53 protein-coding genes and 2 pseudogenes (1 of these 55 running past the window's edge) are annotated in these 57,401 nt (G+C 60.4%); 29 read left to right on the forward strand and 26 right to left on the reverse strand.

The window, feature by feature from the left end:
• Nucleotides 1–190: 190 nt before the first annotated feature.
• Complete coding sequence (locus WP12_RS14990) at nt 191–1,006, reverse strand: alpha/beta fold hydrolase (RefSeq protein ID WP_160299225.1); 816 nt, start codon at nt 1,004–1,006, stop codon at nt 191–193.
• Nucleotides 1,007–1,236: 230 nt separating this feature from the next.
• On the opposite strand from WP12_RS14990, the gene WP12_RS14995 reads away from it, so the two are divergent.
• On the forward strand, nt 1,237–1,605 hold the full coding sequence (locus WP12_RS14995; RefSeq protein ID WP_046194490.1) for a DUF4286 family protein: 369 nt from the start codon (nt 1,237–1,239) through the stop codon (nt 1,603–1,605).
• 26 nt (nt 1,606–1,631) lie between these two features.
• On the opposite strand, the gene WP12_RS15000 is transcribed toward WP12_RS14995, so the two are convergent.
• Both WP12_RS15000 and WP12_RS15005 read right to left on the reverse strand, forming a co-directional pair.
• A complete protein-coding gene (locus tag WP12_RS15000; protein WP_046194491.1) occupies nt 1,632–2,012 on the reverse strand; it encodes a VOC family protein in 381 nt (126 codons plus the stop codon).
• Between the two features lie 63 nt (nt 2,013–2,075).
• Complete coding sequence (locus WP12_RS15005) at nt 2,076–2,666, reverse strand: carboxymuconolactone decarboxylase family protein (RefSeq protein ID WP_052730406.1); 591 nt, start codon at nt 2,664–2,666, stop codon at nt 2,076–2,078.
• A gap of 426 nt (nt 2,667–3,092) precedes the next feature.
• On the opposite strand from WP12_RS15005, the gene WP12_RS15010 reads away from it, so the two are divergent.
• Both WP12_RS15010 and WP12_RS15015 read left to right on the forward strand, forming a co-directional pair.
• Nucleotides 3,093–3,557, forward strand: a complete 465-nt coding sequence (locus WP12_RS15010; RefSeq protein WP_046194492.1) for a nuclear transport factor 2 family protein — start codon at nt 3,093–3,095, stop codon at nt 3,555–3,557.
• A 182-nt stretch (nt 3,558–3,739) separates the two neighbouring features.
• On the forward strand, nt 3,740–4,393 hold the full coding sequence (locus WP12_RS15015) for a DsbA family oxidoreductase (protein WP_046194493.1): 654 nt from the start codon (nt 3,740–3,742) through the stop codon (nt 4,391–4,393).
• Nucleotides 4,394–4,412: 19 nt separating this feature from the next.
• On the opposite strand, the gene WP12_RS15020 is transcribed toward WP12_RS15015, so the two are convergent.
• The 5 genes from WP12_RS15020 to WP12_RS15040 all read right to left on the reverse strand — a co-directional run bounded on the left by WP12_RS15020 (nt 4,413) and on the right by WP12_RS15040 (nt 10,049).
• Complete coding sequence (locus tag WP12_RS15020) at nt 4,413–5,525, reverse strand: NADH:flavin oxidoreductase (protein WP_046194494.1); 1,113 nt, start codon at nt 5,523–5,525, stop codon at nt 4,413–4,415.
• Between the two features lie 104 nt (nt 5,526–5,629).
• Nucleotides 5,630–7,750, reverse strand: coding sequence for a TonB-dependent receptor (locus WP12_RS15025; RefSeq protein ID WP_046194495.1), 2,121 nt, complete (start codon nt 7,748–7,750; stop codon nt 5,630–5,632).
• An 812-nt stretch (nt 7,751–8,562) separates the two neighbouring features.
• Nucleotides 8,563–8,943 (reverse strand): EthD domain-containing protein, encoded by a 381-nt coding sequence (locus WP12_RS15030; RefSeq protein ID WP_046194496.1) that lies wholly within the window; start codon nt 8,941–8,943, stop codon nt 8,563–8,565.
• Between the two features lie 31 nt (nt 8,944–8,974).
• Complete coding sequence (locus WP12_RS15035; RefSeq protein ID WP_235399156.1) at nt 8,975–9,361, reverse strand: EthD domain-containing protein; 387 nt, start codon at nt 9,359–9,361, stop codon at nt 8,975–8,977.
• 88 nt (nt 9,362–9,449) lie between these two features.
• Entirely contained in the window at nt 9,450–10,049 is a 600-nt protein-coding gene (locus WP12_RS15040) for a carboxymuconolactone decarboxylase family protein (RefSeq protein ID WP_046194497.1), read from the reverse strand.
• Nucleotides 10,050–10,481: 432 nt separating this feature from the next.
• Between WP12_RS15040 and WP12_RS15045 the strand changes: the two genes are divergently transcribed.
• The 5 genes from WP12_RS15045 (at nt 10,482) to WP12_RS15060 (ending at nt 14,151) form a co-directional block, all read left to right on the forward strand.
• Nucleotides 10,482–10,880, forward strand: a complete 399-nt coding sequence (locus WP12_RS15045) for a putative quinol monooxygenase (RefSeq protein WP_152664015.1) — start codon at nt 10,482–10,484, stop codon at nt 10,878–10,880.
• A 288-nt stretch (nt 10,881–11,168) separates the two neighbouring features.
• Nucleotides 11,169–11,675, forward strand: coding sequence for a flavin reductase family protein (locus WP12_RS15050; RefSeq protein WP_046194499.1), 507 nt, complete (start codon nt 11,169–11,171; stop codon nt 11,673–11,675).
• Nucleotides 11,647–12,003, forward strand: a complete 357-nt coding sequence (locus WP12_RS24930; protein ID WP_152664016.1) for a hypothetical protein — start codon at nt 11,647–11,649, stop codon at nt 12,001–12,003. Before WP12_RS15050 ends, WP12_RS24930 begins: the two co-directional genes overlap by 29 nt.
• A gap of 4 nt (nt 12,004–12,007) precedes the next feature.
• Nucleotides 12,008–13,231 (forward strand): CaiB/BaiF CoA transferase family protein, encoded by a 1,224-nt coding sequence (locus tag WP12_RS15055; RefSeq protein WP_052730408.1) that lies wholly within the window; start codon nt 12,008–12,010, stop codon nt 13,229–13,231.
• Nucleotides 13,231–14,151, forward strand: coding sequence for a hydroxymethylglutaryl-CoA lyase (locus WP12_RS15060; RefSeq protein ID WP_046194500.1), 921 nt, complete (start codon nt 13,231–13,233; stop codon nt 14,149–14,151). Before WP12_RS15055 ends, WP12_RS15060 begins: the two co-directional genes overlap by 1 nt.
• A gap of 216 nt (nt 14,152–14,367) precedes the next feature.
• Here WP12_RS15060 and WP12_RS15065 read toward each other — a convergent pair whose 3' ends face one another.
• The 3 genes from WP12_RS15065 to WP12_RS15075 form a co-directional block, all read right to left on the reverse strand.
• Nucleotides 14,368–14,853, reverse strand: coding sequence for a nuclear transport factor 2 family protein (locus WP12_RS15065; RefSeq protein ID WP_046194501.1), 486 nt, complete (start codon nt 14,851–14,853; stop codon nt 14,368–14,370).
• A 69-nt stretch (nt 14,854–14,922) separates the two neighbouring features.
• Nucleotides 14,923–15,678 (reverse strand): SDR family NAD(P)-dependent oxidoreductase, encoded by a 756-nt coding sequence (locus tag WP12_RS15070; protein WP_046194502.1) that lies wholly within the window; start codon nt 15,676–15,678, stop codon nt 14,923–14,925.
• A 290-nt stretch (nt 15,679–15,968) separates the two neighbouring features.
• Nucleotides 15,969–16,754 (reverse strand): SDR family NAD(P)-dependent oxidoreductase, encoded by a 786-nt coding sequence (locus WP12_RS15075; protein WP_046194503.1) that lies wholly within the window; start codon nt 16,752–16,754, stop codon nt 15,969–15,971.
• A gap of 845 nt (nt 16,755–17,599) precedes the next feature.
• On the opposite strand from WP12_RS15075, the gene WP12_RS23485 reads away from it, so the two are divergent.
• From WP12_RS23485 to WP12_RS15115, 8 genes are all read left to right on the forward strand, one after another.
• Nucleotides 17,600–17,854, forward strand: coding sequence for a hypothetical protein (locus tag WP12_RS23485; RefSeq protein WP_052730409.1), 255 nt, complete (start codon nt 17,600–17,602; stop codon nt 17,852–17,854).
• 317 nt (nt 17,855–18,171) lie between these two features.
• Entirely contained in the window at nt 18,172–20,235 is a 2,064-nt protein-coding gene (locus tag WP12_RS15085) for a TonB-dependent receptor (RefSeq protein ID WP_160299227.1), read from the forward strand.
• 116 nt (nt 20,236–20,351) lie between these two features.
• The gene (locus WP12_RS15090; protein ID WP_052730410.1) at nt 20,352–22,268 is read left to right on the forward strand and encodes a flavin-containing monooxygenase; all 1,917 of its coding nucleotides are present in this window, start codon (nt 20,352–20,354) and stop codon (nt 22,266–22,268) included.
• Between the two features lie 41 nt (nt 22,269–22,309).
• Nucleotides 22,310–23,335 carry an alpha/beta hydrolase gene (locus WP12_RS15095; RefSeq protein ID WP_235399152.1) on the forward strand — a complete coding sequence of 342 codons (1,026 nt, stop codon included), beginning with the start codon at nt 22,310–22,312 and terminating at the stop codon, nt 23,333–23,335.
• Between the two features lie 59 nt (nt 23,336–23,394).
• Nucleotides 23,395–23,967: a hypothetical protein gene (locus WP12_RS15100; RefSeq protein ID WP_152664017.1), complete on the forward strand. Its 573-nt coding sequence runs from the start codon at nt 23,395–23,397 to the stop codon at nt 23,965–23,967.
• A 335-nt stretch (nt 23,968–24,302) separates the two neighbouring features.
• The gene (locus WP12_RS15105; RefSeq protein ID WP_046194506.1) at nt 24,303–25,628 is read left to right on the forward strand and encodes a spinster family MFS transporter; all 1,326 of its coding nucleotides are present in this window, start codon (nt 24,303–24,305) and stop codon (nt 25,626–25,628) included.
• 449 nt (nt 25,629–26,077) lie between these two features.
• The gene (locus WP12_RS15110) at nt 26,078–26,260 is read left to right on the forward strand and encodes a hypothetical protein (RefSeq protein WP_152664018.1); all 183 of its coding nucleotides are present in this window, start codon (nt 26,078–26,080) and stop codon (nt 26,258–26,260) included.
• Nucleotides 26,257–27,012, forward strand: coding sequence for an SDR family NAD(P)-dependent oxidoreductase (locus WP12_RS15115; protein WP_046194508.1), 756 nt, complete (start codon nt 26,257–26,259; stop codon nt 27,010–27,012). Before WP12_RS15110 ends, WP12_RS15115 begins: the two co-directional genes overlap by 4 nt.
• A 904-nt stretch (nt 27,013–27,916) precedes the next feature.
• Here WP12_RS15115 and WP12_RS25315 read toward each other — a convergent pair.
• Nucleotides 27,917–28,075, reverse strand: coding sequence for a hypothetical protein (locus WP12_RS25315; RefSeq protein ID WP_160299228.1), 159 nt, complete (start codon nt 28,073–28,075; stop codon nt 27,917–27,919).
• A 909-nt stretch (nt 28,076–28,984) separates the two neighbouring features.
• Here WP12_RS25315 and WP12_RS15120 point away from each other — a divergent pair.
• The 4 genes from WP12_RS15120 to WP12_RS15135 are packed head-to-tail and all read left to right on the forward strand — an operon-like array spanning nt 28,985 to nt 33,442.
• Nucleotides 28,985–30,142: an acyl-CoA dehydrogenase family protein gene (locus tag WP12_RS15120; protein ID WP_046194509.1), complete on the forward strand. Its 1,158-nt coding sequence runs from the start codon at nt 28,985–28,987 to the stop codon at nt 30,140–30,142.
• An 11-nt stretch (nt 30,143–30,153) separates the two neighbouring features.
• Nucleotides 30,154–31,062, forward strand: coding sequence for an acyl-CoA dehydrogenase family protein (locus WP12_RS23495; protein ID WP_160299229.1), 909 nt, complete (start codon nt 30,154–30,156; stop codon nt 31,060–31,062).
• Nucleotides 31,063–31,100: 38 nt separating this feature from the next.
• Entirely contained in the window at nt 31,101–31,793 is a 693-nt protein-coding gene (locus tag WP12_RS25320; protein ID WP_235399157.1) for an enoyl-CoA hydratase/isomerase family protein, read from the forward strand.
• The gene (locus tag WP12_RS15135; protein WP_052730415.1) at nt 31,790–33,442 is read left to right on the forward strand and encodes an AMP-binding protein; all 1,653 of its coding nucleotides are present in this window, start codon (nt 31,790–31,792) and stop codon (nt 33,440–33,442) included. Before WP12_RS25320 ends, WP12_RS15135 begins: the two co-directional genes overlap by 4 nt.
• 31 nt (nt 33,443–33,473) lie before the next feature.
• Here WP12_RS15135 and WP12_RS15140 read toward each other — a convergent pair whose 3' ends face one another.
• The 3 genes from WP12_RS15140 to WP12_RS15150 are packed head-to-tail and all read right to left on the reverse strand — an operon-like array spanning nt 33,474 to nt 35,875.
• Complete coding sequence (locus WP12_RS15140; protein ID WP_046194511.1) at nt 33,474–34,616, reverse strand: acyl-CoA dehydrogenase family protein; 1,143 nt, start codon at nt 34,614–34,616, stop codon at nt 33,474–33,476.
• Nucleotides 34,617–34,635: 19 nt separating this feature from the next.
• A complete protein-coding gene (locus tag WP12_RS15145; protein WP_046194512.1) occupies nt 34,636–35,061 on the reverse strand; it encodes a hypothetical protein in 426 nt (141 codons plus the stop codon).
• 13 nt (nt 35,062–35,074) lie between these two features.
• On the reverse strand, nt 35,075–35,875 hold the full coding sequence (locus tag WP12_RS15150) for an enoyl-CoA hydratase/isomerase family protein (protein WP_046194513.1): 801 nt from the start codon (nt 35,873–35,875) through the stop codon (nt 35,075–35,077).
• A gap of 148 nt (nt 35,876–36,023) precedes the next feature.
• Between WP12_RS15150 and WP12_RS15155 the strand changes: the two genes are divergently transcribed.
• Nucleotides 36,024–37,229 (forward strand): acyl-CoA dehydrogenase family protein, encoded by a 1,206-nt coding sequence (locus tag WP12_RS15155; RefSeq protein ID WP_200894537.1) that lies wholly within the window; start codon nt 36,024–36,026, stop codon nt 37,227–37,229.
• A gap of 10 nt (nt 37,230–37,239) precedes the next feature.
• On the opposite strand, the gene WP12_RS15160 is transcribed toward WP12_RS15155, so the two are convergent.
• The 6 genes from WP12_RS15160 to WP12_RS15185 are packed head-to-tail and all read right to left on the reverse strand — an operon-like array spanning nt 37,240 to nt 43,781.
• Nucleotides 37,240–38,487, reverse strand: a complete 1,248-nt coding sequence (locus WP12_RS15160; RefSeq protein ID WP_046194515.1) for an acyl-CoA dehydrogenase family protein — start codon at nt 38,485–38,487, stop codon at nt 37,240–37,242.
• On the reverse strand, nt 38,484–39,404 hold the full coding sequence (locus tag WP12_RS15165) for an SDR family oxidoreductase (protein ID WP_046194516.1): 921 nt from the start codon (nt 39,402–39,404) through the stop codon (nt 38,484–38,486). The genes WP12_RS15160 and WP12_RS15165 overlap by 4 nt, the downstream gene beginning before the upstream one ends.
• Before the next feature lie 48 nt (nt 39,405–39,452).
• Nucleotides 39,453–41,024 (reverse strand): class I adenylate-forming enzyme family protein, encoded by a 1,572-nt coding sequence (locus tag WP12_RS15170; RefSeq protein WP_084691172.1) that lies wholly within the window; start codon nt 41,022–41,024, stop codon nt 39,453–39,455.
• Complete coding sequence (locus WP12_RS15175; protein WP_046194517.1) at nt 41,024–41,749, reverse strand: enoyl-CoA hydratase/isomerase family protein; 726 nt, start codon at nt 41,747–41,749, stop codon at nt 41,024–41,026. Before WP12_RS15175 ends, WP12_RS15170 begins: the two co-directional genes overlap by 1 nt.
• Nucleotides 41,746–42,669, reverse strand: a complete 924-nt coding sequence (locus WP12_RS23500; protein ID WP_052730417.1) for an acyl-CoA dehydrogenase family protein — start codon at nt 42,667–42,669, stop codon at nt 41,746–41,748. The genes WP12_RS15175 and WP12_RS23500 overlap by 4 nt, the downstream gene beginning before the upstream one ends.
• Nucleotides 42,669–43,781 carry an acyl-CoA dehydrogenase family protein gene (locus WP12_RS15185; protein ID WP_052730418.1) on the reverse strand — a complete coding sequence of 371 codons (1,113 nt, stop codon included), beginning with the start codon at nt 43,779–43,781 and terminating at the stop codon, nt 42,669–42,671. Before WP12_RS15185 ends, WP12_RS23500 begins: the two co-directional genes overlap by 1 nt.
• Between WP12_RS15185 and WP12_RS15190 the strand changes: the two genes are divergently transcribed.
• Nucleotides 43,714–46,293: a TonB-dependent receptor gene (locus WP12_RS15190; RefSeq protein ID WP_152664020.1), complete on the forward strand. Its 2,580-nt coding sequence runs from the start codon at nt 43,714–43,716 to the stop codon at nt 46,291–46,293. The genes WP12_RS15185 and WP12_RS15190 overlap by 68 nt on opposite strands.
• A gap of 215 nt (nt 46,294–46,508) precedes the next feature.
• On the forward strand, nt 46,509–46,916 hold the full coding sequence (locus WP12_RS15195) for a MarR family winged helix-turn-helix transcriptional regulator (RefSeq protein WP_052730420.1): 408 nt from the start codon (nt 46,509–46,511) through the stop codon (nt 46,914–46,916).
• Nucleotides 46,917–47,092: 176 nt separating this feature from the next.
• On the opposite strand, the gene WP12_RS15200 is transcribed toward WP12_RS15195, so the two are convergent.
• Nucleotides 47,093–47,368: an HU family DNA-binding protein gene (locus tag WP12_RS15200; protein ID WP_046194519.1), complete on the reverse strand. Its 276-nt coding sequence runs from the start codon at nt 47,366–47,368 to the stop codon at nt 47,093–47,095.
• A 470-nt stretch (nt 47,369–47,838) separates the two neighbouring features.
• Here WP12_RS15200 and WP12_RS15205 point away from each other — a divergent pair, with 470 nt between their 5' ends.
• From WP12_RS15205 to WP12_RS15220, 5 genes and pseudogenes are all read left to right on the forward strand, one after another.
• Complete coding sequence (locus WP12_RS15205; protein ID WP_046194520.1) at nt 47,839–48,117, forward strand: hypothetical protein; 279 nt, start codon at nt 47,839–47,841, stop codon at nt 48,115–48,117.
• Between the two features lie 347 nt (nt 48,118–48,464).
• Nucleotides 48,465–49,916, forward strand: a complete 1,452-nt coding sequence (locus WP12_RS23505) for a response regulator (RefSeq protein WP_052730421.1) — start codon at nt 48,465–48,467, stop codon at nt 49,914–49,916.
• A 94-nt stretch (nt 49,917–50,010) separates the two neighbouring features.
• Nucleotides 50,011–50,235, forward strand: a pseudogene (locus tag WP12_RS25900) (PAS domain-containing protein); the annotation flags it as partial.
• A gap of 534 nt (nt 50,236–50,769) precedes the next feature.
• Nucleotides 50,770–51,207, forward strand: a pseudogene (locus WP12_RS25905) (NAD(P)H-dependent flavin oxidoreductase); the annotation flags it as partial.
• A complete protein-coding gene (locus WP12_RS15220; protein ID WP_046194521.1) occupies nt 51,204–52,310 on the forward strand; it encodes a CaiB/BaiF CoA transferase family protein in 1,107 nt (368 codons plus the stop codon). The pseudogene WP12_RS25905 and the gene WP12_RS15220, both read left to right, overlap by 4 nt.
• Nucleotides 52,311–52,375: 65 nt before the next feature.
• On the opposite strand, the gene WP12_RS15225 is transcribed toward WP12_RS15220, so the two are convergent.
• From WP12_RS15225 to WP12_RS15240, 4 genes are read right to left on the reverse strand one after another with little or no spacing between them, the layout of a single operon-like run.
• Nucleotides 52,376–53,125 carry an enoyl-CoA hydratase/isomerase family protein gene (locus tag WP12_RS15225; protein ID WP_046194522.1) on the reverse strand — a complete coding sequence of 250 codons (750 nt, stop codon included), beginning with the start codon at nt 53,123–53,125 and terminating at the stop codon, nt 52,376–52,378.
• Nucleotides 53,126–53,183: 58 nt separating this feature from the next.
• On the reverse strand, nt 53,184–53,978 hold the full coding sequence (locus WP12_RS15230; protein WP_235399153.1) for an enoyl-CoA hydratase/isomerase family protein: 795 nt from the start codon (nt 53,976–53,978) through the stop codon (nt 53,184–53,186).
• Between the two features lie 21 nt (nt 53,979–53,999).
• Complete coding sequence (locus WP12_RS15235) at nt 54,000–55,391, reverse strand: phosphotransferase family protein (RefSeq protein ID WP_046194523.1); 1,392 nt, start codon at nt 55,389–55,391, stop codon at nt 54,000–54,002.
• A complete protein-coding gene (locus tag WP12_RS15240) occupies nt 55,388–56,998 on the reverse strand; it encodes an AMP-binding protein (RefSeq protein ID WP_052730422.1) in 1,611 nt (536 codons plus the stop codon). Before WP12_RS15240 ends, WP12_RS15235 begins: the two co-directional genes overlap by 4 nt.
• 232 nt (nt 56,999–57,230) lie before the next feature.
• On the opposite strand from WP12_RS15240, the gene WP12_RS15245 reads away from it, so the two are divergent.
• Nucleotides 57,231–57,401 carry the beginning of a nuclear transport factor 2 family protein gene (locus WP12_RS15245; RefSeq protein WP_046194524.1) on the forward strand. Its footprint extends 309 nt past the window's final position, so only the first 171 of its 480 coding nucleotides appear in the window; it begins with the start codon at nt 57,231–57,233; the stop codon falls past the right edge of the window.

The following is a 57,401-nucleotide window of genomic DNA, read 5'->3' on the forward strand; positions in this document are numbered from 1 at the left end:
ATGGCCGAAGCCGCTCGAACTGCTGTTCACTCAACCAAAACTCGCTCAAATCCACGCTCCTGCTGTCGCAGAGCCTGAATCACATCCGAGCCGCCGTGGGAATCCCATTTATGGGTCCGGACCCTAGTCAGATGTCTGATCGACAAGGATTTGATCATCCGGTGTGACGTTATGCCCGCCTACGTCATGATCAGCTGTTGCCATTCACGCGCCGCAGAAACGCGATGATGTTGCCATTCACCTCATCGGCCTGTTCGATATTCGAGAGATGCCCGGCGTTGGGGACGGTATAGGCCTCTCCCCTTGGAAACCGCCGGGCCAAGTGGGGCGCGTATCCAGGCTCTTTCAGCACATCGAATTCGCCTCCTATGACGAGGACGGGGATATCGATATTTTCATACCGCGTCGTATCGACCTGGCCGAACTCTGATCGAACGCTGACCAGGGGATTTTTAAAGCGGGCCGCTGCCGAGCACTCCCATGCCCCAGGCTCGATACTGCTTCGGAAACGCCGCTCGACATATGCGTCATTCCGCGACCAGGAGGGGTCGTGGATCAGAGCTTCGACGATTTTCCGCATGCCTGATATGGTGCAATCATAGTCGAGCAGCGCACGGCGAAATATGTTGTCGGGAGCGTTTCCTCCCGAGCCGATCAACACCAATGATCGTGCCGGGAGACTGCGCGAATCTGCCGAGAGCGCGCGGACAGCAAGTGCTCCGCCCATGGAACAGCCGATGAGATCCGCCTTGTCGATCTCCTTGTAGGCCAGGAAGCGCTGCATGTGGGCAAGGCGCCGTTGCGCTCCCAGCTCGAAATCATGCACCTTGGCGGTCGTACCGAAACCGAGCCAATCAGGCGCGATGACGTGGAACCCCCCGGCAAGCGCATGGAAGTTGAATTCCCAAGTCAGTTCGGCGCTCGAGCCATGTTCGCCACCATGTAGCAACACCACCGTAGGCCCCGAACCCGCTTCATAATAGCCCGTATCCAGGCCATCGATCACGGCAGTCCGAAAATGATCTTTCATGGTTCGGCAAATTTATCCATCTGATCCGGGCGGTGTTCGAACCGGATAATGTGCAGTTGTAAGTCGTTATAAGCCTGATCTTACATGGTCCAATAATAACGGATAATAACGGTATAGGAATTATGCATGGAGTAATTGTTCTTTTTCGAGATTGCGTGATAACGCTACGCATCGTAATCACGCTATAGGCAGAGGAGGCCAATTTAATGCCCGATGAATCACCCGACGATCAGTATAAGCTGCTCGTATTGAGTAATCCGGTCACCGGTCGCGAGGAAGAGTTCAACGCCTGGTATTCAGATCAACATCTTGGGGATGTTTTGTCTGTCGATGGGTTCGTCGCCGCGCAACGCTTTACGATGGTCGATAACGCCAAGGATGCTGCTGCTGATTTAAAGGCGCCAAACTGGCGCTATGCCGCCATCTACGAGATCGAGAATTCCGATCCCTGGGCGACCTTTGCCGCGCTCGAAAAGAAAATGGCCACCGGCGAAATTCTGATTTCGGGTTCGTTGAATTTGGCCGAGACCAGGTTGATCGTACTCAAGCCGATTACCGGGGTGGTCCAAAAATAGCGGGCTCGTCTGGGTGCCTGCTCGGGTCATTCGGCAGCGTAGCAAAAGGCGCAGAATTTGTTGCCATCCGGGTCGCGGATATAGGCTCCATAGGCGTTGGGGACGAAATCACGCAGACCCGGAGGGCCTTCGCAAATGCCGCCATTGGCCAGCGCGTGGGCGTGAAAGCTGTCGACAGCCTTCCGACTGGGCGCGGCAAAGCCGATCGTGCCGCCATTGGCACTGGTCGCTGGTTGACCGTTAATTGGATAGGTGACGAGCAAGGCTGGTTGATCGGCGCCCCACGCAGAACGGGTGTCGCCATCGAACAAGCGCTTCAGGCCGAGCGCCCCAAGCACCTTGTCATAGAAGCTGCGTGACTTCTCGAGATCGTTGGTTCCAACGACGGTGTGGGTGAACACGCTCATAATTTTCTCCTTAAATCTGTTTCGCACGGTCAGTGGCCGTGCTGGAATCCGCAGCGGAAAATGTCATCCAACGACGACATGCGGCGACGACCAGGGAGCCAGATGGTCCGACGTCGTTTCTTGAAAATGAGCGGGAAGATCTTCCAGCATGTCGAACACCGCTGCCATCCTGCCAAATCCGCCCATCGCCAGCCAGAAGTTCAACTCGACAAGTTGGCCCTCCGTAAAATGTTCGCGCAAATTGTTCATGTGAGAGTCGTTGATGCTCAGATGGTCGGTCAGAAACCGATCGGTATAGGCCAGTGCCGCGCGCTCGGCCGCCGAAAGATCGGGAGCTTCCGTGGGCTTTTCGAGCGAGCAGACGAGATCCTCTGTTACCCCGTCGTCGATACCGTCCTGATATCGAATAGCCATGCAGGTACGGCATTGATTGTGAAATGCCATGCGCAGCCTGACCAGTTCGACCAGACGATCAGGAAGAGTCTGGTCAGCCTTGAATGCGCTGAACAGGGCGGCAAATGCTTTTGCAATATTGGGTCGATGCGCAAGGATGTTGAAAACCGACCTCGCAATGGGCGGCAATGCGTCTGCTCCTATCGTCGCGCGCAGGTCCGCATCCCAGTTGGAAAGGTCTATCTTGGCTATCCGACTCATCGTGCCGTCCTGTCCTGAAGGGGATATTTCGCCAGCAGTGCAGCTGACCAAAACGGCCCATGATGCGTCTCAGGAAGCCCGTGCCGCCCTATCCGGCCCGTGCCGATCACTGCTGCCCAGCCGCGCAATTTCTGGAGAGCTCTGCCCGATCTATTGAGTGGGCAGGATAAATGGGGCGCCGGCCAAGCGTCTAATTACTTATCATCATTGCGCAATAGCATGTCCGAATGAGAGGTCGGCATTTCCTTCGTGAATTGGCCTCTCAAGGAAAAGTATTTTTAATATTGCGCTCCAATATTTACGTGAGATAGATGTTTGACTTCGGAGGGGGCGCCCGTGATCCAGCAACTTGTGAAAGAATGGGCTTGTCATGTGTCCTGATCAGTGTCGGACTGCTGCGCGATCCGCCCGGTGGCTTCGAAGCATATGAATAACGTGGATAGGCTCCAGCGCCTCGAAGCGGTTGAAGATATCAAACATCTGAAGGCGCGCTACTTCCGATGGGTGGATACGCAGCAGTGGCAGGAGTTACGGACGCTGTTCGTCGACGACGCCATATTGCTGTTTCCGGAAACCGATCCGGAACCGATGCCCATCGGCCAATTCATGCGAGCGGTCGAGGCGGCGTTTACGGGCGGCGTTTCGATACATCACGGGCATATGGCCGAGATCGAGATACTCTCTCTGAATACCGCCCAAGCCATCTGGGCCATGGAAGACCGCATATACTTCCCCCCTGGAGTGCCGGGAATCCGCGGCGCCAGTGAGATCCACGGCGCCGGCCATTATCACGAGACCTATATTCGCAGGGACGGCATATGGCTGTTTAAATCCATGAAGCTCACCCGGCTACGGCTGGAGGTAAAGCTGGCACCCGTTACCGTGATTTAAGAACGGCCTGTGTCCTCGCGGATGCTTGTCGCGAAAGATCATATGTCGTCATATCCTGTGCCATTGATGCTGCCGGGGCCCGCAACACCGTGCACCGATGAATTTACGACCGGACCAGCCTGGACGCCATATGACTATCACCCTTTCGCTCATGGCAGCGTGGTATTTTCTTGTGAGGCATCATGACCCCGTCGCTGAAAATTGATTTTATTTCGGACGTCTCCTGTCCGTGGTGCCTCATCGGCGCGATCGGGCTCGAGCGCGCCTTGGCTCGTTCCAAAGACGTCGTCACGGCGGACATTCGCTTCCAGCCCTTTGAGCTGAACCCGACGATGCCGGCGGGCGGAGAGAATGTCATCGAACATCTTGCGCGAAAACATGGCGCCACCGCGCAGCAATCGGCGCCGATGCGCGCTATGGTTCAATCGCGCGCCGCGGAGCTCGGATTCACGATTGCCACATCGGAAGACAGCCGCATCTACAATACGTTCGATGCGCACCGCTTGCTCTACTGGGCGGCCCTGATTGGCTGCGATCAACAGAGAGCGTTGAAACATGCCCTGTTCGAGGCATATTTCACGCGTGCGCTAGACCCTTCGAACCACGATATATTGATGGATGCCGCGGAAGCATCGGGCCTCGACCGCCACGAGGCTGGTGCGCTGCTGGCGTCGGAGCGCTATGCCGACGACGTTCGGGCGCTGGAGCGCCAGTGGCGGCAACGCGGCATCACAACCATACCCGCCGTTATCGTCAATGACCGCTTTCTCATCTCGGGCGGACAATTGCCGGAAGCATATGAGGCAGCGCTCCGTAACATCGCGGCCGACCTTTGAGGCCACAGCCGCAATATCGTCAGAACAGGGTTTCCAAGACCTTGCTTGAATAAGGAATAAGCTCGTCACACCGATCTGTTCGGACCTTATTCAACCACTCCGGGTCAGCCAGCAGCACACGGCCCATTGCAACCAGATCGAAGTCGCCTCTTTCATAGCGTCGCGACAACTCCCTGAGCGAGGCAAGGTGCGGGTGTGACTCGCCGCCCTGTTCGACATCGGCGAACAGATCGCGGTCCAGGCCCACCGAACCCACGGTAATCGTCGGCTGGCCGGTCAATTTCTTCACCCACCCGGCAAAATTGAGATCGGAGCCTTCAAATTCGGGCTCCCAGAAGCGCCGCTGCGAGCAATCGAAGATATCCACGCCGGCGTCTACGAGCGGCTCCAGCCACCCTTCCAATTCTGAAGGCGTCGATGCCATGCGGACGTTGTAAAAACCTGTTTTCCATTGAGAAATACGCATCATCAGAACGAAGTCATCGCCCACGGCGCTTCTCATCGCCCGATATATATCGGCGCCAAATCGCGCGCGTTCGCGTAGCGTCGCTCCCCCATAGCGGCCATTGCGCCTATTGGTTTCGCTCCAGAAGAACTGATCGACCAGATAGCCATGAGCGGCGTGAATCTCGGCAGCGTTGAAGCCCAGGCGCCGGGCGTCGGCGGCGGCACGGCAGTAGGAAGATATGACATCTGCGACATCTTCCTCGGTCATGAGTCGCCCGCCCGCGACGTTCGGGCCAATGAGCCCCGAGGGGCTTTCCAATGCCGCCGGCGGTTCGTCGGGGAAATTGAAGTCGGGTACCCCACCGACATGCCAGAATTGGGGCGCCATAGTGGCCCCTGCCAACTGCACACCATCGAGAATGCGCTTCCACGCGCCAAGCGGCTCCTCCCCATAGAAGTTGGGGACGGTGGATATCGCGCGCGAGGCGGTGCGATCGATGCCGAGCCCCTCGGTGATGATCAACCCGACACCGCCTTCAGCCCGACGGCGATAATAAGCCGCCACGTCATCTGTCGGGATGCCCATTGGGGCGGAATATCGGGTCATCGGTGACATGACGAACCGGTTTTTCAAGTGCAGCGACTTATATCGGAAAGGCTGTTCCAGCGCGTGCAGCAGATTCATCTTAACTCCCCGAATTCATATTGTGCGCGTGGTCACGGCTATGCCGGGATGGCGAGCAATATGCCTTGCCATCCCGGCATATCTGCGAACCGCCCGGGCGCGGGTTAGAACTTGAAGCCCAGTCGTACCCCCCATTCGCGCGGTCGTCCGACCGTGAGATAGCCACCTGTCGAACTTTGCGCCTGATCGGTGGTGTAATGCTCACCCGTAAGGTTGGTACCGAAGAGAGTGACGAAGATGCGCTCCTGCGACGATGTCCAGGTAGCGTTCGCGCTGACGAGCCAGGTGGGATGCAGCGACAGCAGATTGTCGGCGGTCTGCATGACCCTGCTCGCATAGGCCGCGTTGGCGCCGAATTTCAGATTGCCTGCGTCTCCCAGCGGCACCTCATAGGCTATGCGCGCATTCCCGGTGAACCGGGGGGTATTGGGAATACGCTTACCCTTGAAATTGCCGCTGACGGCCGAATAGCCGAGGCAGGCCGCGGGAGACGGCGCACTGGCACCGAGCCCGCCCGCCGCCGCGCATGCCGGCAGAGACGCCGACAACACATAGGATGTGCCGATATATTGATCGAATGTCCCATGCACCCAACCGGCGCTGCCGCCCAGCGTGAGGCGCCGCGACAATGCCCAGTCGCCGTCACCCTCTAGGCCATAGATCGTCGCCTTGCCGGCATTCTCGACGGTCGTCGCGCCGGTCGCGGCGTTGATCGTCGAAACCTGCAGATCGCTCTGTTTGTAGTGGAATGCCGCGGCGTTGAATCGGACCTTCGAAGACGAATATTTGAAACCGGCTTCAAAGGACCGCAAATCCTCGGGCTTCACGCGGCTGACAGGCGCGGCGATCGCCGGGATGTTGAAGCCGCCACTCTTGAAGCCCTTGGTGAAGGTGGCATAGCTCAGGAAGCTTTCAGACGCCTTGTAGCTCAGCGTCACCTTCGGCGTGAAACGCTTGAACGATAATGTGTCGCTGGGCTCGATCGTCGTGGAGGCCGAGCGCGGGTCAGGATTGACATCTTCGGTGGTTCGGGACGGCCCGGTGTAAATCACGTTATAATCGAGAAACTTCTTCTCGATCGTGTAGCGCGCGCCGAGCGTGAGCTTTATCGCATCGCTGACGGCATAGCTGGCCTCGCCATAGGGTGCGATCGAGCGCGTCCGAGTACCCTGCTCCCCGCATAGCGACGTGCCGACGCCCAGCACGCCCGGGCCCATGATACAGAAGCCGTAGGCGCCGCGCTCATGGAAGTAGAAAAGACCGGCGGTGTACGAAAATGGTCCGTCGATGCTCGATACCGCTTGAACTTCCTGGGTGAAGGCTTTCGAGAAATCGACGGTCGCGGAGCCATCGAGTACCAGAAAACTTGTAGCATCGAGATCGGCTTTAGCTTCATTATCGCTATGCCGATATGTCGTGATCGACGAAAGCACTACGGGACCAAAATCATAATCGGCGCGGAGTTCGGTGCCTCGGGACACGCTCTTTCCCTGATAGCTTTTGTCTCGCGACAGGCCGCTTGCATAAGTATAGAAGCCTGTCTGCACTTGGCCGCCCAACGCAACACCGACATTGCCCGGCGCCGTTTGATCCAGTGCCAAGAAGGTATTGTCGGCGAAATCCCGCTTCCAGGAATAATCGCCGCGCAGCAAGACGGTGATCCTGTCGTCGGGCTTCCACAGCAGCTTGCCCAGGGCGACCTTCATGTTGCGGTTCTGTCCCGCGGGAAAGGCCGGATTGATGTTCTTGACGTAGCCATCATGCGTATCGAGATTTCCGGTAACACGCATGGCGAGTGTCGACGTCAGGGGAATATTGACCGTTCCTTCCGCCATCTTTCGGTCGAACCGGCCATAAGCAACCGCGCCTTTTGCTGAAAAATCGGGCTTGGGATCGTTGGTGATGATGCGGATCGCGCCACCAACCGCGTTCCGCCCATATAGGGTGCCCTGAGGACCTTTCAAAACTTCGATCCGCTCGACGTCGCTAAAGGCAAACAGCCCGCTCGACGCGCGCGCCATATATTGATCGTCCAGATAGACCGAGCTCGAAGAATCGAGGCCGATATTGACGATCTTTGAGCCGATGCCGCGGATGAATGGCGAAACATAGGTCGCGAAAGCGTTGATGGAGATATTCGGCGCAATCTGTGGCAAGGCCTGCTGCATATTGATATTGGCCCGCGCCAGGATATCGCCGCCGATGGCATTCACTGTGATCGGCACATTCTGAAGTCGCTCACTTCGTTTTTGCGCCGTAACAATGATGTCTTCAAGTCCGGAGGAGTCATCGGCCGTGATCGGGCTCGGTATCGTCGGCGCACTCTGCGCATACGCGGGAGCCGCAAGCAGAACGGCCATCCACGAGCAGCTACAAACCCAACCAGCTTTGCCCTTATACATGCCTTCACCCTCCACATTATATTTAAAAACAGTGTTTTATTATATGATTATTCGTTATTACATGTACCGGCCGGCCATGTCGTCGGCTCGGCCGATGATGTTTGAATCAGGCTGCGCCGTGATGTGAGCGAGACCACAGCGGCCACGTTACGCAGGCCGCCAGCGAGCACTGCCGCGTGGCTCTATCGCATTGGCGCTGTGATATTCTTGTTAGCGCGACGTCAGTTGCCGCTTCGCCTTCCATTGGCGAGCGACGTGTCGCCATCGATTGAAGCAGGTGCCCTCACACGGCAATCTCACGCTAAGCCAGTCGCTCGATAATCTCCGTAGTATGTGCAATCCTGTCTCCCCAATGGGTTTTTCGGTCCAAGGAAGGGACGTCATCCTGGCGCGTTCCTCAAGCAGACCTTTCCCTATTTTATAATTATACATGTCCGATATTCAGAACCGGCAGCATTATTGTTCTTGAGAGTGCAATAGCGGACACGACGCCGTCAAATATCATTTCCTAATCAGGCCATACAGTCCTGGCATGGATAGAATTCTCTATTTCATTTAGATGGCATGGGGACATAGGGTAAAGGAACGGGTCCAGAAATTAGAGCCAGAGCCGCGTCCCGCTCTGACGGAGCCCATCAGCGCGGACGAAGTTGATCTGCAGGCGTTTTACGCTCGTCGACAATGTACATCGCGATGCTGCCTCGACGAACAAATTTATCTTCATCTTCAGCAATTTGGTTTCCGATTACGGGATCGCTTATCGAGGTCAGCATTTTTTCATAGTCTTCGCGATGAGAAAAGGCGATCTCGGTGATAACGTCAAAGCCCGGCTCCATAGCCGTGCCGTCGAGATGCGCCGGTGCGCCCTTTTCATCTTCTCCGATATAGTTTCTCGTATAATCGCAGAAGTAAGGCAGCAGCCGCGTAATCAACGGCGCATGATGATTTTCATAATATTCCTTGAATGCGGCGTAGGATAACCCCTCTTTCCGCTGGACCGTGAAAATCACCTTCATGCCGCTCTCCTTTAAAGACATGTCGACGATGTCATGTGCTTGGGGCGGTTTTGCCCGTGAAATCAAACACTACCTTCTCCGTTGACAGAAATCCCGTAATCCGCGTCGACTCAATGAAGTGGACTTCATCCTCTGCAAGCAGCTTGCTCGCGGCCTGCCCCTCCAGCGATCCGAGCGCAATATTCATCTGATCCACGCTTTCCCACCATATTTCGGTAAGGCCATCCGGAGGTTCGCCCCAGCCACGGCCTTCTGCGAGCGCATCGATCGCGGGTGACGCAACCTTGTGACTTTGAATATAGCGCACGAATCCCATCGCCGGCCCATATTCCCGGACCAAAGCGCCATGATCTACGAACCAGCGGCTTTCAAAGTCTTCCTGGCTCATGCCCGGTTTGCGCCATACGGCAACGACCATCTTGATCAAATGCGATGCTCCTTTGTCGACGACGCGCCCTTTTTTCGGTGGGTCCATCAGATGGCCAAAGACCGGCGAGATCGGCAATTTATGCGAGCTGCGGAATGGAGGCTCGGTCGGTCAAACTGCACGTTGCCTCGCGTGGCACTATGTCGAGTACGAACGTCATCTTGGTGGCTCCGACAAGGATAGCTGTCACCATGGCCATCTCGACAATCTGTTCATTTGAAAAATACCGACGCAATCGCTCGTACAACGCAGCATCCAGCCGCCCGTCCGCGTTGCTGAATAGCATCTGGTCGGCCCAGTCGATGACCGCCCGTTCCAGCTCCGTAAATTCAGTAGGATCGGGTTCGAGGTCGAACAAGGCACCGATCTGCTTCTCGGTAAAGCCCAGAAGCCGGACTTCTTCTTCATTCGCACGGTTGCAAAGAGCGCAGCCGTGGCGCTTTGAAAGGCGCAGTCGAATGAGCTGCTTTATCCCAACATCGACCTTGAGATCGGGGCGCTTGTTATAGAACATCTGCTCATAGAAATCGGTGAAATAGAAATCTACCGAAGCAGGACTGTGCGCCAGGACTTGGATAGTCGTGGAATCACCCACCAGTCGATTCATCATATCGGCGGATTCCCGATAGGTGAGGGGAAGATCATCCAGCGCAATAGGCTGTATCACACCACGGGACATTGAGAGTTCCCTTATCTTCAAGAATTAAGAAGGTAACGAGTCATTCGGCCTAGGTCAACAAGCCACGCTGGTCGCTACCTTACGGCCAGAATTGCCAATATGGTCAAAGATTCTTTGAAGTGTCGGTATTAACATAGATATATTGCGCTGAATATCGGAAGATATGTTCATTCTTAATGGGCTCATGTGGTTATGTTATTTGACTCATATGCGGGAGGGCTTAGCTGTAGCAACGATTTCGAGGCCGGTCGCGCTATTCGGCGCATATGGTCGATAATCTGCGATCATGGTCGGCAGAGCTGCGCGCCGGCTGGTGACGGCCGAACCACCGATCGTGACCCGATAGGGATAGTCGCAGAGGGCGACGAATGGGACCGGCGGCCGTGTGTCAACTCCGTCGGCCTCGGCGCCGCATGTTATGGATGGTTGATTATGAGCTCAGACCCCATCACCGGTTCGACCGCTTTCATTTGCAGATTTGCCCTCGATCCCGCCCGGCACGATGAATTTATTGCGAACGCCAGAGCATTGTGGAGCATATTTTTGCCTGCGATAAAAAATGAAATGAACTTTCTTTATTGCGGCTACGGACGGGCGCCGAACGAACTCTACATACTCGAATCTTGGAAAAGCGAGGAAGCGACTGACCGGGTGCGCGCGGACCCAAGGTTCGAGAAAGGGTTTTCGGCATTGGTGGATTGCTGCGTGGAGCCCATGACGCTCCGGCTGCTGAGCGGTTTGGATCGGGATCGCGCGATATTCGACGCGTTTCCGGTTGGTCCATCGGAGCATCATCCCGGCCGAGACTTCCCTACGACCCTGTTTCTGTAATGGCATCACGGTATCGGGCTCGCAAGCGAAGCAGAAGAGGAGACTTTGCCGATTTGCGGCGGGCCACAACGAGCTTTGTGCAGCTCGCAATCATATTGCCGGAGCGCGACGTGCTGCTGGTGCAAAGTTCCCTGCCGCAGAGCATTTGCAACGCGATCGATAGCCTATGTTACCTGCAAAATGAGGTGATTAGCCCAGTTGGAAGACAGCTTCTCCGTCTCCGATCACTAATATTACTATCCGCAAAGAGTGCAGCATAGATCACTATTCTAAACATGGAGCAGGCAGATGACCGTCACCATAGATCCGGTGATCGACGCTGCGGTCTATCGGCGAGTGCTAGGCCATTATCCGACGGGTGTTTGCGTCGTGACGGCCGCGCTGCCCGATGGCCGCCGCGCCGCTATGGTGGTGGGATCGTTCACATCGGTATCGCTGTCCCCTCCGCTTGTCGGCTTTTTTCCGGACGTCTCATCGACCAGTTGGCTGGACATCGAACGTGCGGCAAAATTCTGCGTCAACGTCCTGGCGAGCGACCAAGTGGATCTTTGCCGGCGCTTTTCCGCCAAAGGAGAGGACAAGTTCGCCGGTCTATCTCATAGGGTGTCAGCGAACGGTTCGCCTGTGCTCGATGATGTGTTGGCATGGATCGATTGCAGCCTGGAAAAGGTCTACGAGGCGGGCGACCATTATGTCGTGCTTGGCCGGGTCCAAGAGCTCGACATCGTGCGCCCGGGTCAGCCCTTGTTATTTTTTCGTGGAGGCTATGGCAGTTTCGCCCCTTCAAGAATTTAGCGCGTCGCCAGAACTACGACAGGCCAGTGCCGATAACGGTTACCTGTACGCTTGGAAATTTTGGGAGATTCTGTCGCTATTAGCCCACGATCTTATCAGCTTCAAATACGCCGGAGGTAGTGCGCAGGAGCGCGCGCTGCGCGCATCGCTCGTCGCCGAAGGAAAAGGCCTCGCCGCCACTCTCGACGATGCCGGGATCGAGCGCTTCATCCAGCATTATCAGCGGATCACCCAACATATCCTGGCCGAGATGCCGGGGCGGGCCGACCTTTGCATCGCACTCGATGCCGAACGACGCCCGATGCTACGAGAGAAAGAGAAGGTTTAACCCTATGATGATCGGAGATGCCTTTCCGCTGGCCGGCCTTCGAGTGCTCGAGATAGGGCATTTCGTGGCGGCGCCGTTCGCGACGCGCCTCCTCGCCGATCTCGGCGCCGATGTGATCAAGATCGAGCCGCGCAGTGGCGATCCGGCGCGCCATTGGGGCGAGCAGGTCGATGGCAATGTGCTGTGGTGGTCGGTGCACGCTCGCAACAAGCGCTGCATGACGCTCGATCTCAAGCATCCGCGCGCGACCGAGATCGTCAAGAAGCTGGTGCGCGGCTGCGATGCGGTCGTCGAGAATTTCCGCCCAGGGCAACTCGACAAGCTGGGCATCGGCCCCGATATCCTGCGGGCCGAGCGGCCCGATCTCGTGATTGCGCATATCTCGGGCTATGGGCAGACCGGGCCTTATCGCGACCGCGCTGCCTTCGGCGTGATCGGCGAGGCGATCGGCGGCTTGCGCTATCTGACCGATCAGCCGCCCGGCGTGAGCGATCTGCCGCCGGTGCGCGTCGGCGTGAGTATCGGGGACTCGCTTGCCGGCATGTATGCGGTGATCGGCCTGCTCGCGGCGATATGGCAGCGCGACAGCGCCAAGGGCGACGGCAAGCCGCGCAGCATCGACGTCGCTCTGACTGAAAGCGTGCTGAGCCTGATGGAGGGCATGCTTCCCGAATATGGCCGGCTCGGCAAGATTCGCCAGCCGGCGGGCGGCGGCATCGCGACTGCCGCACCGACCAATGCCTATCCCGGCTCGGACGGTGGGTTCGTACTGATCGCCGCCAATTCGGAGCCGTTGTTCGCCAAGCTGATGACGTTGATCGGCCGGCCCGATCTGATCGGCGTGCCGCGCTTTGCGGGCAATCAGCAGCGTGTCCAGAACACGCTCGAACTCGACGAACTCATTCGCGGCTGGTCGCGCCAACATGACAGCGAGGCCCTGATCCGGATGCTGGCCGAGGCGGATATTCCGAGTTCGAAGGTCTACAACGCCGCCGATATCGCCGCCGATCCCCAGTATCGCGAGCGCGGCATGGTCCGCGAGGTCGCGGATCCGCTCTTTGGAGGCACGGTGCTGCAACCCGGGGTCGTTCCGCATTTTTGCGGCGAACCCGCGGCGATCCGCTGGGCCGGGCCGGCGCTCGGCGCGCATAATGACGAAATCCTGCAGGGGCTGCTCGGCCTTGGCGCCGACGAGGTGGCCGACCTGCGTGCAGAAGGAGTGATCTGATGGTCTCGAACGATGCCGTAACGCTCGTCGAAGTCGGCCCGCGCGATGGATTTCAACCGATCGGACCGCTGATCCCTACGGCGACCAAGATCGATTATGTCACGCGGCTCTATGATGCGGGCGTGCGCCGGATGGAGGCTACGGCGTTCGTCAGTGATCGGGCGGTGCCGCAGCTTGCCGATGCGGCAGAGGTGCTGACGGCGTCGCAGGCGCTGCCCGGGTTGGCAGTGCAGGTGCTGGTGCCCAACCAGCGCTATTGCGACAAGGCGATCGAGGCCGGCGCGACCTTCATTTCCTTCGTGCTGTCGGTCAGCGAAAAGCACAATATGAACAATGTCCGCCGCACCACGCAGGACTCGGTGGAGGAATATGCCCGGCTGGTGGCGGGGCTGCCCGCCGGCACGAGACTGCGGCTCAACCTGGCCACTTCGTTCGATTGCCCATTTGACGGCGCGGTCGATCCCCAAGCGGTGATCGCGCTGCTCGATCAGCTCGTGCCGATCCGCTCCGATGCCGAGATCGCGCTGTGCGACACCACCGGCCGCACCACGCCTTCCCACGTCCGTGCCCTGTTCGCCGACGCGATCGCGCGGCACGCCGGGCCGAGCTGGGCGTTCCATGGCCATGACACCTATGGGCTGGGCGTCGCTAACGTCCTGGCGGCGCATGACGCGGGCGCGCGGGTATTCGACTCCTCCTTTGCGGGCCTCGGCGGCTGCCCCTTCGCGCCGGGCGCGACCGGCAATGTCGCCACCGAAGATGTCGTCTGGACGTTCGGCAAGATGGGCATTTCGAGCGGGATCGACCTCGATCGCCTGCTCGATGTCGCCGAGGATGGCGTGACCATAGCCGGCGCTCTGTCCGGTGGCCGCGTGCGCAACGCATTGCACAGCCAGCGTTGTGCGACGGGGATTGCCTAGGGCGCGATAAGGTGCGCGATCAGCAGCTGGGTCGCAGCGGACAGCTTGTCCGCGCCGTGGGAACAGTCCGTAACTCAACCTTGCCAATGTTGGGGTCGAGGGTTCGAATCCCTTCGCCCGCTCCAGCGCGATATAGTACGCTGATCTACGACGATGCACCTCGCGAACTTTTCTGAAACGGAAGCCCATCAGCCTGATTGCCCCTCATAATGTCGCCTAAGTCTGGAGGTGGGCAGAAATCACGGAGCCTCCCCATTTGGGTCCGCCAATTGCTCGTCTATGGCGGCGACTTATTAACCAGCCGCCGTTCACTCGCTTGAAATCGAAATGATTATAACCCGCTGTGAAGACTGCGTAACGCCCGTCGTCCTCGCGGATCACGATCATCGAATAGGCTTCGGCCCAAGCGCTATCGCCGTCCACCCGGATGAAAATGTTCGTTGGGATATGCATGCTACGATTTTCGACGACCTGTTTATGGAGGCCCTGCGGATCACTCACAAGATGGTGGAGCTGCTCGCGACCGCGAAGCTGCAGATCGTCAAGGTCATATTCTCCATCTTGCGTCCACAGCTCGGAAAACTCCTGCTCGTGGCCAAGATCAGCTGTGAAGCCGTAACGCGATAACAGCTCGCGGAGTTCAAGCTGATCGCGGAGCTCGCGTATCTCTTTTTCCATCCGTTCCAGCCGATCCTCGTCCATGAGGCGTCCTTTCCACTAGACAGTACCGTTCGCGTAAGCTTGCGATGAAGGGCGTATACCCTGCGGCATCTACCGCATCGCCATACCACCATTAACGTCCAAACAGGCGCCATTGACATATTCTGCTGCCGGGCTGGCGAGATAGGCGATCGCTGCGCCGATATCTGCTGCCTCGCCGATGCGCGTCGCAACCGAGCGGGCGAGATATGGCGCATCTTGTTCGGGGGACATCAGGCGACGCAACATCGGTGTCGCGATCGCCCCGGGAGCAACCGCATTGACCGTGATGCGTAGGGCCGCCGCCTCTCCAGCGGCGGCGCGCGTGAAGGCTAGCACCGCGCCCTTCGACGCCACATAGGAGGGCGGGCCATTTACCGACAGCACCTGTGCTGCCATCGACGCCACCAGCACGATGCGGCCGTGCTCGACGGGCTGCAACGCCCGTCGCCGCAACATCTCTCGGGTGCACAGGAACGTTCCGCGGGCGTTGAGTGCCATGACCTGGTCCCAGTCCGCCTCAGTCGTATCCCGAAGCGTCGGCCGCTTGCCATCCACGAGCCCCGGCGTTCCGGCTGCGACAACGAGCACCGCCACCGGGCCCAGGTCGCGCTCTACCGCCTCGAACGCGGCTTCGATCGAACTCGCGTTCATCACATCACAGACATAGCCTCTGTGTCCGCCGCCCGTGAGCCTGGCTGCCACGACCCGCGCCTTGTCGAGCGCGAGATCTGCAATGGCGATTGTCGCACCGCCGTCGGCCAGCGCAGCAGCTGCAGCAGCTCCAATTCCGCTTGCTCCGCCAATGATCAGCGCGGTACGCCCCATGATCTACTCCTGATCTTGCATCTAACGTTTTTCCGCGCAGCACGCCCGGACTTCTGACATCCCGATAGCGGATGCCTTGTGTGATCCCCCTAGCGGCATTGCTCCGTCAAGGTGACGTCGGATATGAAAGGCAAGCCGTCTACGAGTAAGCGAATTGAGGATCGCGAAGGCGAGGAAGCCGGCCCGGTGAAGGTAATCGATGCGACAACGTCTGGATATCGCGCCGGACATACCCAGAATCGAAAAGGTGTGGCCGGCGAAGCGATAGTTACCGGAGAAGCGCAGCCATGTCAGGCGGCCCCGCCGTCAACAATGAAGTCGGTTCCAGTCATGTAGCTCGACGCCGTCGAGCACAGGAATCGAATCCCAGCGGCGAGTTCCTCCGGTTCGCAATTGCGTTTGAGTGATGTGACAGCGATCGCAGCAGCCTCCTGCTGCGCCTGCGAAGGGGCCAGTCCAAGTTCTATGTAACGCGCATGTACTGTCGATGCCATGCCGAGCCGATTGCTGCCTCCAGGATAGAAGGCATTGGCTCGGATCGGATAGCCAAGGCGTCCATACTCCTTGGATGCGCTGCGGGTAAGGCTCGTCACCGCAGCCTTGCTGGCCGAATATGCCGAAGAAAAGCCGCGCGGTCGCATGCCCGCCGGGGACGATACATTCACTACCGAAGCACCGCCCCGTCGCCCCTCGCCAGCGATGCGCAGTAACGGGAGCAGTGCCTGCAACGAAAGAAGCACGCTTTCCACATTGGTATGGAATACTCGTCGCCAGTCGGCAAGCGAGGTTTCCTCGATTGAGCCGATGACGATCGTGCCAGCATTATTGACCAGGCAATCGAGCCGTCCATAATCTTGCTCGATAGCACTCCGCACCGCCCCCCAATCCTCGGGCGAGGAAACATTATGTCGCATCCACTTCGCGACTTGGAGGTTCGGCGGGCATTCGCCTAGATCGCTGCCTATTACAATCGCGCCCGCCCGCGTCAGCGCTGCGCAAGTTGCCGTGCCAATCCCACCTGCAGCACCGGTAACCAGTGCAATCGCGTCCGCGAGTCCATCGTTGCCGTTCTGCATCTTCTCTTCCTATGGCCTGCGCGATGGTCGTTGCCCTGGACCCGCTGCGTGGTGGTGCGCGCGCTTCGGGACCCTCGCCCTGGTGACGCGTCCGTCCGGCCGGCAATATCGGCGGGTCTAAATACCGTCCAATAACTTTTCATGGTCGCACGATGGCCTTTTGCTATCGGCGATCCTTGTAGGAACCTCCAACGAGCACAAACGGAGGCTCCCCGACAGCCCGCACATCAATAACGCAGCGGAGAGTTTTCCTATCTTGCTTGAGAGGGCGCGTGCTTCCGTCGGCTCTGGCCATGCGACCTCCTTAAAGCGCCATCAGCAGAGATCAATTCAAGAAACACATTAGATGATAAGAATATATTATTAGACTTAATCGGCTACGGCTTTCAAATGTCCGGCATCATCTTTTATTTTGTGACACCATGCTGCTCCGGGATTTAGCGTCTGGGGATTGACGACGCGCTTACCTACGGACTGTCGTTATTGATTGAGGTGCATATGCCGGTTCCAGGAGGCCATGTTCAGACGCCTAAACAGACTTGCAACGCGGCGTATTTCACGCCCGACACTAAGGCGACGGTGGACTTCTACACGAACATCCTGGGGCTGGAGTTTTGGAGTGCGGTCATTGACAGCCGCCTCCCATCCACAGAAGAGGTACCGCCCTATTTCCATATCTTCTTCCGCCGGCCTGACGGTTCACAGATCGCGTTTTTCGAATGTTCGGGAGTTCCCGACCGGGGGCTGGTGCCGCCCGCGGGCTACCATGATTCAATCATCTCGCACTCGACGTCTATGGTCGCGAAGCCGTCGATGCCTGGGCGGAATGGCTTGCGTCGCAAGGGGTGGAGGTCGTCGGCCCCGTCGATCGCAAGATCATCTACAGCGTCTATTTTTCCGACAATAACGGCCTTCGCAGCGAGATAACGGCCACGCTCGATCCCAGCTGGAACCACCAGCCGGAGCAGGCGTCCAACGACCTAGCACTGTGGGAGCGGGTCAAAGCAGAGGCCCTCCATACTGGCAGGGACGTCAGCACCGCGTTGTTCGAGACCATCGAGCGTGAGCGAGAACTCGGCACGATCACGGTCCATTACTAGCGCCTAGAGCAAGGCGGAAACGAAAGAGCCGGGGTACATCGGCGACGACCAGACGGACGGATTATCGGGAAAACCCGGCGCGGCCGCAGCACAACCAACGCTCAACCCATTGAATATACAGGGAGGGGAATAAGATGAAAAACAGGTTTTTGAATGGGGTCGGCCTTTGTGCCGCACTGGCGCTTCCCGCCGTCGCGCATGGCCAGGCTGCGGAGCCCGCCGCCAGCGCGGATGCGTCCACGCTGGCGCAAGGCGGCGACGCGAAGATCGACGACATCATCGTCACCGCCCGCCGCAAGAGCGAGCGATTACAGAATGTGCCTGTCGCTATCACCGCCATCACGGCAGCGGATATCCAGCGCCGGAACATCGTCTCGGTTCAGGACATCCAGCGGCAAGTGCCGTCACTGCAGAGCCGGCAAGTTGCCAGCAGTCGAGACCAAATAAGCTTCCGGCTGCGCGGCCAAGGCCAATCAATCGCCGGAAGTCTGCCAGCGGTGGTCGCATATTTTGAAGATGTTCCGACGAACGCAGCCGGCCCGGGCCTGCTCTATGATCTGGAGAGTATCCAGATCCTCAAAGGCCCTCAAGGGACGCTCTTCGGGCGAAATACGACCGGCGGCGCCATTCTGTTGAATCCCCGCCGTCCCGATGGCGAACTTGGCGGTTCCATCGATCTGACGGCAGGGAATTACGGGCTTCGACGGGCGCAGGGCGCGCTCAACGTACCGATCAGCGATTCCCTGAAGATTCGCTTTGCGTTCGATTCGAACCAGCGGAACGGCTTTACCAAGGATCTCGGCACGGGCGCCGATCTGGATGATCGTAATTATTTCGGATGGCGCGTCGGCATATTGCTGACGCCTGTCGAGGGCCTGGAGAATTACTTTGTCTACGACAGGTATAGAAGCCGTTCCAATGGTGGATCGGTCGTTCTTCTCGACATCCGGCCCGGCTCGCTTGCGACGACGCTTTTCCCCGGGATAACCGGCGACCTCGTCGAGCAGCGGCGGCGGGGCAAGCGTATCGTCGAGTTCTCGACCCTGACCGCGTTCGATGATGTCGACACGGAATCGATAACGAACGTGCTGACCTATAAGGTCTCTGATCAGCTATCGCTGAAAAATATCCTGGGATACCGGATGTCGCGTCAGCGCTTCACCGGTGACTCGGATGCAACCCGATTCCCCATAATCGAAGAGCGGCAATCGCCCGAATATCACTCGGGATCCTACTCCAACCCCCAGTCGCAGAAGGCCGTCACCGCCGAATTGCAGGCGCAGGCGAGCCTGCTGGACAAGCAGCTCAGTCTTATCCTCGGCATCTACTACGAAAACATCAAACCTGAATCGAGTTCGAACATCGACGAGACGATCCAGTTCGGCAATCGCGTCTCGCTTGCGACGTTACGTTACGATCGAAGCAAGGCGGTGTTCGGACAGGCCACTGCCGACCTGAGCCGGCTGATCACCGGGCTCAGATTTACCGGAGGTGTCCGATACACCGTCGATAACCGGCGGATTCGGGCGAAGAATGTTTCGAACGGCGTCTGCACGACGGTGCTCGCCGACGCGAATTGCTTCCGCGAAATCGCCGCCAAGTTCAGCGAGATCACCTACAACATCAGCGCGGAATACCAGCCGACCGACAGCACGCTCATCTACCTCGCGCATCGAAAGGGTTATAAGAGCGGCGGCTTCAACCCCGGCGTCGCACTGGGGCTGCTCTCAGTCTTCGGCCCCGAACGGGTGCGTGATGCCGAGCTGGGGATCAAGACCGACTTCCGTCTCGCCTCGATGCCTGTTCGCCTGAACCTGGCTGGTTACGTGAGCAAGCTGACCGATATTCAGCGTACGCGGCAGGTGCTTGCTAACGGTCAGAGCTTCACCGCCACCGGGAATGAGGGGTCCGCCAACATCAACGGTATCGAAGTCGAATTTTCGGCGGTGCCCGTCGATGGCGTCCGGCTATCCAGCTTTTACTCCTACACGGACGCGGGCTATAATCTTCCGGCGTTGAAAAATACGCCTTTCACCATAACGCCCAAGCACAAATTCGGTGTGTCGGGTAGCTACAAGATGGACCTGGGCGAGGGAGTTGGTACCATTACTCCCTTCGCGAGCTATTCCTATCAGTCCTTGACGCATACATCGAACACGCCGGATTTCCGGGACGTTCAGAAGGGCTATGGCATTCTCGATGCAAGAATAGATTGGGATAAATTCCTCGATACGCCCGTGAGTGTTTATGTTTTCGCGAATAACATCACGAAGCGTTCCTATCTGACGACCTTCCTGCAATTCTATAACGGGATAGGTTTTTCCGCCGGGGCGTTCGGCGAGCCGCGGATGTTCGGCGCCGGGGTCAAGTACGGCTTCTGAGGTACGAGGGGGGCGGGTCGATCGCGCCTCCCTCTTTGCCTGCGTCGAGCCTGAGCATTACCGCATCTACCGACATCCGGCGACCTGGTGGAAGCCGGACCCACAGGAGGCGATCCTTGTCTGTTCTCGAAGAGCTCTCTGCCGAAGACCAAAGGGCGGTTGAGGCGATCGATGGCGCCGATGTCAACGTACTGCGTCTGGCGTTGCTCCAGATCACGGGCGACGCCGCGCTGGCGGGGATGAAAGTCGTCAAGACGCCCGCCCGGGGCGGGGTTCTGGAGGCTGACACGCTGGCCGTGGAGCATCATGCCGAGGTCAGGCGCGCGGCCCTGGACTATATCCGGAAGAGCAGGATCTCATCTGCGGAGACTCCACCGCCGCCGTCGCGGGAGAAGGCCTATGAGCTGATGAAGACATTCTCGGCGGGCGACATATCTCCCGAGGAATTGCGGTTTGGCTATGAGGAGCTCGCGTTTGAGGATTTCCCTAGGCAAGTGAACTGGCAAGGCAAGCCCCCGGCGGATGTCATCGCCGACTTCGAGGTTCTCATAATCGGGGCCGGGATCAGCGGGGTGGCGCTTGGCGTCACCCTCAACCAGCTTGGCATCCCTTATACCATCTTGGAACGTCATGAGGGACTCGGCGGCACATGGTGGATAAATGACTATCCCGATTGCCGGGTGGATATCACCAGCTATTCATATCAGTTCAAGTTCGAGAAGAAATATCCTTGGTCCGAATATTATTCGTCGCGGGACGAGACCCTTAAGTACGTCCAGCATGTCGCCGATAAGCACGATATAGCGTCGCATGTGAACTTCGGCTCCGAGGTGGTATCGGCAACCTGGGTCGAGGCGGAAGCCAAATGGCATGTCGCCACCAAGGATGCTCACGGTGTCGAGCGCATCTGGGTAGCCAATGTCCTGATCAGCGCAGCGGGTTTATTCGCCACCCCCAAGCTGCCCGAGATAGCCGGGATAGAGACGTTCGAAGGTGCGATATTCCACACGACGCAGTGGGACCATGATTTCGATTATCGCGGCAAAAAGGTAGGCTTGATCGGCAATGGTTCCACCGGTAGCCAGCTCATGCCGGGGATCGCGCAGGCCGCCAGCGAGCTCACGATCTTCCAGCGGACGGCCCAATGGGTCATGCCGGCGGAGAATTACCGCGACGCGCTTCCCGCGGATGTGTCGTGGCTGATCGAGAACATCCCGTTTTACTGGAACTGGTTATGTTACTCGACCTTCTCGACGACCTGCCGATTGCAGGAGCTGCAGGAATATGACCGCGCGTGGCAGGCCAATGGCGGCACGATCAGCCAGCGCAATGACAAGCTGCGAGCGAACCTTCTGAAATATATCGAGTCCAAAGTTGGCGACGCCCCCGAACTGCACAACAAGCTCCTCCCCCGTTTCGCCCCGCTGGGCCGACGGTCGGTGGTCGACAACGGGTGGTATGAGGCGCTCCGCCGAGAGAATGTAACTTTGTCGACCGAGAATATTACGCGGATCACCCCCAAGGGCATCGAAACCAGCGACGGCAAGCACCACGATCTCGACATGCTGATACTGGCCGCCGGTTTCCATGCTTCCAGATATCTTTGGCCGATCAAATATGTTGGCCGCGATGGCGTCACGTTGGAAGAGGTGTGGGCGAAGGACGGGCCGCGATCCTATCTGGGCATGACCCTGCCCGGATTTCCGAACTTTTTCATCATGTACGGCCCCAACGGCCAGCCACGGGCAGGCGGTTTTTTCTCCTGGGCCGAAATATGGACACGCTACATCCTGGCGCTGATCACCAAGATGATTGAGAGCCGCAGCTCGTCGGTTGAAGTGCGCCGCGAGGTATTTGACGATTATAATCGCGAGATGGACGAGGAGATGAAAAACCTCATTTGGGAAAATGAGGCCAAGGGAAGCTACTTCCTCAACGAATTCGGAAGGATGGCCATAAACCTTCCCTGGAGAGCGGAAAAATATCACGCGATGGTGGAAAGCCCCGATCTTGCGGACTTCGAGCTTCGATAGGGTCAACGTCCAATCGCGTAGTTGAGGAAAAGAGGACCGCGGTGAACGATCTCAGTGCGATGCATCTGGTAGACGAAGAGCTCAGGCAGGCGCTGGGATCGCTTTTCCCGCCGCTCGACTTCGGCTCACAGGACTTGGCCGGCATGAGGAAGGGGTTGGCCACAGCCGTCCAGCCGTCCAACTTCGATCATCTCGATATCAGCGTCGAAATTATCGAGATAGCGGGCGGCGATGGTCAGCCGCTCACCATCATCCTTTATCGCCCACGCCGCGCTATCGGCCCTTGCGGAGCCTTGCTGCACATCCATGGGGGAGGGTTCGTAACCGGTTCGCCGCTGCAATCGCAGGAGAACCAAGCGAAAACATGTGCGGAACTCGCATGTGTCATCGTCGCGCTCGGCTATCGCTTGGCACCCGAGACGCGGTTTCCGGGCGCGCTGGAAGATTGTTACGCAGCGTTGCAATGGCTTGCCAACGAGGCGCCTTCGCTGGGAGTGGATCCCGCTCGCATCGCCATAGGCGGCGAGAGCGCCGGGGGCGGCTTAGCGGCTGGCCTCGCACTTCTCGCGCGTGATCGCGGCGAGATAAAGATCGTCTTCCAGAGCCTGATCTATCCCATGCTGGACGACCGGACCTGCATCGCGAGCGATCCGCATCCCCATACAGGACATTTCGTATGGACCAATGAGCAGAATCGCTTCGGCTGGTCGGCAATACTCGGCGTCGAGCCCGGCACTGCCAGTATTTCCTCCTATGCTGCGCCGGCGCGTGCGAAAACGCTTGGGGGCCTTCCCCCCACCTTCATTGCGGTGGGCGCGCTCGACCTCTTCCTGGAAGAGGATCTCGATTATGCGCGTCGCCTAACGCGCGCGGGCGTGGCCGTCGAACTCCACATATATCCGGGCGCCTATCACGGCTTCGTGCGCGTGCCCGATGCGAAGGTCGCCATAGCCGCGCGTCAACAAAGCCAGGAGGCGTTACGTCGTGCGCTTGTCGCACCGGCGGACCGGTCGGCTGACGGCGACGCAGCGGCCGCCCTGGTATCGAGATCGGATACCACGAGATGATCCAGGAGTTGCGGCGCTATTCGATAATGCCGGGACGAATGCCGGATATGCATCTGCGCATGCGCGACACATTGCTGCCGATGTTCGAACAACTCAATGTGCCACGTCCTCAGATCATCTGGTCGAGCTGCGATGACGTCTTTTCGTGGATATTGGCATGGGAAAGCTATGAGCAGCGCCAGGCTGGATGGAGCCGCGTCTATCCAGCCTGGCACAAGATAAAGATGAGCCTCGGCGACCAGGAGTTCGTGACCCAGACCGAGCTCACGCTCATCCAGCCTTGGTTGCAGATGCCATCCTTCCAGCGCGTCAAACAGGGAAGCTGTGAAACGGCCTGGCATGTCAGACCGCATATCAGCCACGTCGGCCGATTTCGGGAAGCCTGTCTCGAAACGGTATTCGCGGGCTTCCAAAAGGCCGGCGCGACCTCGGTGGCGGGTTTCGACATGCTGTTCGGGCCGCTCCCTCAGATGCTGATTTTGGTCAGCTGGCCTGACCCGCAGCTACGACAAGCGGCATCGGCTCTTTCGGCACCACATATCGAACGATGTCGTGGAGCATCGGGAGACTTGACGGCGCCGGCTCTCGTTTCCGAACGCTCCGAATTTCTGGACCGGGCCGGTTATCTGTGAGCGACGCATGAAATCACAGAGCAGGGCTTGATATGCTGATGAGAGGTCGAGATTTTCTTCCACGCATCGTTCCAGCCCGAATTTCAGGAGGATATGCCTCTGCCGCGAACACCAGTGCCGACAAGCCGTACCGCGTGATTAGGGGCGTCGATCATTATTATCGCAACGCGCCCGATCTGCTTTGGCAAGCCACGGTGATGTCGGGTGCGTGGCTTTCCGAGCGGCGCGCGCGGGGTCGAGTGAGTTTCTGTCGGCCGGCGGCTGCAGAGTTCGAAGTCGTGCCGAACTCTCATCGGCGGGCATTCGGGCGAAGGTGAAGCAATGAGGTATTCGAAATGACGCAAGCACAATCGCCAGCGGGCGCCCTGTTATCGGATGCCATGGAACATGGCGCGGGTCATCAGGGCTGGTCGCCGAGCCGGCGGCGCGTTGCGCTCGGCGCCCTAATGGTCGCGTACGGCCTCAACATCGCCGATCGACAGCTGATCTCGATCCTGGCTGGCCCTATCAAGGCTGATCTGAGGTTGAGCGATACCGAGATCGGCCTGATGGGCGGTGTGGCTTTCGCGATCTTCTATGCCGCCTGCGCGCTTCCGCTATCCTTCCTCGCCGATCGGTGGAGCCGGGCCAACGTCATCGCAATCGGCCTGGGGCTCTGGAGCTTCTTCACCCTGCTGTGCGGCGCTGCTCAAAGCGGGTTGCACCTGTTTCTTGCGCGGCTGGGAGTCGGGTTCGGCGAAGCCGGAGGCGCCGCGCCGTCCTTCTCGCTGGTCGCGTCTTATTATCCGCCAGAGGGCCGCGCACGCGCGGTCGCGCTGTTAAATTTCGCGTCGCCTATCGGCGCCGGGCTTGGGCCGCTGCTCGGTGCGGTGATCGCCAGCCTGCTGCATTGGCGCTGGGCGTTCATAATCGCGGGGGCGGTCGGCCTGATTTTCGTGCCCTTCTTTCGATGGGCCGTGCGCGACCCTTCGCCGGCGATCCGGCCCAAAGGAGTCGAAGCCATTGCCGCGATGTCCGCCGATGAACGCAAAGCCAGCATCGGTCGCCTGCTGCGCTCGCACTGTTTCTGGTTCCTGGCCATCGGGTCGGCGATCAGCTCAATGGTGCTCAATGGCATGGTTTTCTGGCTGCCGTCCTTCCTCCAGCGTAGCTTCGGACTCGACATCATCAGCAGCGCCGTGCTGTTCGCCATGCTAACCACTCTAGGCGGGATTGTGGGTGTCTGGGTCAGCGGCTGGACGATGGACAGATTCGGTACGAACAAAAGGCTTTATGTCCTCTATCCGGCCATCGCCGGCCTGGCATCGCTGCCATTCTACTCGATCGGCCTCAATGCGGCCTCGATATGGATCGCTACCCCCCTTCTTTTCGTCGGCGTCGTTCTCAGCTTCTCATTCCCCACGCCGATCTACGTCGCCGTGCAGCATCTGGTACCTGCCGGACTGCGTTCGACGAGCACCGCTACCTTCCTGTTCATAAATAACAGCATTGGCATAGGGCTGGGCATCGTCCTTCTTGGATTCATCTCCGACCGGCTGGCATCGACCTTTGGCACTGACTCGCTCAAATATTCGCTGCTGGCGACGCTGATCTTATATCCGATAGCGGCAATACCCTTCTGGATATCTGCGAGGTCGATCAAACGCGGCTGGATCGCATAGCAGCAATTACGATTTTCATAGAAGGTGGTGGAGCAGAAAAAGCTCACGGAAGCTACTGCAAAGCCGCGCCTGGCTCAGCCGACGCTGGCCCCCCAGCTTGCAAGCCTAGAGTTTCAGCTCGACTGCAATACCCACGGGCGCGAGCGGTAGGCATTCAATCTAACGCCTGCCGGGGAGCTGTTGCTGATGCGTGGCCGAATGCTACTGGCCAAGCGCCGCTCGATATTGAAGGACTTGAAGGCTCTCAACTAGCGGCATCCCGCACATGTAGCGATCAATGGCTCGTTGATCTCGTCGCTGCATCTGTTGCCACAAGCAATGATACGTTTGGCCGTCGCGCAGCCCAGCCTTCGCGTTTCGCTCATCGGCGCGAACAGCGCTGATTATGCGTGGAAAAATCCTGACGTCAGGAAATGCCGTGCGCGATAGCCAAAGGCCATCGCGCTACCATGAAAAGTTATTGGACGCTGTTTCTGGTGGCCGATATTGTCGATGAACCGGATCAACAGGTCCGGGGGAGAAACAAAAAAATGCCCCGTTTTGTCGACCTTTCGATACCAGTTCGCGCGAAGCTTGAGGATGGCATGGGAACACGATCGCGCCAGGCGAGCGATATGGGCGAACTGCGATGAGCGCGGCTTCGCTTGCCGGCCGCATCGCCCTGGTGACCGGCGCAGCCGGCGGTATTGGCGCAGCAACCGCGGACGCGCTTGTAGCTCGTGGCGCTACGGTCGTGCTGTCGGATATCAATATAGATGCGCTGGAAACCACCATGGCGCGCTTCAGGGGCGGCCCTCATCGCGCGCTCAAGCTCGATGTTACCGCAGAGGCCGACTGGGAAACCGCGACGGAGGAGGTGCGCGCCACCTTCGGCAAGCTCGATATATTGGTCAACAATGCAGGCTGGGGCGATCGGCGACTGATTTTCGAGACGTCATTCGACCAGTGGAAAAAGCTCCTCGCGATCAATCTGGACAGCGTGTTCCTGGGCACGAGGCACATGATGCCATTGCTCGAGGCATCGGGGGATGCGGCGATCGTCAACGTATCGTCTATACGAGGGCTCGTTGTCGGCGTGGGCTTCGGACCCTATAGTGCGGCCAAGGCCGGGGTTCACATATTCTCGAAGGCTACGGCGGTCGAGTGCGCCGCCACCGGCCGCAAGGTCAGGGTCAATTCGGTCCATCCTGGCTTCGTGGCGACGCCTATCATGCTCGATATGGTCGGTGAAGCCGGGATTGCCGAACGGTGCCGTGATGTCCCTCAGGGCCGGTTTGCTTTACCGGAAGAGATCGCTACCGCGATCTGCTTTCTTGCTTCGAGCGACGCGAGCTTCGTCAACGGTACTGAGCTCATCGTTGACGGCGGATTTACGGCAATCTAGCGATGTCGGACCATTTGCACGCGCATATGTTCCGTGATGAAGAGCTTGCTACTGTTGCCCGGCGACCGGATCGAGGGTGAAGCATATGCTTGATGAGGATTGGGTGCGCCATGGTACGGTGAAGGGGTTGCTCTGATGAGCCCCCAGCGTTCATCCCAGCGTCTGTCACTCACGAGGCCGCCGAGCTTTGGGCTACGGTGCCAGTCAGCGAGGATGAGCGGATCCACTTCTTTATCTGCCCCGAATGGCCAGGCCGACCTACTCCACCATGACGACTCGGGGCATTCGCGGCTCCCGAGGCATTAGGGAGAGTTGATCAGGCCGCGTCGGGCATCCGGGATGACGATCCGCTCAAGACCATAAAGGCGCCATCGAAGTCGCAGATTGCGACTATTTGCTCCCAGTTGCCGACAATGACATCTCCTCTCGCCCGTAACGATGGAACAGTCCCTCAGCTTTTCAGGGTCGGTTGACGTGAACGCTCGTTAGTCCTGTGGTATCGTCAAGGTGGGCCGGGTTTATTGGCAAGGGGAAGAGCGCCTGGTCCAAATAAGTGAGCATAGTATCAGCGTTCGGGCTGAAGAGGTCGAGGCAGGAATGGATGAAGTTCCCACCGTCCTGCGAGGCTGAGCCGAGCAGCCGTGCGCAAGATGAATGCAGCTCTTGGGAAGGTCAACCCAAGCTTCTGGACGGCGACTTTTAGGGCGCACAGCGGAATGGCAGCTGGTGCTAAGAAGTCTAGCGGCTCGTGGGCCGGGAGCGGACCGTCAGCTTTCGGATACCATCATGCTCGAAGCAGACGATACCATTGCCGAAGATTTGCATCGTCACGATGCAGCGTGCGAGACCAACCTTTCGGCGTTAGCGTCCAAGCGGCGGTCGTACGCAATCGCCGCCGCTGCAATCAATCGTGCAGTCCGAGCCCCGGCTGACGAACTGTCGGTTCCGCCACGAAGGCCTCAGCATCAACACCGGCGTCCTGCAGGAAAGGCGCTTGCGACAGCTGCGCGTAGAGGTTGAGCATTCGGGTTTCGGCGCGACGAATGAAGGTTTCATAGGCCATTGGGAGAAGAGGCACCGCACCAGTTCGCCACGCTCTTGATTGTCCATTGCCACCGCGGTTGCGCACCACGGACGAAAACCTACGCGAAATCCATATGGAGCTTCTCCGCATCGGTGTGCTTGGGTCATTTTTAGGTGCATAGCTTTCGCCTCACCGCCGTGCGTCTCTCAATCCGGCGACCGCCTAAACATGCTTTGATAGCACCACGGGCTATCAGCTGAACCGAACGACAATCGTCACGCGGTGACGGTGTTGCCGTTAGCCAATAAGCATTCTTCTCGCTGAAGCATCGGGGCACTAGATTTTCGAGAAGGTCGGATTCAACAAGGTCATGGTCGCAGCTGCGCGCAAATCGCTGGCATCCTCTCGAGATGGGAGCGTATGTCACGCATCTTTAAGGCTCTCTACTCAGCTCGGGCGCATCTGTGAAGCCGAGCCAGTAAAGCAGCGGGAGCAGATCGCCCCTTCCGCCACCGCGGGATGCCCAGCAGGAGGAGCGCCCACATAGCTGCTGGGTGCCAAAAGATCGCACATTGCCAAGGATTGAGGTGGAAGCACAAAAAATCGATATTTTCTGGAGATTTCTCTACGATCTCATCGGCCTGAACTTACTCCACTGGTGGCCGCCACTGCTTTTGCCGGATCACGATGGCCGCGATTAGCATTGCGGATGTTGTGGACGCTAGCGTCGAACGACGCTGAGTTGCGGAGCGAGATTTTGTGCAAGAAGAACCCCCTCTCGGCGGTCTAACCGTTCACGCCTGCGAACTGGGAAAAGAATATCGGATAGACCGCTCCACGCTCAACCACAGCCATAACAATGGCCTTATAATCAGGGGCATAAATAATTACTATAGCGATTGACAACACCGTATCTAAATTCCACCTTCCCAGCAGGAGGGAGTGCCAATGGAATTTGCCTGGCCACCGGAGGCCCTGCGCTTCGCGAGCGAAGTGTCTGACTTTCTGGATCAAGAGCTTCCAGATTGGTGGAGCATAACCTCTAATACGCTGACGGCTGGCCAGCGGCATTTCGAGTTTTGTCGGGGCTTTGCGGAGAAGCTCGCCAACCGTGGGTACCTGATGCCAAATTGGCCACGGGAGTATGGGGGGCGCGAGGTGAGTTCGTGGGAACTCTACAAGTTGAGCGAGGTGTTTCACACCCGGGGCGAACCGCGTGGCCAGCATTATATGAGTGCGAACTGGGTCGGGCCGGCCATCATGCGCTATGGCACCGCAGAGCAGAAAAGCTTTTTCCTGCCGCAGATGGCCTCCGGCCTGATCCAGTTCTGCCAGGGTTTCTCCGAGCCGGGCGCCGGATCGGATTTGGCGGCCATCCGTACGCGCGCCACGCGAGACGGCGACCAATATGCCATCAATGGGCAGAAGATATGGACCAGCTACGCAGCCACCGCAGACTATTGCGTGCTGCTTGCGCGAACCGACCCGGCATCCCAACGGCGCGACGGCATCTCGATGCTGCTCGTGCCGACCAATCTTCCCGGTATCACGATCCGTCCGATCCCCAATCTGCTGGGCATCGAGGGGGGCGAGCACGGCTTTTGCGAGATTTTCTTCGACGATGTCCGCATCGACATATCGGCGCGGCTGGGTGCGGAGAATGGCGGCTGGGCTGCCGCGATGGATGCACTGGCATTCGAACGCGTCGGTCAGCCCCGCTTCGCGCGCGCTTTGAGGCTGCTCGACCTGACGGCGGAGCAGTGCGCGCAGCGTGGAGAACTGGAAGATCCGATCGTAGCGGAGAAACTGGGCCTTGCGATAGCGGCCTGCCAGGCGGCGCGCGTGCTCAATTACCGCGTCGTCGATTCCCGTGCGCGGGCCGAGCCGCCGGGGCCCGAGGGCAATGTCGCGCGCATGGCGTCGGTTCAAGCCGACCAGCTTGCCGCCGACATGGTCTTCGCCCTTTCGCCCGACGCTCTTGACGACGACTCCATGGCGGACGAAGCCATGCGTTCGGCGATGCCGGCGGGGCATGCCGCCGGCTCGATCGAAGTCAATCTCAACATCATCGCCGAGCGCCTGCTCGGCCTGCCGCGGGCCAGCTGATGGATCTTTCGTTGAATACCGATCAGCAGGCCATGCTCGATGCCGTCGGCATCCTGATACAGCGGGCGCGGGCGCGGGCGCGAGATGCAGGCGGTGCGGTGATCGAGGATGAACTGCAGGCAGCCGGGTTCCTGGATATCGTGGATGCGACCGGCAGCTATTTGGATGCCGCGTTGATTGTTGAAGCGGTGGCGCGTGAGCCTGTGGCATTGCCGATCGCATGGAGAGCCATGCTCGCGCCCTTCCTTGGCCTGGGTTCGATGCGAGTGGCGCCGTGGAGGGCTGGTCATGAGGAGCCGACGCGCTTCGGCGAAGATGTCGAGGCGCTATTGGTGATCGACGAGCCGAACGACCGTCTTGCGCTGGTCCAGCGCGCCGATTGCGGCGTGCGGCACGCGGGATCGGGGTGGGGTTACCCTATGGCGTGGCTCGTGCCGCGCGGCGCCGGGCGGGCAATCGCTCGTTCCGCCGGGGGTGCCCTCGCTCTGTGGCGACTTGGGCTGGCGCTGGAGCTCGTCGGATGTGCGGGCGGAGCCTTTGCCCAGACGGTCACCTATGTGCGAGAACGCGAGCAGTTCGGGAAACCGATAGGCAGTCATCAGGCTATCAAGCATCGCCTCGCCCAGCTGGCGGTCGATCTCGAGGGCGCTCGCTATCTGGCTTTTCAGGCAGCGTATCACGCACCCGACGCCGAGCTGGCGGCCAGCGCGGCCACCCGCGCGACGCTCGTCGGCGCGATGGTTTTTCGCGAGGCGCATCAGATGCATGGGGCGATCGGCTACACGCGCGAATTCGCGCTTTCGGGCTGGACCACGCGCCTGCGCGCGCTGGGCAAGGAACTGGGCGGAACGAGCGCGCACGCCATCGCGGTAACAAGGGCGCGCTTTTCAGGGGCTGCCGAACGGGGTGTGATACAGTGAGGCTCCATAGCCAGATCGAAATCCGTGCCGATGGCGCGGTGGGGGAAATCCTATTCGCCCGGCCCGACCGGCGAAATGCATTGTCGATCGCCATGCAGGCCGAGATCATTGCCTGTCTGGCGGACTGGGCCGAAGATGATTCGATCCGATGCGTGAGCATGCGCGGGCAGGGAGTCTTTTCAAGCGGCCTTGACCGGAACGAAATATTGGCAGCCGAGACACGCGAGGCCGCGGTCGCGAGCTCCAAGGCGCTGCACCGCGCCGTCGCCCATTTCCGCAAGCCCCTCATCGCGGGCATCGCGGGCTACGCCCTCGCCACGGCCTTCGATATTGCCGTCCTGTGCGATCTGCGGGTGATGGCGAGCGACGCCGTGCTGGGCAAACCGGAGCTCAGCCTGGGAGGCGCGCCGCTGGTTATGCCGCTTCGATGGATCGTAGGCGACGGGCACGCCCGCGACCTGGCGTTAACCGGCCGCCGCGTCGGCGCGGATGAGGCTCTGCGGATCGGGCTGGTCAATCATGTGGTGGAACCGGATCAGCTGGCGGTCGCGACGCGCGCGCTGGCTGACGATATTGCCGCGGCGCCGCTCGATGCATTGTGCATGACCAAGCAGTTCTTCATCGACCAGCCCGCGCCGGAATCCTGGCTTCCGATGGAGCATGATGCCGTGTTCGACCGCAACCTGGGCGTAAGGCCGCAATATTCCGCCGGCAAGAAAGTGCGGACATGATGCCGCTTTCCCGGTGCAGCGCGGCACCCGCGGTGATTGCCGGTCCGGAGATGCTGAGCGGAACCCCCGATATCACCGACATCGACGTCGGGACGATCCCCCGCGTCGCCTTGCGCGCCCGCACGCGCTTCGGAGCCGAGTTCGCGCTGGTAGAAGGAACGCGGTCGTGGACGTTCGCGGAATATGTCGATGCCGCGCTGGCCGTGGCGGCGGGACTGATCTGCGCAGGCGTGCAACGAGGCGACCGGGTCGCGACCTGGGCACCCAACACGGCGGAACATGCCATTGTCACGCTGGGCATTCACTGCGCAGGCGCCGTTCTCGTACCGCTCAATACGCGCTTCAAGGGCCGTGAGGCCGCCGATCTGCTGCGGCGAAGTGGTGCGCAGATCCTGTTTACGGTCGAGACGTTTCTCGGAATCCGCTTTGGCGATATGCTGCAGGCCGCTCGGGCCGAGGATGCCGCGTGCCTGCCGCTGCCGCCGCGCATGGTGCCGATCGAACCCGACAGCGATGGCTGGCACGCGTTCCTGGCCGCAGGGGCTGCTGACCGGATCAAAGCCGAGCGACGCGCCGAGGATGTGGCGCCCGACGATATCGCGACGATCATCTTCACGTCGGGTACGACGGGCCGCCCGAAAGGCGTCATGCTGAGCCATGTCGCGCTCGTAACCGGATATTGGCAATGGAGCAGCCGCACGGGCATGCAACATGGCGACAAATGCCTCGCCTCCAACCCCTTTTGCCATGTCATGGGATTGAAGGCGGGCCTGCTGAGCGCGCTTGAGCACGGCGCAACGATATACCCCATGGCACTGTTCGATCCCGGCCATGTTCTGGACCTGATCGAGGCCGAAGGGATCACCTATCTCACCGGGCCGCCCGCGATCTTCCAGATGCTGCTCGGTACGCGCGACCTTGAACAGCGCAAACTGGACTCGCTGCGAGGTGCGGTTGTTGGCGGCAGCAACATATCAAGGCAGCTCATCACAGATATGTTCGGACGACTGGGGCTTGCACAGGTTGCGACCTGCTATGGGCTGACCGAAAGTTGCGCGCTGGTGACGGCGACCAGGGCCGAGGATTCCGTTGAGATCATCGCGGGCACGTCAGGCTCGCCGCTCCCTCATGTGAAGCTGGAAATCCGCGACAGCGAAGGTGTCGCGATGAGCTCGGGCGAAACCGGTGAGATCATGGTTCGCAGCCCCTATCACATGAAGGGCTATCTCGATGACGCCGCGGCGACGGGCGAAGCGATCGATGCGGCTGGCTGGCTGGCCACCGGCGATCTCGGCGCGATCGATCCGGCCGGTAATCTGGTGGTGCGTGGCCGCAAGAAGGAGATGTTGATCGTCGGCGGCTTCAATGTGTACGCAGCGGAGGTGGAGGCGGCACTGCTCGAACATCCCGACATCCGGCTCGCAGCCGTGATCGGCGTGCCCGATGCTCGTCTCGGCGAAGTGCCCAAGGCTTTTGTCGTGCCGGTCGATGCCGTGGTGCTGGACCCCGCCGCCGTCCTGCAATGGATAGGATCGCGGATTGCCAACTATAAGGCGCCGCGCTTCATCGAGATACGCGCCAGCCTGCCGCTTAACAGCACCGGCAAGGTGATGAAGATGGAGCTCGAGCGCCAAGACCGCGCCCTATGATCATATTGATGTGATAGCGGAGCGCGGCAGTCTATCGCCGCGCTTCCGCCTGCAGAAGCGCGTGATAGCGATCAAGATGATAGTCGCTGGACCCGAAGCTGCGTTCGATCACCAGCGCGCGCCGGAAATAAAGGCTGATCGGCGCCTCGTCGGTGACGCCCATCGCCCCGTGCAGCTGGACAGCATTTTCGCCGACGAAGCGGCAGGCTTCACCCACCTGTATCTTCGCTGCGGAAACAGCCTTCGAGCGCGCTGCGGGATCGTCGAGCAAGGTGGCCGCCTGCCGACTGGCCGCGCAGGCCAGCTCAACCTGAACCGCCATATCGACGATGCGGTGCCGCAGCACCTGGAAGGCCGACAAGGGTTTGCCGAATTGAACCCGGTTACGCAGATGATCGATCGTCAGCTCGAGCATCTGGCGCAATATGCCACAGGCCTCACCACAGACCGCCGCGGTCGCCTCATCGAGCGCGGGCATGAGGATATCATAGCCGCTGCCATCGCTGATCCTGTTGTCGGCCGAGACGAGCACATCCTCCAGCAGCAGTTCCGATGCGCAGCCGCCATCGATCAGCCGATAGTCGCGGCGTGAAAGCCCCTGCGCATCGCGCGGTACCAGGAACAGCGAGATTCCATCTTTGTCCAGCGGGCCACCCGCGGTGCGGGCAGAGACAATGAACCAGTCGGCCCAGGGCGCGTCGGCGACGACGGCCTTGTGGCCATCCAGACGATAGCTATCGCCCTCGCCGCGCGCCCGGGCTTCCACGTTCCACGGGATATAGCGCGATTGCGGCTCCGCGTGCGCGATCGTCAGAATGGCATGGCCGGCCACGATCGCCGAGATCAGTTCGGCCGCCAGCGGTGAATCCCATCGCTTGAGAATGCCACCCGCTGCCACCACGGTATGGAGAAACGGCTGCAGGGCGAGGCCCCGGCCGAATTCCTCCATCAGGATGAGCATTTCCATCCCGCCGCCGCCCAGGCCACCGATATCTTCATCGAAGCTGGCGCCGAGTATGCCGAGTTCATCGGCCATGCCTTGCCAGGCGGCCCGGTCGAACGCTCCCTCCGGATTTTGCGCCTTGCGCCGATGGGCGATCGGAAAGCGGTCCGCGACATAACGTCCGACGACGTCACGCAGCATCTGCTGCTCCTCGGTAAGGATAAAGCCCATGGCTATTCGATCGGATCCATCAGGTTGAGGCAAAGGGTAGCAAGGTGCGGATGATCGATACCATGGCGTCCGCCTGGCCGGCATCCGCCTCTAATAGGGCCGATTGAAAATCGGTGAGCGCGGAGCGATGCGTGGTTTCGACGACACCGATATTGTCGCGGCTGGACGGGAGGTCGGCCATCGCGCCCGGCCCCAGCGCTTCCAGTTTCAATGCCGCCAGTTCGCTTGCGAGGCGCGCGCCGGTCATCGCCGCGGCTGCCTGCCCGAGTACGCTGTCGTGCCAGAATTCGGGACGAAGCGTCTCAATGGTTGCAGCGATCCGCGACAATCTTATCCCGAAAGATGAGCTGTCATTAAGATTGCTGCCTTGGCCGTCAGATGTCTTGCGCGCAAGCTCACGCACAGTTCCGATCGACTCAACGATGTCTTGCCAAATAAATGTCATGACCGCGCCTTGCTTAAGTGCGCTCTTCAAACTGTGCGATACTTTCGTGCAGCTCCGTCATTAGAAAGGATTCGCTCTCGGTCGCAAGCGCAAATGGCATCACCTGCCGGATAGCCTGTATGAGGTGCAGATTAAGAGCGCGCTTCGTATCCTGGATCGCCTGACGCGGTTGCTTGGCGAGGCGGCGCGCGAAGTTCATCGCTTCTTCCATCAACTGCTCGGGCGGAACCACACGATTGGCGAGGCCGAGCGCCAGAGCGTCTGCCGCGGGGATTCGCTCGCCTGTAAGGAGATATTCCTTCGCGCGCAGCAGGCTCATCATCAACGGCCAGGACGCCACCGGCCCGTCGCCCGCCACCAGGCCGAGCGAGACGTGCGGATCAACCAGAAATGCCTTTTCCGACATGATGACGATATCGCACAGCGATACGACCGAGCAGCCGAGCCCGGCCGCCGCGCCGTTGACCGCCGCGATGACGGGCAGATGCGAACTTGCCATCGCTTCGGCAAGCCGCTGCGCCTCGCGCATGTTGAAGCGCCGCACCTCACGATCGTCTATCCCTGTCCGAAAGGTCGGAATGTCGCCGCCCGCGCTGAATGCGCGGCCGGCACCTGTGATAATCACCACCGCGGCGTCCCGATCGCGGCCCAGCTCGCGCCATATGTCCGCGAGCGCGTCGGAGATTTTCGGGTTCACAGCGTTGCGGACCTCGGGCCGATTGAGCGTCACGATGCGGATCGGGCCATCCGACTCGACCAAAACCTCTGGTGCGAACTGTTGATAGTCTGGCTTTCGCCCCAGAATCGTGTCCATTGTCCCTCCGGCGATGCGCTGCCGCAGAAACCCTCTGCGCAGTCTTGTTACCATGGAGACCTTTACTAAGGTATAAATATCTTTGCAAGGCGGGAGGCGTCCATTATGCCTTGCCCATGGGATTGGCGGTAAGATGAAAGGTGGGCACGTGGATCTGACCCGGGACGAGCTCGAAGATTTTCGGCAGGATGTGCGGGCCTTTATCGCGGGCGCGTTCGACGAGGTGATGCGACAGGAGGCCGCTCGCCAGTCCGGCCTGTTCGCCGAGGAGCCTCTTGCCCGCCGCTGGCAGCATGCCCTCCATTCGCGCGGCTGGGTGGCGCCGCATTGGCCCGCGGAATATGGCGGACCTGGCTGGTCCGCGGAACAATGCCGTATATTCGCCGCCGAGTGCGCGCGGGCCGGGACGCCGGCGATCCCGGAGATGGGGCTTTCGCTCTGCGGACCGCTGATCATGCAATATGGAACGGCGGCGCAGAAGCAGTATTTCCTGCCGCGCATCCTGTCTGGCGAGCATTGGTGGTGCCAGGGTTTCTCCGAGCCGGGTGCCGGTTCCGATCTGGCGGCGCTGAAGACGCGCGCGCGCCGCGACGGGGATGATTATATCGTCGACGGCAGCAAGATCTGGACGACCTATGCGCAGGACGCCAACTGGATCTTCACGTTGGTCCGCACCGCGGATATGGCCGACCGTCGGCAGGGGATATCCTTCCTGCTGATACCCATGGACTCGCCCGGAATCTCGATCGGCCCGATCCTGTCGATGTCGGGCGACCACGAGCTTAACCAGGTCTTTTTCGACGGCGTCTCGGTGCCTGCCGCAAATCTGGTTGCTGAAGAGAATGCGGGCTGGGAGGCCGCAAAATATCTGCTCAAATTTGAACGCAGCATCGCGTCGCTCGGCGTGCTGCCATTGCTGTTCGCAATGGAGGATGCAACGCGGGCGGCAGCCGTGGCTCCGTCCGGACATGGCGGCGCGCTGCTCGACGAGCCGACCTTCGGGCGAAAGCTCGCGACGCGTGAGGTCGCGCTCGTCGCGGCGGATGCGGCCTATCGGCATCTGGATCTCGCGCCGAACTCGAGCGACACCGAATGGTCGAAAAGCGCGTCCATCCGGAAATTGCTGTCCAGCCATCGCGCGCAAGACATGACCGAGCTGTCCATCGATCTGGCCGGGCCCTATGCGATAGTGGATCAACGCGATGCGCTGGGCATCGCTGCGACACGGCAGGCGATCGGCCCCGAACAGGCACGCACCGCGATGGCGCGCTATCTCAACCTGCGGGCCGCGACGATCTTTGGCGGATCAGCCGAAATCCAGCATGAGATCATTGCGCGGGCTCTGGAGCTTTGAACTTGCCAGCTCATATTTTCGGGTCGTCGATCATCTCACGGCCGAAAATGCTGCGCGCGATGATCATGCGCTGAATCTCGTTCGTACCTTCGTAAATTTCGGAAATCTTGGCGTCGCGATATATCTGCTCGACCTTATAGGTGGAGCTGTCATGTGACAGTTCACGCATGAAGCCATATCCGCCGAAGACCTGAATTCCGTCGCGCGCAATATCCACTGCAAGTTCGGTGCAGTAGCTCTTGGCCATCGCCGCCTCGGGTTCGGGAAAGGCAATGCCGGAATCGAGGCGGATGGCGGCTTTGGTGTATAGCGTGCGTGCGACCTCGATCCGCGTCGCATAATCCGCCATCTTGAATTGCCAGTGCTGGAACTGAGCAAGCGAACGGCCAAAGGCCTTCCGCCGTTTCAGATGCGTGACGGCTTCATCAAACACGGCCTGCGCCATGCCAACGCCGGACGCGGCAATGCCAATCCGCCCGAAGGTGAGCGTGCTCAGCGCGACGTGGAGGCCGCGTCCGGGTTCATCGATCCGGTTGCAATCGGGCACCTCAACGCCATCAAGATAGACATCGGCGGTGAGCTGCCCCTGATTGCCGAGCTTCAGGTCCGGTTTACCGACCCTGACGCCCTTCTGATTCAGTTCGATCACCAGCGTCACCATGCCTTCGTCGCTATTGCACAGGACGACGGCGAAATCGGCGACCGGCGCGTTGCTGATCCAGCGCTTGTGGCCCGTGACACGATAACCGTCGGCGGTGCGCTCGGCACGGGTCTGCAGAGCGCGCTGCGACAGGTCGGTGCTGGCGTCGGGTTCGGTGGTGGCGAAGCTTCCGATTGCGGTACCCGCGATCAGCGGGGCCAGATATTTTCCGTGAATGAAGGCCGAGCCGCGGCGCAATGCATGACCAGCGAGAATGCAGTGCACGTCGTAGACCGCCGCGATGCTGCTGCTGTGATAGGCCAGCTCCTCTATCGTGACCGCCGTTGCGCAACTGGGAAAGGCGAGGCCGCGTCCGCCCAGACTCGTATCGAACGGAATTCTGAACAGGCCTTGCGCGCCCATGTGCGAAAAGACGTCACGCGGGAAGGACTCCACCGATTCAGGTTCATGCGCGATCGCATGCGCGCGCGGCGCGACGCGGGCGTCGGCAAATGCGCGCACTTCGGCCCGCACCGCCTGTGCTTCCGGCGGCAGCAGCAGCTCGTGATAGAGCTGGTCCTGATAGCGGGGCGTGCTTGCGACGGCGCCGTTGCTCATGCAATCGCGCCCTCCTGCTCAGGCGCGCTTGAAGGCCGAGGATATATCGCGTCGTTGAACGGCGTCACTTTGGTGGGCGAACGGGCAAATGCCTCGTCAGGCACGAAGAAATCGCCAACCAGCGTGATCGAGGGGTCGTGCGCATAATCGCTGAAATCGGTTATGCCTTCAGCCCGCAGCACTTCCTCGTCGATCAGAAACTGGCCCGTGAAGTGCCGCGCAGTCTTGTTGAGAACGATATAGGCTGCGTCGGCGACGATTTCAGGCTTTCGGCTTGCCGCGACCATCTCGGGCCCGCCAAGCACATTTTGTACCGCCGCGGTGTCGATCGCGGTCAGCGGCCAAAGCGAGTTGACGGCAATACCGGCTTCGGCGAACTCGGTGGCCATGCCGAGCGTGCACATCGACATGCCGAATTTCGCCATCGTGTAGGCGACATTCGGCGCAAACCATTTGGCGCTCATGTCGAGCGGCGGAGACAGGTTTAGAATGTGCGGATTGGCGGCCTTGCGCAAATGGGGAATCGCGGCCTGCGAGCAGAGAAACGTCCCGCGCGAATTGATCGCGTGCATCAGGTCGTACCGCTTCATGTCGGTCGCGAGCGTGCTGGTGAGCGATATCGCACTCGCATTGTTCACGCAGACGTCGATGCCGCCAAACTCCTGAGCGGCACGATCGAATGCGGCATGCACCTGTTCCTCGTATCGAATATCGCAGACCAGCGGCAGGGCGTTGCCGCCGGCCGCGCGGATGGCGTCGGCAGCCGTATAGATCGTTCCCGACAGCTTCGGATTGGGTTCGGCCGTTTTGGCCAGGATCACGATGTTGGCGCCATCCGCGGCTGCCCGCAGCGCGATGGACAGGCCGATGCCGCGGCTGGCACCGGTTATTAACACGGTCTTTCCTTTGAGGCTCATCAATATTCTCCCAGTTTGGCAAAAGGCAGACAGAAGCTGTGGACGCGGTCAGGCTGCGTCCAAAGGCTCGGAAAATTGCTGCCGCAAGAGCGGTTTGTTGATCTTGCCGCTCGGCAGGATCGGCATCTGATCGACGAAGATATATTTACGCGGCCGCTTGTAGCCGGCGATCAGCGACACGCAGTGCGCGTCGAGTTCTTCGGTGCTGGCGCGCTGGCCGGCGCGCAACTGGACCACCGCGCAGACCGTTTCGACCCAATGGGCATGCGGAACGCCGATCACAGCCACCGTTTGCACGGCGGCATGCGCGCTCAACGCCTCCTCCACCTCGCGTGAATAGATATTCTCGCCGCCGGAGACGATCATGTCCTTCTTGCGATCGACCAGATAGACATAGTCGTCGGTGTCCATCCGGCCAATGTCACCGGTATGCAGCCAGCCGCCGGCAAAGGCCGAGAGCGTTGCGGGCTCGTTGTTCCAGTAGCCGCGCATGACGCACGGTCCCCGCAGGCAGATCTCGCCCACCCCGCCAGGAGGCAGCGCGCGGTTTTCATCATCGCGGATCGAGATTTCGCTGCCGATATATGCATGGCCCACCGATGCGAGCCGCTGTTGACGCTCGGGGCTGTCCGACAGGATGTGATCGAGCTTGGGCAGGATCGTGCCGATGCCCTCGGTCTGGCCGTACATCTGCGCGAAAATCGGCCCGAATTTCTCGATCGAGCGTCGTAGCAACGGCACGGGCATCGGTGCCGCCGTGTACAGGACCGTGTGCAGGCTGCTGACATCATGAGCCCCGCAGGCGGGGCTGTCGAGCAGCGCCTGTATCATCGTGGGCGCGACATGGGTCGCCGTCACGCGCTCTGCTTCGATCGTGGCCAGGATATGCTCGGGTTCGAATTTGCGATGGACGGTCACCGTTCCGCCAACCCACTGCTGCCCCAGCCCGATCGTCTTCGCACCGATATGAAAGAGCGGCATGAGCAGCAGCGTGCGATCGCTCGAGGTCAACCCCATGATCGACGAAAAATTCTCCGCGGTCGCGACCTCGGCCGCGTGATCGAGCATGCACCCCTTGGGCCGACCGGTGGTGCCGCTGGTGTAGATCAGATAGGCCAGGTCGTCCGGACGGGGCGGATCAAGCGGCGGCGGCATGTCGCCGGCTTCGCCGATCCAGCGATCCCAGGACATCGCCCATTCGGGCGCATGGCCTATCGCCACCAGGGTCATATTCCCCAGCTCGCCACGGATCGCATCGACCTGAGGGGTGAATTCATCCTCGAAGATCAATATTGCTGCGCCGCAATCCTGCAGCACGAACAGCATTTCGCGCGGGGCAAGGCGGAAATTCACGGTGGCGGCAATGAAGGCATAAGCCTCGCACGCACCATAGCTCAGGCTGAATTCGAGCGAGTTCATGGACAGAATAGCCACCCGGTCCTGTGGCCGAACGCCGGAACGATAAAGCGCCGCGCCGATGCGGTGCGAACTGCTCAGGAACGCGCCATGCGTGACGCTCCGCTCCCCGAAGACAAAAGCGGGATGATCGGGATGCCATCGCGCGTTGCGTTCCGCCATGGCGCGCAACGTGCGCGGCTGGGTAGAGCCTAACACGGCCATCAGATCAGTTTTCCGCGGATATATTTGGGCCTGACCGCGACGTCGCGATCGCAGACGACATCATGTTCGGGGATGAGCCAGCTTTCCGGATCGGGGGTAGCCAGAAAAAATCCCTTGGCCATGATGATGGCGTCGAGCGGCGCCGCCGCTATCTCCCTGGCGGTGGCGAGCGCTGCATCCGCCAGTTCGTGCGGCGGCACGACGCGGGTCACGAAGCCGATCGAAAAAGCCTCCTCCGTGCTGAGCAATCGTCCGGTCAGCGACAGGTCTCGCGCCCAGCCGTCGCCGACGATCCATCGCAGCGGTGTAACGACCGGGGCTGCACCGAGCCGAATTTCGGGTTTTCCCATTTGCGCTCCCGTGGCGGCGATGCGGATGTCGCACATGGCGGCGATATCGAACGCAGTCGCCAAGGCATAGCCCTCGATCGCCGCCACGATCGGCTTGGGGAAGGTGGCGATGCACCGATGAAGATCCTTGGAGCTGGCGATGGCCAGCGGCCGTTTTTCCGGGTCGAAAAGCTCCTTGCGGTCGAGCCCGCTGGAGAAGACGGCCTCGCCGCGCAGCACGACCGCGCGGACATCGTCATCCTGCGCCCATCGGGCCAGCCATTCCATCAATGTCGCCTGCATGCCGATCGACAAAGCGTTGCGCTGCTTTGGGCGATTAAGGATCAGCTCCCCCACGCCGTCCTCGCAGCGGGCGACGATATCGGTCGAACTCATTCTGTGGATTCCTTCGTTCTGGTCCGCGCGACGGCCCGCGCATGTCCGTTTACACCCCCCAATTCCGCGGCCAGCAGGCGCAAGCGCATCGTCCAGCGGTGAAGCGGATATTCCTTCGTGTAGCCGATGGCCCCGTGCATCTGATGCGCCTCGCGAAATATGGCGAGCGCCGCTTTCGCGGCCATTGTGACGGCCGCGGCGGCAAGTTGCCGGTCGGCCGTATGCCACGCAGCTTCATAGGTCAGGTAGCGGGCGCTCTCGATCTGCACGGCGAGCCGCGCGGCGCGATGCTGCACGGCCTGATGCGCGCCAATCGGGCTGTGGAACTGCTTGCGATCCTTGATGTAGGCCAGCGTCTGGTCAAATGCCGCCGATGCCGTGCCGACAATCTCCGCGGCCAGCGCCAGCCGCCAGCGACTGAGGCAGTCTTCCGCCGTAGCGGACAGGGGGCGGCCCCCGGTCCCGATGGCGACATAGGCGCCGGGATACCCCCAGCCGGCGCCGGCATCGCGAATGTCGCAGAGCCGGCGATCGACGATCGAAACGCTATTGCGCCGGGCATCGATGACGAGGAAGCAGCTAGCCTCATTTCCGAATCTGACAAAGCCCGGGAAATCGACGCTCACCGGCGCTATCGGCCACTCCGTGATGCCGAGCATCGGCCATAGGATCGTGCGCCACGCGATTGGCGCAACATCGAGTTCGCGGGCAGCCAGTTCGGTGAGCAACGCGGCGTCGAGAAAGGAGCCGCCCTCGGTTGCTACGTCGAGAAAGCCACCCTCCAGCAAGCGATCTTCGAGGTCGCGTGCATAGGCTGGCGCATCATGCGCTGCCTCGGTGAGCGGGCGTCGCCTGCGTTGCAGCAGGGTGCCCACCGAATCCAGCAGGGAGATCTGAAATTCGCTGAGCGCAAGATCCATCAGCGGACTTTCGGCAATGCGAGCAGCCGATGCGCGATCAGGCCCAGATTGACTTCGATCGACCCGGCGGCGTGACCGGCCGGCAGCGAAGCCCGGACCGCTTCGTCAGCAACGGAATCCATCCGGAAGGCATCGGGCGAGAAATCAAGCAGCGCATCCGCCGCGTCCTGCTCGGCCCACACTGTCGCAAGCCTCGCTACATTGCCTTCCGGACCTGGCGGCACCGATTTGGCACGAGCATCGACCACCCGATAATTTAGCGAGCGCGCCGCCAGGCATGCGGCCATAGCCTGGCCGACCGTTGAGGCCATATCATCCGACACCGTATCGGCGTTGTCGTATAGTGCGTTGAGGAGGCGGAGCCCTCGCGCGTAACGCGGCAGGCCGATCCGCTCGAAGGCGAGTGCATCGAGCGCGACCTTCCAGCCGTCATTTTCGGTTCCCAGCAGGCTGGAGTCGGGCACGCGGACATCATCGAAGAAAAGCTCGCAGAAACCGTGTTCTCCGCCCGCGACACCAATCACGTTCGGGATCGGCCTGATCGATAGGCCCGCGACATCCATGGGCATCAACAATATGCTGAGCCCCGCGCGCCCGGTCGACTGAGGGTCTGTCCGTACGAGCAGGAAACAATAATCTGCGGTCAGCGCATAGCTGGTCCATGTCTTCTGGCCATTGATGACATATTGATCGTCATCGCGGATCGCCCGGGTGGACAGAGCCGCAAGATCAGAGCCGGCATCAGGTTCGGAAAAGCCCTGGCAAAATTGCAGGAGGCCGTTTGCGATACCGTTGAGGAAATAGTCTTTCTGGGCGTTGGTGCCATATCGCATGATCGCCGGCCCGACCCAATTGACCCCCATATATTGCTGCCCGCGCGGCTCCCCGCGCGCGAACAATATTTCGGTGAGCGCGAATAATTCCCACGATCCCGCATCGCGGCCGCCATATGCCTTGGGCCAATGCGGCGTAAGGTAGCCGCGTTCGGCAAGCGCCGGCCCAAAGGTGCGGCAGAAGCGATAATGTTCCTTGCCAGCGGTCAGCGTGTTCGAACTCAGATTCCACCAGGCCGGCAGATTATGGTCTAGAAAATCGGAAACCTCTGCGCGCAACGAATCTACCTCAGGCGGCCAATCAAACTCCAAGGCATCCTCCCGACTCGTTACCATAGTGATCTTTACCCACATCTCGTTATCAAAACTAGGGAGAAATTCCTCTAGGAGATTGAGCAGACCTAGTTTAAGACTATGGTATCAATCGCAGGAAGCGATGATGACAGGGGAGGATGGAGTGACCGATCAATTGATCCGTTCGGTAAGCGTGGCCGCGCTGGCTGTTGCACTAGGATATTCCACAGGCGCCCTCGCGCAGAATATCGACCCGGCCCACGCCGCCGCCGATGATAGCCAAATTCCGGAAATTGTGGTCACGGCCCAGAAGCGCGAACAAAATATTAATCAGATCGGCATGTCGATCACGGCGTTGAGCGGCGAGGCGCTGGCCCAGCGCGGCGCGCGCGACGTGGGGGACCTCACCAAATCGGTTGCCGGCTTCGGGTTGACTGCCACGGATGCGAATGTCCCAGTCTATACGCTGCGCGGGGTTGGCTTCAACGATTACAGCCTGGGTGCGAGCCCGACGGTAAGCGTCTATCAGGACGAAGTTCCGCTTCCTTTCCCGGCGATGACGGCGGGGCCGTTGCTCGACATCGCGCGGGTCGAGGTTCTCAAGGGCCCGCAGGGCACGTTGTTTGGCCAGAACTCGACGGGCGGCGCGGTCAACATGATCGCGGCGAAGCCCACCGACCGGCCATCTTATGGTGCCAGCCTGCTGTACGGGCGCTTCAACGAGATCGAGGCTGAAGGGTTCGTCAGCGGCCCGCTCGGAAACGGTCTGTCCGGACGTATCGCCGCCCGTTACGAACGGGCCGACGCCTGGCAGCGCAGCATCACCCGCAATGACAAGCTGGGCGAACGTGATCGTGTGGCCGGCCGCATCATCTTGAACTGGGAGCCCTCGTCCACGCTGCGCTTCTCTCTGGTAGCGAATGGCTGGCGCAATGGTGGCGAGACGCAGGCGCCACAAGCCATCGCCATCGCGCCACAGACGCCGGCTCGCATGGTAGCGGAAGTCACCAATTCACCTATCGTGACCGGGAACAACCGGATCGCGGATTGGGATCCCAACCGGGATTTCTACCGGGATGACCGCTTTTACGGGATATCGCTGCGAACCGATTATGACCTGAATGATGCGTTCACGCTGACGGCGTTGACCTCTTATTCTGATTTGACCACCGAGTCGGTGAATGACCGCGACGGGCTTGCGTCGCGCAACAATATGTACGTGGTCGATGGCAAGGCCACCGCGTGGAATGCGGAATTGCGCGTCACCGGCAAGATCGGTGATGCGGGGACGGTGATAGCCGGCGGCAACTATGAATTTGCCAAGACCGACGATCGCCAGATCGTGGAGGACCCCACCGCGTCCAACGCGCAGAGCATCTTCGGCGTCGCGATGCCGCAACTTGGCAATTATACCCGGCAGAAGATCAAGACCGTCGCGGCATTTGCGAGCGCAGACTGGAAGTTGCTTCCGACGCTGACGCTGACGACGGGGGGGCGTTACACATCGACCAACCGCGATTCGCGGGGCTGTAATTTCGACGTGGGCGATGGCGGCGCCGCGCGCGCCTTCTCGGCGATCAGCAATTTCTTTCGGCCGGGACTCGGCCTGCCTCTCATCCCGCTTTCGACATTTCAGAATGCAGAATGCGTCCTGCTGGACGCCCGATTTGCGCCAGCACCGGCGATCGCGACGCTGAAGGAAAACAACCTCTCCTGGCGTGGCGCATTGCAGTGGCAGGCCACCTCGGGAATGCTGCTCTACGCATCGATTAGCAGGGGCTATAAATCAGGCAACTTTCCCACGGTTTCGGCCAGCACGGCCCGGCAATATGCGCCGGTCGTCCAGGAAAAGCTGCAGGCCTATGAAGCGGGCATCAAGCTCTCGGCGCTGGACCGCCGACTGCAGTTCAATGCCGCTGGCTATTATTATGATTACACGAACAAGCAGGTTCGCGGTCGCATCAGCGATCCGGTTTTCGGTTCGCTCCAGGCCCTGGTCAACATTCCGAAATCGCATGTGAAGGGCGCGGATATTGAAATTGTCGCCAGACCGAGCTCGCGGCTGACCTTCACCGCAAATTATGCGTATAATGACAGCAAGATTGATCGATATATCGGATTTGACCCGTTCAGCCGATCGACCAACTTTAAAGGTTTTGAATTCCCGTTCGCGCCGAAACATGCCGTCAACGTGGATCTCGATTACCGTATGCCGGTTACGGACGACTTGACGCTGACCGGCGGAGCGGCGCTGTCGGTGCGATCGGACACCACCGCCTATGTCGGCAACCTGCCGCAATTCAATATCGAAGGATATCCGCTGGTGGATCTGCGTGCCGGGATCGAGAGCGCTGATCATGGCTGGCGGGCAGGCCTATGGGCGAGAAATATTTTCAACCAATATTATTGGACGAATGTGTTCCGGGGGACCGATACGATCAGCCGCCTCACGGGCAAGCCGGCGAGCTATGGATTGACGGTCGGCTTCCGATATTGACGGGTCGGCCATGGTTGGGGACAGGAGGCGAAAGGAAGCCGTTTCGCCTCCTGCTCCGGCAAGCGACGGGATCGATTGTGACGTGACCCTTGGCAAAGCCAGCCTTCAACGATAGGCCATAATGCATGCCGTCCGCCAAATCTTCGCGCCCACCAACTGAGCAGGATGCCGGATCCACGGGATCGCTGCAACAATCGCGCAAATTGGCAATTACCATGCGCGAACTTGCATTGCGCTATCTTCGCTGGATGGACGATGGCGCCGTCGATGGGCGGACCTATCCCCGGCTTCGCGTTCTGGAAGAGGTTCATTGCCGAGGGCCGCGGATCCAGCGCGAACTGGCGCAGCAGACCGGGATCAGTTCGCGCAACATGACCCAGATCATCGACTCGCTTGAAGCCGAGGGCATTGTTGCCCGGCGGCCTCATCCGACTGACCGACGCGCTACGCTGATCGAATTGACCGGGGAGGGATGGCGGATCGCGGATACCGAGCTGGAGCCGCGAGTCGACGAGATCGCCAGCATTTTCCAGGAGTTGAAACCTGAGCAGCGTGAGGCGCTGGCGGAAATTGCAGGGCAACTCGTTGAAACGCTTGCGAAGCGTCGCACAGAGGCGCGCTAAACGGACAGCGAACAGCTTTGTGGGCCGGCCTCCCCTTGGCCGAAAGCGTCGTAATCGGCGACGTCCGCGCTATATTAAGCGCCTTGCCCGCATTTTATCCCGATCGCGTTAACTTTCAGCTTCCGAACCATTAACCCAAGCGGGCCGCCGAACGGTGTACCGAACGGCCGAGGAGATCAACCGTTCAGGCGATCCTTCAACGCCTTGGCCGGCGTGAAGCCGAGCTTCTTCGACGCCGCGATCTGGATCGTCGCACCGGTCGAAGGATTGCGGCCCTCTCGCGCGGCGCTGGCTTTGACCTTGAATTTCCCGAAGCCTGGCAGCGAGATCTCATCACCCGCGGCGGCAGCTTCTGCGATCGCGTCGAAGATACCTTCGATCACAGCTTTGGCTTCGGTCTTGGTCAGGCCGCTGTCGGCAGCGATCTTGGTCACCAGATCGGTTGCATTCATGGTGATCTCATTTGCATTTGGTCTAGGCGTTTGACAGCAGGCTTTCCACGCTGGGCGAGCTTGCATAGCCGGATCGTATTTTGAATATCCCATGATCTTTCTCCTTGGCCGTGATGACCATCGAGAAAACGTGACGCGTCAAGTTTCTGCGGAGAACCGATTCTGACCAAAGTCGGATATTGGCCAGGTCGAGCGTTACGCGGCAACCTGCCGGAAGCTCATCCAATGATGATCCGCGACTTCCCAATCGATATTTTTATCCGTGATCCTCGGGTCGTTACCCGTCCGAACCAAAAAAGATACAGTAACAACCACATAGCCAACTTTACGTAATGGAGCATGGGCCGATTTCCGTCGACTTGAGCGGGATGGAATATCGATCTCTCCAATCTGCAAGTGGCCGCCCAGTTCTCGATTTTGATGGCATTTGGACATTGCGATTCGGCAGATTCGGCTGCTTGCACAGGGATATGCGCGGCGGCGTCGTGCATGTTCAAGGCGGCCTTCTGATCGGCGGCGACAGCAATTTCGTCTATGTTGGTGTTGCCCAGGCAGACAGGACGGAATTAACGGGCTGGCTAGAAATAACGCGTCACCGGGACGATCTGAGCATCGCCTGCCTTTGGGGAACATCGGAAGCTGTTTACAGGCTTGGCCTCGTCGCCGAGGCCATCTCGCCGAACCGAATTGAAGGCCGGCTAACTCGTGTCGGATTTCCGGATAAACACCTCAGCATGTGCCGGCTGTGACCGCTCCTGCGCATGGTGATCGACGGTAATGCCTGTTGTTGTAGCTGAGGTCGCCGTCGTTTCGCAGCTAGAAATGGAAACACAGGCCGCGAGATGCGGTGTTATGGTCGGTCACGGTCCAGGCGCTCACGGCGGCGCGGCGTTAGCGGAGGGCGGTCGTAGCCTGCTCATTCGCGGCCAGCAGCCACGCGATAGGCTTCGCTGCCTTCAACTATGGGCAATTGGGCGTCAGCTCAGCGTCCTGGTCTATTTTGAATAGTCACTATCCAGCGCCGATACCGGTATACTACGGTAGCTAGCAGACTCGTATTCGCAGCCCATCGACCTTATCTCGGCGGCAGTCGATCATGCCTCTCGAAAACATCCCGTTGCCCGTCGTCCATATCGTCGACGAAGATGCCCAGGTCCGAGCCGCCACCAGCTATCTCCTGGCGAGCCACGGCTACTCCCCGCAAAGCTATGCCAGCGGTGCCGACTTGCTCGACAGCGCCTCGTTGGCGCAGGGTTGCATCCTGCTTGATCTGGGCCGGCAGGATCGCAGCGGGCTGGAAATATTGGCCGAGCTTGCCGCGCGTGGCGTGCCCGCACCCGTGATCATGATGAGCGGCTTTGGCGACCTCGGTGCTGCCGTGCGGGCGATCAAGCTGGGCGCCGAGGATTTCCTCGAAAAGCCCTGCCCCGAGCGCGACCTGATCGCCGCGATCGAGCGCGCGCTCGATTCGGGTGCGAAGCACCGCGGCCGGATCGATGGTCATGCAACTGCGGTCGCCATGCTTGCCCGGCTTTCTCCACGCGAGCGGCAGATCCTGCAGGGATTGCTCGCCGGTATGACCAATAAGGAGATCGCTCGTTATCTCGACCTGAGCCCGCGCACCGTCGAGATGCACCGCGCCAGCATGATGGACGATCTGCAGCTCAGTACGTTGGCACAGGCGCTCCGCCTCGCAGTCGATGCGCAGCTCACGCCACTCCAGGGCGATACCCCCCAGGCGCGGCCCTTCCCACCGCGAGTGATGCGACTGGCTGTGCCGAAGCAAAATATTTCCGAACCCATGCCACCAGCGGTGCTCGACATCCTCGAGGGCACGACCGAATGCGTCTTCCTGCTCGATCGAGCCTGGCGTTTCGTTTATCTCAATTCGAATGCGGTAGCGACGATCGCGCGCGGCCGGTCATTGCTCGGCGCCATGATCTGGGAGACGTTTCCGCTCGCCGTCGGCACACGAGCCTGGGAGCAGATGCAAAGAGCCGCGGCAGACCGCCAGTCAGCTCGCTTCAAATTCTTCGAGCCCGATATCGAGTGCTGGTTCGACGTCAATGTGCGTCCGGTCCACAGCGGACTCCAGGTCTTCTTTCGGGACATCACCAGGGAACGCCGAACCCACGCTGCACTCAAGCTCAGTGAGGAAGCGCTACATCTGGCGCTCGATGCCTCGGGGCATGGCGCATGGGACTGGAATATCACCACCGGGGAGGTGAAGATGTCGGAGCGCTTTCTCAAGCGCCTCGGCTACCTACCGACTGACGTCCCCGGGCGCTTCGATGCGGTGCGCGAATTGGTGCATCCCGAAGATCTACCGCGCTTCCAGGAGCAGATCGATGAGCATCTGAAGGGACGCAGCGAGTCCTTCGTGCGAATATCGTCTTCGCCGGCACGACGGAAGCTGGTGCTGGAATTTCGACCAAGGCCGCATCATCGCTCACGATCCGGGATCGGGCATGCCGACGCGGATGGTCGGCACCGCGTGCGACATCACCGATCGCAAGCTCGCGGAGGCCCGTGCCCTCGAAGCCTTTGAACGGCTCGCGCTCGCGCAGGCCAATGCCGGCGCTGGGATTTGGGATCTTGATCTTCGGTCGCGCCGCGTCCGGATGGATAGCCGCAGTATCGCCATGCACGGCCTTCCTGCGGACAACAACGGCGAACTGTCCGAAGCGCAGTGGGAAGCGCGGGTTCACCCTGATGATCTGGCTGCCGTCCACCGCGCAATGGACAGCGCAATCACGACGGGTAGTGTGTATCAGGTGCAGTACCGCACCATCGCCGCGGATGGCCGCTGCCAGTGGGTGCTGGGCTTGGGACGTTTGGTCGCCGCGAACGCCGCTGGCCCCGCACACTTCGTTGGCCTCAATCTCGACATCACGGAGACAAAGGAGGCTGGCTTGGAGCTTGAGCGCGTACGCGCCGAAATGGCAGACCTGTCACGCACGAGAGCTCTTGGACCGCTCGCTGCGACACTTGCGCATGAGCTGAGCCAGCCGCTTACCGCGATCGGAAATTTCGCAGGAGGGCTGCGACGGTCTTTCGAAAAACCTGAGGGTCATGACCTCGGGGCCGTGATACGCGCGATCGAGGGCATAGACCGCAGTGCGTTTCATGCCGGAGAAGTCGTCAGGCGCTTACGCGATCATACCCAGGGTTCGAGCTTCGAACGCCGCATCGAGAGCCTGCGCAGTATGTTCGAGGAAGCGGCCTATCTGTGCGGCGACGCGATGGCAACCAACGGAAGCCTCGATTACCAGATCGATCCCGCTGCCGAGTTTGTGCTCGTCGACCGGGTCCAAATCGAGCAACTACTACTCAACCTGATCCGGAACGCCCGTGAGGCCATGTGCGATAGCGACGCGCCACGCCGTATCATCATTACCGCCGATGGGCGCGGTCTTGCGGCGGCGCTTGCTTTGGGCGCGGAGGGTATCAACATGGGTACGCGCTTTTGCGCGACGATCGAGGCGCCGATCCACGACAATGTCAAACAACTCATCGTTTCGAGCGATGAGCGAGACACCAATTTGATCTTCCGCAGCCTCCACAACACGGCGCGGGTCGGCAAAAACAGCGTATCGGACAAGGTAGTTGAGATATTGGCCAAGCCGGATGCCAGGTTTGAGGACGTTGCCCATCTCGTGCGAGGTGCGCAGGGAAGGGGGCTGCTGGAAACGGGCGATCTGAACGCGGGCCTGTTCTGGGCCGGGCAGGTCCAGGGCCTCATCCACGACATACCATCTTGTGCCGACCTGGTTTCGAAGATTGTGCGTGATGCCGAAATCATAATTCGATCGCGCCTCGCCGATATGGTCGTCCGATGAATTCGGTCCGATCCAAGGGACCGCTCGAAGGTCTCAGGGTGGTCGAGTTCACCAGCATCGGTCCGGGCCCCCATTGTGCCATGCTCCTGTCCGATCTCGGCGCCGAGGTGCTTCGGATCGATCGGCCTAGCGGTAATGGATGGCCAAATCCGATCATGGACCGTGGACGGGCGTTAATAAGGGTCGATATACGGTCTGAGGAGGGCAAGTCGCTTTGTATCGAGGCAACGAACAAAGCAGATGTGCTGATCGAGGGTATGCGCCCGGGCGTGATGGAACGCCTTGGCCTAGGGCCGGATATACTTTTGGGACATAATCCTCGACTGGTTTACGGGCGCATGACCGGCTGGGGCCAGACGGGGCCGCTCTCGAAGTCTGCGGGACACGACATCAACTATGTGGCGTTGACTGGCGCTCTGGCCGCGATGGGCGATCCCGACAGGCCTCCTCGTCCGCCGCTTAATCTCGTCGGCGATTTCGGCGGGGGATCGCTATTCCTGGCATTCGGCATCATGGCGGCGCTGTGGGAGCGCGAGCGGTCGGGCAAAGGACAGGTTGTCGACGCGGCGATCATCGATGGCGTCAATTCCATGATGACGATGTTCGCGGGCTTGATTCCAACGGGCGGTATTTCACTCGACAGGCGAACCAATCTGCTCGGCGGTGCGGCGCATTTTTACCGCTGCTATCGTTGCGCCGATGGGCTGGATATTTCGGTCGGTCCAATCGAGCCGCAGTTCTTCGACAGCTTCATGGCCTTGATCGGGGCATCAGAGGAGTTGCGCGAGCAGCAATCTGAGACGGAAGGATGGGAAGCTAAGGCTGAAGCGCTTTCCGATCTATTCGCCAAACGTCCTCGCGCCGATTGGTGCAGGCTATTTGAGGGAACAGATGCTTGTGTCGCGCCCGTCCTCTCCATGGATGACGTGCCCGACCACCCGCATATGAAGGCGCGTAATAGTTTCGTGAAAATCAACGGCCTTAATCACGCTGCTCCGGCACCGCGTTTTTCCCGGACGCCGGGCGCCATCGCTGAATCGACCGATGGTGTTGCGCTGCTCAGCCGTTGGGGCGTAGCCAGACAACAAATCCCGACGCTCTAGCTAGCAACTGGCGCCACCATCCGGAGGGGCGAACGGAGATACCCCGCATAGCGACTGAACGCCGCCTATCCGTCCTCAAGCCCGAACTTCATGCTCAGACGCTTCCCGACATCGGTGGCACGCCCGGGGGCATAATAGATTTCATGAGCGAGGCCCTGTTTCAGCGCCATTGCGTCGGTATCGAGCAGAAGGCGTTTGTTGCCGCGATGGCTATGTGGCGATCCTTCGCAAATCGATCCGACCAGTTCCGCCAAGGCCGTTTCGAAAAGCGCGTCGGCAACACAGAAATTCGTGAGGCCCATCCGTTCCGCCTGTCGGCCATCATAGCTGCGGCCGGTGAACATCATCTCGCGCGCCTTGTAGGTGCCGACCCGCCTGGGCAGGCGCTGACTCAAGCCCCAGGCCGGGGTCAAACCCCATCGCGCATGGGTGTCGGCGAAACAGGCGGATTCGGATGCGATAATGATGTCGGCGGCCAGAACCAGTTCCAGTCCGCCCGCGAAGCATGCCCCCTGTACCGCCGCGATGACGGGTTGGGGAAGATTTGCGAGCCGTTCAATCGTCTTGGCCTGAAAATGGCGCTTCGGTGGACGCTGGCGATCTTGAACATCCGCTCCGGCAGAGAAGACAGGACCGTTCGCCCGAAGGATCACCAGCCCGATCTGGTCCGCCTCCCTCTCGATTCGGCCGAGGTGATCGTCGAGCTCGACGAATAGGTCGACGTTCAGCGCGTTGCGCTTTTCCGGGCGGTTGAGGGCCAGGGTGACGACATCGTCCTCCTGGCTGCAGATAATCAGTGAATCGGCGCTGGTCATCGCGATCCCTCGACAAATCCGGCTGGCGTGGCAGCGTTGCGGACGTGTGGCCGATCCATTATCTTACGTCGAACGTCTTGGCTTTTGCCATGATCGCCGGGCGATCGACCTCAGCCTTGCCGATCGGATTGCCCAGCTGCGTATATTTGAGCGCACTCTGAAGCGCGCTCGATCGGTTCATGTCCAGTGCTTCCCAGATCGCCCGGAGCGTGCCCTGGACCGCGGCGGCGGGCTTTTCGGCAATCGCCCGCGCCAGCGCGTGGGCGCGCGGCCATAATGCGACATCGGAGGTGACTTCGGTGACCAGGCCGATGCGCAGCGCGGTCTGTGCGCCGATCCTTTCGTCATTGCCCAGAAGCGCCATCCGCAGGACCTCGTGCAGCCCGATCTTGTGGCTGAGCCCGATCGGCTCCAGCGCCGCGACCATGCCGTAAGTGACGTGCGGATCGAAAAAGGTGGCATCCTCCGAACAGATGATGATGTCGCTTTCGTTGAGCCAGTAGAAGGCGCCGCCCGCGCACATGCCATGGACCGCGGCAATCACGGGCTTCCAGCAACCCATGGCCTTGGGCGCGAGGCGCTGGCCCGGATCGACCTGGCTCCAGATGTTCGCCACATTGCTGACGGGGCTTGGCCCCCTCACGTCCATCCCCGTCGAAAAGGCCTGGCCTGCGGCGGCGCGGAGCACGACGGCGTGAATGTCGTCATCGAGCGCGATGTGGCGCCAAAGCATCTCGAATTCGTCGATCATCCGAAGATCGAAGGAATTCAGCGCATGGGGTCTGTTCAGGGTGATGGTGGCGACATGGTCGTCGCCCGTTTCGAACAGTACCGATTGCAGATCATCGATCACGCATCTCTCCCGCAAATATCGCTAGCTCAGTTTCTCATAATGCCGATCGGCCAGCGCCCCCAACAGGTCGCTGCCGATCGCGGTTTCGAAGGAAACGCGCTGATGCAGGAGGCCGATCGCGGTAGTGACCGGAATGTCCCTGGCATCGATCGCGTTCGCCAGCGCGGTATCGGCATCGGACAGCGCAGCGAAAGGCCGCGCAAGCGCTTCGGAAATCGCCACCCGCTCGATCTCGTCAAGCGCCGGCCCCAGCCTGTTGCGGCTCTTCCAGAATTTGATGACGCGCGCGAGCCCCTTCATCCGGTCGCGCGCGACATTGTCATCGACCCGCGGCACGATCCGTTCCCTGAGATCGTCGAGCGCTATCTCGTAGAAGCGCTCCGACGAAGGTGCGTCGACTTCGGCGATCGCGACAGGCGGCAGCGGCATCGCGCAGCATTCGGCAAGTGCCTCGACCGCCAGCCGGCGGTGCAGCAGATTATAGGTCAGCACCGCGCCCAATGTGCCGCCGAACGTCCCTTTCTCCTGGCGCAGGGTGCGGAATTGATCGGTTATCACCGCGGCGTGGCAGATCAGGCGCCAGTAGCGAATGCGGTCTTCGTCGATATCCTGGCCACCGGCCGCGCGATAGGCCGCGAGCAGCAACCCGATCGGCGTGAAGGGCACGATCGCGCTGCGGATCGTGAGCCAGGCGAGATCTTCCATCGCATCGCCGAAATGGGCCAGTTCCCAATCGAGCAACGCCGTGACCCGGCGGTCGGCATGGAGGAAATTGCCGGGCCCCGCGTCGCCATGAACGAGGACGGTGCGGACCTCGCCGCTCGGTATATTCTCTTCCAGCCAGCGATATAGCAGGCTCAGGAGAGGGTCGCACTCCGCCGATGCGCCGTGCCGCAACCGCATTTCCGCGATCCGCCTGCGCGCATGGTCCTGCGCGGTCTCCGCCGGTTCGCCAAGCGCGGTGGGACCGGCGCCGTCTATCGGCACGCGGTGGAGCGCGGCGAGCTGCGCCATGTAATCGAGCGAGACGTCATGCTCGACGGACTTGTCGTCGAACCGGGCGGCGCCGTCCGCGCGCCGCATGAGGATCGCCCTCAGCTCAGGGAAGGAGGCCAGCACTTCGGGCACCGGCAGCCCGGCGGTGTGCGCCAGCTGCAGCGCAGCGGCTTCGCGCCGTATGAAATCGGCGCGTTCCGTGTCACTTGCCCGGCGGACATCATAAGCCAGGAAGGCATCGATGCGATCGCCGTCGCGATCGAGCTCGAGATAGGCGCCCTCGCGCGATGCGCCGCCGCCGACATGGCGCCGAAACGAGACGATCCGGCGGGCGGTGGCGCGTTCGACCGCATCGACCAGCACCGGGGGCAGCCCGCTGGTCTCAATGGGCGGGTCCGGTGCCTTTCCGCGCCTCATCGTGCGATATCCCTGGTGCGGTCGCGAAGCATTGTCTTGAGGATCTTGCCTGATGGATTGCGCGGGAAATCATCGATGATGAACAGGTGTTCGGGCGTCTTCTGCCGTGCGATGCCGCGTGTCTCAAAATGGAGGACGAGATCGTCCAGGGTCAGCGGCACATCGCCGTTGAGCGTGACGAACGCGGCGACCCGCTCGCCATAGGTCGGATCGGGTATCCCTACCGCCGCGGCCTCGGCGATCCGCGGATGCAGCAGCAGTGCATCCTCGACCTCCTTCGACGAGATATTCTCTCCCCCGCGGATGATGATGTCCTTCTTCCGGTCGACGATGGTCAGAAGCCCCGCCGCGTCGAGCACGCCGATGTCGCCGGTGCGGTACCATCCATCGGATGTGAACGCCGCAGCGTTCAGGCTCGGGTCCAGATAGCCCTCGAACAGTTCCGGGCCGATCGACTCGACTTCGCCGCGCTCGCCGATGGCGGCGAGCTCCCCGGCGTCGTTTCTCAGCCTGACCGCGCATCCGTGCATCGCTGCTCCGTCGGTGAATGCCCGGGCGTGGAGCGGATCGTGGGGCAGCGATGAGGTTGCCGTCGGCTGCTCGGTGCAGCCCCAGCATCGGAAGCCGGAAATGCCGGCATCGTCCAGCCGTTCGATCAATGTCGGTGATACGCCGGCGCCGCCGACCATCAGTTGCCGAAGCGAGCGCGGGCGATTTCCGGCGCCGAGCAGCGCATTGACGTGGAACGGTGTGCAAAGGCCCCTGGCGACATCATATCGTTCGATCATCGCAATCGCCCGCCCGAGATCCCAGCGGTCGAGAAACACGGTGTCTTCCTGCGAGAGGAACGGCCGCAGCGACGCGGTCAGGCCGCCGATATGCCCCGCCGGTGACGTAATCAGCGCGGCACCCGCCGGCGCGCGCGCGACGTAGGCGGAACTCTGGATCACTTCGGCCCGCAGGCTGCGGTTGCTGTGCATGACCCCCTTTGGCGCGGAGGTGGTTCCGGACGTGAAGTTGATCACGCAGATGTCCTCGGGCCGGACAACCGCCTGTGGCGGCTCCGTACCGGTGCCGCGCGACAGCATCTCATCCCAGGTCAGCGCCGGCCCCGGCATCGCTCCGGTCGCACCGATGACGACGATATTGTCGAGCGCGTGGAACGAGGAGAGGCGCGACACACGATCGCCATAGTCGATATTGCCCCAGCGGTCGGGCAGGACCAGCGCCTTTGCGCCGGTCTGGGCGAGGAGGAAGTCGACTTCGGCGGGCCCGTAGATATGGACGACCGGAACCAGGATGATGCCCAGCCGCAGCGTCGCCAGAAACAGCGCGACGCCCTCCTTCCAATGCGGCGTCTGGGACAGGATGATGTCGCCCTGACGCAGGCCGAGCGCAGACAGCCCGGCCGCAACCGCAACTGATTCCTTCAGGAGGTCCGCGCAGCCGATCTCGGAGGGCCGTTCGAGGGAGGAAAAGACCAGCCGGGTGGCCGGCGCCCGCGCCGTTTGAGCATCGATCTCGGCGATCAACGGCGTATCGGTCCACAGGCCTTCGACGCGCCATTTCGCGACGAAATCATCGCGTGCAGCATTCTTCGCTTCCACTATTCCCTCATGATGCGGCCGTGGGAGTGGCCGTCTGTTCAGCCACTTGCAGGTCCATAATCCGCCCTCTCGACGGCAACGATAAGACGATATTCATCAAAATCATATAACTTTTTATCCGATACCCGGACCCGCGCTAGAAGCCGATAATCTTATTATTGATTTAGACGTTTCTATATGCTCTGCTGGAGATGCAAATCAGCTATAAGTCATGGAGAGGCGACGGCGCGCAATGGCGAATTCACATCATGAAACGCTGCGCGGCCGGACCGGTGCCGAGGCGCGGATCAAGCGGCTGATTGCTGCCTACAATATAGCCGGAGACCGGGGCCGGCTGGACGAGATCGCGGCCTGCTTCGCGGCCGACGGCGTTCTGCAGACGCCGCTCTGGCAGGCCGCCGGC

The organism is Sphingomonas sp. SRS2 (genome assembly GCF_000971055.1).
Classification (GTDB): domain Bacteria; phylum Pseudomonadota; class Alphaproteobacteria; order Sphingomonadales; family Sphingomonadaceae; genus Rhizorhabdus.

What these genes read in the sequence shown, in the direction of transcription:
- WP12_RS14995 (WP_046194490.1), top strand. Translation starts at nt 1,237, where the DNA reads ATGCCCGATGAATCACCCGACGATCAGTATAAGCTGCTCGTATTGAGT.
- WP12_RS15000 (WP_046194491.1), bottom strand. Translation starts at nt 2,012, where the DNA reads ATGAGCGTGTTCACCCACACCGTCGTTGGAACCAACGATCTCGAGAAG.
- WP12_RS15005 (WP_052730406.1), bottom strand. Translation starts at nt 2,666, where the DNA reads ATGAGTCGGATAGCCAAGATAGACCTTTCCAACTGGGATGCGGACCTG.
- WP12_RS15010 (WP_046194492.1), top strand. Translation starts at nt 3,093, where the DNA reads ATGAATAACGTGGATAGGCTCCAGCGCCTCGAAGCGGTTGAAGATATC.
- WP12_RS15015 (WP_046194493.1), top strand. Translation starts at nt 3,740, where the DNA reads ATGACCCCGTCGCTGAAAATTGATTTTATTTCGGACGTCTCCTGTCCG.
- WP12_RS15020 (WP_046194494.1), bottom strand. Translation starts at nt 5,525, where the DNA reads ATGAATCTGCTGCACGCGCTGGAACAGCCTTTCCGATATAAGTCGCTG.
- WP12_RS15030 (WP_046194496.1), bottom strand. Translation starts at nt 8,943, where the DNA reads ATGAAGGTGATTTTCACGGTCCAGCGGAAAGAGGGGTTATCCTACGCC.
- WP12_RS15035 (WP_235399156.1), bottom strand. Translation starts at nt 9,361, where the DNA reads ATGGTCGTTGCCGTATGGCGCAAACCGGGCATGAGCCAGGAAGACTTT.
- WP12_RS15040 (WP_046194497.1), bottom strand. Translation starts at nt 10,049, where the DNA reads ATGTCCCGTGGTGTGATACAGCCTATTGCGCTGGATGATCTTCCCCTC.
- WP12_RS15045 (WP_152664015.1), top strand. Translation starts at nt 10,482, where the DNA reads ATGAGCTCAGACCCCATCACCGGTTCGACCGCTTTCATTTGCAGATTT.
- WP12_RS15050 (WP_046194499.1), top strand. Translation starts at nt 11,169, where the DNA reads ATGACCGTCACCATAGATCCGGTGATCGACGCTGCGGTCTATCGGCGA.
- WP12_RS24930 (WP_152664016.1), top strand. Translation starts at nt 11,647, where the DNA reads ATGGCAGTTTCGCCCCTTCAAGAATTTAGCGCGTCGCCAGAACTACGA.
- WP12_RS15055 (WP_052730408.1), top strand. Translation starts at nt 12,008, where the DNA reads ATGATGATCGGAGATGCCTTTCCGCTGGCCGGCCTTCGAGTGCTCGAG.
- WP12_RS15060 (WP_046194500.1), top strand. Translation starts at nt 13,231, where the DNA reads ATGGTCTCGAACGATGCCGTAACGCTCGTCGAAGTCGGCCCGCGCGAT.
- WP12_RS15065 (WP_046194501.1), bottom strand. Translation starts at nt 14,853, where the DNA reads ATGGACGAGGATCGGCTGGAACGGATGGAAAAAGAGATACGCGAGCTC.
- WP12_RS15070 (WP_046194502.1), bottom strand. Translation starts at nt 15,678, where the DNA reads ATGGGGCGTACCGCGCTGATCATTGGCGGAGCAAGCGGAATTGGAGCT.
- WP12_RS15075 (WP_046194503.1), bottom strand. Translation starts at nt 16,754, where the DNA reads ATGCAGAACGGCAACGATGGACTCGCGGACGCGATTGCACTGGTTACC.
- WP12_RS15100 (WP_152664017.1), top strand. Translation starts at nt 23,395, where the DNA reads ATGCGCGACACATTGCTGCCGATGTTCGAACAACTCAATGTGCCACGT.
- WP12_RS15105 (WP_046194506.1), top strand. Translation starts at nt 24,303, where the DNA reads ATGACGCAAGCACAATCGCCAGCGGGCGCCCTGTTATCGGATGCCATG.
- WP12_RS15110 (WP_152664018.1), top strand. Translation starts at nt 26,078, where the DNA reads ATGAAAAGTTATTGGACGCTGTTTCTGGTGGCCGATATTGTCGATGAA.
- WP12_RS15115 (WP_046194508.1), top strand. Translation starts at nt 26,257, where the DNA reads ATGAGCGCGGCTTCGCTTGCCGGCCGCATCGCCCTGGTGACCGGCGCA.
- WP12_RS25315 (WP_160299228.1), bottom strand. Translation starts at nt 28,075, where the DNA reads ATGGCCTATGAAACCTTCATTCGTCGCGCCGAAACCCGAATGCTCAAC.
- WP12_RS15120 (WP_046194509.1), top strand. Translation starts at nt 28,985, where the DNA reads ATGGAATTTGCCTGGCCACCGGAGGCCCTGCGCTTCGCGAGCGAAGTG.
- WP12_RS15135 (WP_052730415.1), top strand. Translation starts at nt 31,790, where the DNA reads ATGATGCCGCTTTCCCGGTGCAGCGCGGCACCCGCGGTGATTGCCGGT.
- WP12_RS15140 (WP_046194511.1), bottom strand. Translation starts at nt 34,616, where the DNA reads ATGGGCTTTATCCTTACCGAGGAGCAGCAGATGCTGCGTGACGTCGTC.
- WP12_RS15145 (WP_046194512.1), bottom strand. Translation starts at nt 35,061, where the DNA reads ATGACATTTATTTGGCAAGACATCGTTGAGTCGATCGGAACTGTGCGT.
- WP12_RS15150 (WP_046194513.1), bottom strand. Translation starts at nt 35,875, where the DNA reads ATGGACACGATTCTGGGGCGAAAGCCAGACTATCAACAGTTCGCACCA.
- WP12_RS15160 (WP_046194515.1), bottom strand. Translation starts at nt 38,487, where the DNA reads ATGAGCAACGGCGCCGTCGCAAGCACGCCCCGCTATCAGGACCAGCTC.
- WP12_RS15165 (WP_046194516.1), bottom strand. Translation starts at nt 39,404, where the DNA reads ATGAGCCTCAAAGGAAAGACCGTGTTAATAACCGGTGCCAGCCGCGGC.
- WP12_RS15170 (WP_084691172.1), bottom strand. Translation starts at nt 41,024, where the DNA reads ATGGCCGTGTTAGGCTCTACCCAGCCGCGCACGTTGCGCGCCATGGCG.
- WP12_RS15175 (WP_046194517.1), bottom strand. Translation starts at nt 41,749, where the DNA reads ATGAGTTCGACCGATATCGTCGCCCGCTGCGAGGACGGCGTGGGGGAG.
- WP12_RS23500 (WP_052730417.1), bottom strand. Translation starts at nt 42,669, where the DNA reads ATGGATCTTGCGCTCAGCGAATTTCAGATCTCCCTGCTGGATTCGGTG.
- WP12_RS15195 (WP_052730420.1), top strand. Translation starts at nt 46,509, where the DNA reads ATGCGCGAACTTGCATTGCGCTATCTTCGCTGGATGGACGATGGCGCC.
- WP12_RS15200 (WP_046194519.1), bottom strand. Translation starts at nt 47,368, where the DNA reads ATGAATGCAACCGATCTGGTGACCAAGATCGCTGCCGACAGCGGCCTG.
- WP12_RS15205 (WP_046194520.1), top strand. Translation starts at nt 47,839, where the DNA reads ATGCGCGGCGGCGTCGTGCATGTTCAAGGCGGCCTTCTGATCGGCGGC.
- WP12_RS23505 (WP_052730421.1), top strand. Translation starts at nt 48,465, where the DNA reads ATGCCTCTCGAAAACATCCCGTTGCCCGTCGTCCATATCGTCGACGAA.
- WP12_RS15220 (WP_046194521.1), top strand. Translation starts at nt 51,204, where the DNA reads ATGAATTCGGTCCGATCCAAGGGACCGCTCGAAGGTCTCAGGGTGGTC.
- WP12_RS15225 (WP_046194522.1), bottom strand. Translation starts at nt 53,125, where the DNA reads ATGACCAGCGCCGATTCACTGATTATCTGCAGCCAGGAGGACGATGTC.
- WP12_RS15235 (WP_046194523.1), bottom strand. Translation starts at nt 55,391, where the DNA reads ATGAGGCGCGGAAAGGCACCGGACCCGCCCATTGAGACCAGCGGGCTG.